The organism is Chryseobacterium sp. 1B4 (assembly GCF_036631475.1).
GTDB lineage: Bacteria > Bacteroidota > Bacteroidia > Flavobacteriales > Weeksellaceae > Chryseobacterium.
This window is the reverse complement of the sequence record NZ_JAPNUF010000006.1, coordinates 230,687-288,357: the sequence shown is the minus strand read 5'-3', so window position 1 is coordinate 288,357 and position 57,671 is coordinate 230,687. Positions and strand designations below refer to the sequence as shown.

General features: G+C 38.7%; 46 protein-coding genes, 4 tRNA genes, 3 rRNA genes and 6 pseudogenes (1 of these 59 cut by a window edge). 40 read left to right on the top strand and 19 right to left on the bottom strand.

What is annotated here, in order from left to right:
- From OWR28_RS07295 to OWR28_RS07280, 4 genes are all read right to left on the bottom strand, one after another.
- Positions 1 to 151, bottom strand: the start of a protein-coding gene (locus tag OWR28_RS07295) for a hypothetical protein (RefSeq protein ID WP_332386071.1). 287 nt of this gene lie to the left of the window's left edge; only the first 151 of its 438 coding nucleotides appear in the window; the start codon lies at positions 149 to 151; its stop codon lies off the left edge, out of view.
- Positions 152 to 906: 755 nt separating this feature from the next.
- The gene (locus tag OWR28_RS07290; RefSeq protein WP_332386070.1) at positions 907 to 1,065 is read right to left on the bottom strand and encodes a hypothetical protein; all 159 of its coding nucleotides are present in this window, start codon (positions 1,063 to 1,065) and stop codon (positions 907 to 909) included.
- Positions 1,052 to 1,639 carry a protein phosphatase 2C domain-containing protein gene (locus OWR28_RS07285; RefSeq protein WP_332386069.1) on the bottom strand — a complete coding sequence of 196 codons (588 nt, stop codon included), beginning with the start codon at positions 1,637 to 1,639 and terminating at the stop codon, positions 1,052 to 1,054. The genes OWR28_RS07290 and OWR28_RS07285 overlap by 14 nt, the downstream gene beginning before the upstream one ends.
- Positions 1,640 to 1,773: 134 nt before the next feature.
- Complete coding sequence (locus tag OWR28_RS07280; protein WP_332386068.1) at positions 1,774 to 2,172, bottom strand: immunity 22 family protein; 399 nt, start codon at positions 2,170 to 2,172, stop codon at positions 1,774 to 1,776.
- A 216-nt stretch (positions 2,173 to 2,388) separates the two neighbouring features.
- On the opposite strand from OWR28_RS07280, the gene OWR28_RS07275 reads away from it, so the two are divergent.
- A complete protein-coding gene (locus tag OWR28_RS07275) occupies positions 2,389 to 3,036 on the top strand; it encodes an MgtC/SapB family protein (protein WP_332386067.1) in 648 nt (215 codons plus the stop codon).
- A gap of 41 nt (positions 3,037 to 3,077) precedes the next feature.
- Here OWR28_RS07275 and OWR28_RS07270 read toward each other — a convergent pair whose 3' ends face one another.
- On the bottom strand, positions 3,078 to 3,563 hold the full coding sequence (locus tag OWR28_RS07270) for a copper resistance protein NlpE (protein WP_332386066.1): 486 nt from the start codon (positions 3,561 to 3,563) through the stop codon (positions 3,078 to 3,080).
- Between the two features lie 346 nt (positions 3,564 to 3,909).
- Between OWR28_RS07270 and OWR28_RS07265 the strand changes: the two genes are divergently transcribed.
- The 5 genes from OWR28_RS07265 to OWR28_RS07245 all read left to right on the top strand — a co-directional run bounded on the left by OWR28_RS07265 (position 3,910) and on the right by OWR28_RS07245 (position 8,184).
- Positions 3,910 to 6,048 carry a S46 family peptidase gene (locus OWR28_RS07265; RefSeq protein ID WP_332386065.1) on the top strand — a complete coding sequence of 713 codons (2,139 nt, stop codon included), beginning with the start codon at positions 3,910 to 3,912 and terminating at the stop codon, positions 6,046 to 6,048.
- Positions 6,049 to 6,116: 68 nt separating this feature from the next.
- Positions 6,117 to 7,115 (top strand): polysaccharide deacetylase family protein, encoded by a 999-nt coding sequence (locus OWR28_RS07260; RefSeq protein WP_332386064.1) that lies wholly within the window; start codon positions 6,117 to 6,119, stop codon positions 7,113 to 7,115.
- Positions 7,112 to 7,372 (top strand): hypothetical protein, encoded by a 261-nt coding sequence (locus OWR28_RS07255; protein ID WP_332386063.1) that lies wholly within the window; start codon positions 7,112 to 7,114, stop codon positions 7,370 to 7,372. The genes OWR28_RS07260 and OWR28_RS07255 overlap by 4 nt, the downstream gene beginning before the upstream one ends.
- Before the next feature lie 237 nt (positions 7,373 to 7,609).
- Positions 7,610 to 7,975 (top strand): hypothetical protein, encoded by a 366-nt coding sequence (locus OWR28_RS07250; protein WP_332386062.1) that lies wholly within the window; start codon positions 7,610 to 7,612, stop codon positions 7,973 to 7,975.
- Positions 7,976 to 8,037: 62 nt separating this feature from the next.
- Positions 8,038 to 8,184 carry a hypothetical protein gene (locus tag OWR28_RS07245; RefSeq protein WP_332386061.1) on the top strand — a complete coding sequence of 49 codons (147 nt, stop codon included), beginning with the start codon at positions 8,038 to 8,040 and terminating at the stop codon, positions 8,182 to 8,184.
- A gap of 76 nt (positions 8,185 to 8,260) precedes the next feature.
- Here OWR28_RS07245 and OWR28_RS07240 read toward each other — a convergent pair.
- A pseudogene (locus tag OWR28_RS07240) lies at positions 8,261 to 11,126 on the bottom strand (M16 family metallopeptidase).
- Between the two features lie 1,313 nt (positions 11,127 to 12,439).
- Between OWR28_RS07240 and OWR28_RS07235 the strand changes: the two are divergent.
- The 5 genes from OWR28_RS07235 (at position 12,440) to rrf (ending at position 17,593) form a co-directional block, all read left to right on the top strand.
- A 16S ribosomal RNA gene (locus OWR28_RS07235) occupies positions 12,440 to 13,956 on the top strand.
- Positions 13,957 to 14,168: 212 nt separating this feature from the next.
- Positions 14,169 to 14,242, top strand: a tRNA-Ile gene (locus OWR28_RS07230).
- A gap of 94 nt (positions 14,243 to 14,336) precedes the next feature.
- Positions 14,337 to 14,410: transfer RNA gene (locus tag OWR28_RS07225), tRNA-Ala, on the top strand.
- A gap of 153 nt (positions 14,411 to 14,563) precedes the next feature.
- Positions 14,564 to 17,316, top strand: a 23S ribosomal RNA gene (locus tag OWR28_RS07220).
- A 169-nt stretch (positions 17,317 to 17,485) separates the two neighbouring features.
- A 5S ribosomal RNA gene (rrf, locus tag OWR28_RS07215) occupies positions 17,486 to 17,593 on the top strand.
- The 16S, 23S and 5S rRNA genes sit together here with 2 tRNA genes alongside, the layout of an rRNA operon.
- Before the next feature lie 1,425 nt (positions 17,594 to 19,018).
- On the opposite strand, the gene OWR28_RS07210 is transcribed toward rrf, so the two are convergent.
- Complete coding sequence (locus OWR28_RS07210) at positions 19,019 to 19,141, bottom strand: hypothetical protein (RefSeq protein ID WP_332386060.1); 123 nt, start codon at positions 19,139 to 19,141, stop codon at positions 19,019 to 19,021.
- 783 nt (positions 19,142 to 19,924) lie between these two features.
- Between OWR28_RS07210 and OWR28_RS07205 the strand changes: the two genes are divergently transcribed.
- From OWR28_RS07205 to OWR28_RS07160, 11 genes and pseudogenes are all read left to right on the top strand, one after another.
- A complete protein-coding gene (locus OWR28_RS07205; RefSeq protein WP_332386059.1) occupies positions 19,925 to 21,244 on the top strand; it encodes a sigma-54-dependent transcriptional regulator in 1,320 nt (439 codons plus the stop codon).
- Between the two features lie 353 nt (positions 21,245 to 21,597).
- Positions 21,598 to 21,675, top strand: a complete 78-nt coding sequence (locus tag OWR28_RS26895; protein WP_077415921.1) for a potassium-transporting ATPase subunit F — start codon at positions 21,598 to 21,600, stop codon at positions 21,673 to 21,675.
- 6 nt (positions 21,676 to 21,681) lie between these two features.
- A complete protein-coding gene (gene kdpA / locus OWR28_RS07200; protein WP_332386058.1) occupies positions 21,682 to 23,376 on the top strand; it encodes a potassium-transporting ATPase subunit KdpA in 1,695 nt (564 codons plus the stop codon).
- A 158-nt stretch (positions 23,377 to 23,534) separates the two neighbouring features.
- Positions 23,535 to 25,574, top strand: a complete 2,040-nt coding sequence (kdpB, locus tag OWR28_RS07195) for a potassium-transporting ATPase subunit KdpB (protein WP_332386057.1) — start codon at positions 23,535 to 23,537, stop codon at positions 25,572 to 25,574.
- A gap of 10 nt (positions 25,575 to 25,584) precedes the next feature.
- Positions 25,585 to 26,142 (top strand): potassium-transporting ATPase subunit KdpC, encoded by a 558-nt coding sequence (gene kdpC, locus OWR28_RS07190; protein ID WP_332386056.1) that lies wholly within the window; start codon positions 25,585 to 25,587, stop codon positions 26,140 to 26,142.
- Between the two features lie 103 nt (positions 26,143 to 26,245).
- The gene (locus OWR28_RS07185) at positions 26,246 to 27,295 is read left to right on the top strand and encodes a porin (RefSeq protein ID WP_494168447.1); all 1,050 of its coding nucleotides are present in this window, start codon (positions 26,246 to 26,248) and stop codon (positions 27,293 to 27,295) included.
- Between the two features lie 127 nt (positions 27,296 to 27,422).
- Positions 27,423 to 28,459: pseudogene (locus tag OWR28_RS07180) on the top strand (sensor protein KdpD).
- 5 nt (positions 28,460 to 28,464) lie between these two features.
- Positions 28,465 to 30,179: pseudogene (locus OWR28_RS07175) on the top strand (ATP-binding protein).
- Positions 30,180 to 30,209: 30 nt separating this feature from the next.
- Entirely contained in the window at positions 30,210 to 30,518 is a 309-nt protein-coding gene (locus OWR28_RS07170; RefSeq protein WP_332386054.1) for a hypothetical protein, read from the top strand.
- Positions 30,518 to 30,667 (top strand): hypothetical protein, encoded by a 150-nt coding sequence (locus OWR28_RS07165; protein WP_332386053.1) that lies wholly within the window; start codon positions 30,518 to 30,520, stop codon positions 30,665 to 30,667. Before OWR28_RS07170 ends, OWR28_RS07165 begins: the two co-directional genes overlap by 1 nt.
- A 20-nt stretch (positions 30,668 to 30,687) precedes the next feature.
- Positions 30,688 to 30,828 carry a type II toxin-antitoxin system RelE/ParE family toxin gene (locus tag OWR28_RS07160; RefSeq protein WP_332386347.1) on the top strand — a complete coding sequence of 47 codons (141 nt, stop codon included), beginning with the start codon at positions 30,688 to 30,690 and terminating at the stop codon, positions 30,826 to 30,828.
- 121 nt (positions 30,829 to 30,949) lie between these two features.
- On the opposite strand, the gene OWR28_RS07155 is transcribed toward OWR28_RS07160, so the two are convergent.
- From OWR28_RS07155 to ligA, 3 genes and pseudogenes are all read right to left on the bottom strand, one after another.
- Entirely contained in the window at positions 30,950 to 31,591 is a 642-nt protein-coding gene (locus tag OWR28_RS07155) for a T9SS type A sorting domain-containing protein (protein WP_494168446.1), read from the bottom strand.
- A 160-nt stretch (positions 31,592 to 31,751) separates the two neighbouring features.
- The gene (locus OWR28_RS07150; protein WP_332386052.1) at positions 31,752 to 33,506 is read right to left on the bottom strand and encodes a hypothetical protein; all 1,755 of its coding nucleotides are present in this window, start codon (positions 33,504 to 33,506) and stop codon (positions 31,752 to 31,754) included.
- Between the two features lie 101 nt (positions 33,507 to 33,607).
- A pseudogene (gene ligA / locus OWR28_RS07145) lies at positions 33,608 to 35,613 on the bottom strand (NAD-dependent DNA ligase LigA).
- 323 nt (positions 35,614 to 35,936) lie between these two features.
- Here ligA and OWR28_RS26890 point away from each other — a divergent pair.
- From OWR28_RS26890 to OWR28_RS07090, 13 genes and pseudogenes are all read left to right on the top strand, one after another.
- Positions 35,937 to 37,832: a TonB-dependent receptor gene (locus OWR28_RS26890; RefSeq protein ID WP_494168441.1), complete on the top strand. Its 1,896-nt coding sequence runs from the start codon at positions 35,937 to 35,939 to the stop codon at positions 37,830 to 37,832.
- Complete coding sequence (locus OWR28_RS26885) at positions 37,822 to 38,862, top strand: hypothetical protein (protein WP_494168440.1); 1,041 nt, start codon at positions 37,822 to 37,824, stop codon at positions 38,860 to 38,862. Before OWR28_RS26890 ends, OWR28_RS26885 begins: the two co-directional genes overlap by 11 nt.
- Positions 38,863 to 38,884: 22 nt before the next feature.
- Positions 38,885 to 39,016 carry a hypothetical protein gene (locus tag OWR28_RS26880; RefSeq protein ID WP_494168439.1) on the top strand — a complete coding sequence of 44 codons (132 nt, stop codon included), beginning with the start codon at positions 38,885 to 38,887 and terminating at the stop codon, positions 39,014 to 39,016.
- A 105-nt stretch (positions 39,017 to 39,121) separates the two neighbouring features.
- Positions 39,122 to 39,463, top strand: a complete 342-nt coding sequence (locus OWR28_RS07135; RefSeq protein WP_332386051.1) for a glycerophosphodiester phosphodiesterase family protein — start codon at positions 39,122 to 39,124, stop codon at positions 39,461 to 39,463.
- Positions 39,379 to 39,867, top strand: a complete 489-nt coding sequence (locus OWR28_RS07130; protein WP_332386345.1) for a glycerophosphodiester phosphodiesterase family protein — start codon at positions 39,379 to 39,381, stop codon at positions 39,865 to 39,867. The genes OWR28_RS07135 and OWR28_RS07130 overlap by 85 nt, the downstream gene beginning before the upstream one ends.
- Before the next feature lie 482 nt (positions 39,868 to 40,349).
- Positions 40,350 to 41,153, top strand: a complete 804-nt coding sequence (locus OWR28_RS07125; protein WP_332386050.1) for a TonB-dependent receptor plug domain-containing protein — start codon at positions 40,350 to 40,352, stop codon at positions 41,151 to 41,153.
- The gene (locus OWR28_RS07120; protein WP_332386344.1) at positions 41,153 to 43,312 is read left to right on the top strand and encodes a TonB-dependent receptor domain-containing protein; all 2,160 of its coding nucleotides are present in this window, start codon (positions 41,153 to 41,155) and stop codon (positions 43,310 to 43,312) included. The genes OWR28_RS07125 and OWR28_RS07120 overlap by 1 nt, the downstream gene beginning before the upstream one ends.
- An 11-nt stretch (positions 43,313 to 43,323) precedes the next feature.
- Positions 43,324 to 43,632: a hypothetical protein gene (locus OWR28_RS07115; protein ID WP_332386049.1), complete on the top strand. Its 309-nt coding sequence runs from the start codon at positions 43,324 to 43,326 to the stop codon at positions 43,630 to 43,632.
- A pseudogene (locus tag OWR28_RS07110) lies at positions 43,566 to 44,770 on the top strand (SusD/RagB family nutrient-binding outer membrane lipoprotein). Before OWR28_RS07115 ends, OWR28_RS07110 begins: the two are co-directional and overlap by 67 nt.
- 66 nt (positions 44,771 to 44,836) lie before the next feature.
- Positions 44,837 to 46,398 (top strand): annotated as a pseudogene (locus OWR28_RS07105) (calcineurin-like phosphoesterase C-terminal domain-containing protein).
- A 350-nt stretch (positions 46,399 to 46,748) separates the two neighbouring features.
- Positions 46,749 to 47,462 (top strand): 3-ketoacyl-ACP reductase, encoded by a 714-nt coding sequence (locus OWR28_RS07100; RefSeq protein ID WP_278352932.1) that lies wholly within the window; start codon positions 46,749 to 46,751, stop codon positions 47,460 to 47,462.
- Between the two features lie 562 nt (positions 47,463 to 48,024).
- Positions 48,025 to 48,852 carry a 50S ribosomal protein L11 methyltransferase gene (gene prmA / locus OWR28_RS07095; RefSeq protein ID WP_332386048.1) on the top strand — a complete coding sequence of 276 codons (828 nt, stop codon included), beginning with the start codon at positions 48,025 to 48,027 and terminating at the stop codon, positions 48,850 to 48,852.
- A gap of 21 nt (positions 48,853 to 48,873) precedes the next feature.
- Positions 48,874 to 49,713 (top strand): SH3 domain-containing protein, encoded by an 840-nt coding sequence (locus OWR28_RS07090; protein ID WP_332386047.1) that lies wholly within the window; start codon positions 48,874 to 48,876, stop codon positions 49,711 to 49,713.
- Positions 49,714 to 50,086: 373 nt separating this feature from the next.
- Here the strand turns inward: OWR28_RS07090 and OWR28_RS07085 are convergent, their stop codons facing one another.
- The 7 genes from OWR28_RS07085 to OWR28_RS07055 form a co-directional block, all read right to left on the bottom strand.
- Entirely contained in the window at positions 50,087 to 50,503 is a 417-nt protein-coding gene (locus tag OWR28_RS07085; RefSeq protein WP_332386046.1) for an EamA family transporter, read from the bottom strand.
- Between the two features lie 118 nt (positions 50,504 to 50,621).
- The gene (locus tag OWR28_RS07080) at positions 50,622 to 51,176 is read right to left on the bottom strand and encodes an isochorismatase family cysteine hydrolase (protein ID WP_332386045.1); all 555 of its coding nucleotides are present in this window, start codon (positions 51,174 to 51,176) and stop codon (positions 50,622 to 50,624) included.
- Positions 51,177 to 51,181: 5 nt separating this feature from the next.
- The gene (locus tag OWR28_RS07075; RefSeq protein WP_332386044.1) at positions 51,182 to 51,595 is read right to left on the bottom strand and encodes an MFS transporter; all 414 of its coding nucleotides are present in this window, start codon (positions 51,593 to 51,595) and stop codon (positions 51,182 to 51,184) included.
- The gene (locus OWR28_RS07070; RefSeq protein WP_332386043.1) at positions 51,592 to 51,765 is read right to left on the bottom strand and encodes a hypothetical protein; all 174 of its coding nucleotides are present in this window, start codon (positions 51,763 to 51,765) and stop codon (positions 51,592 to 51,594) included. The genes OWR28_RS07075 and OWR28_RS07070 overlap by 4 nt, the downstream gene beginning before the upstream one ends.
- Before the next feature lie 31 nt (positions 51,766 to 51,796).
- Positions 51,797 to 52,459: an MFS transporter gene (locus OWR28_RS07065; protein ID WP_332386042.1), complete on the bottom strand. Its 663-nt coding sequence runs from the start codon at positions 52,457 to 52,459 to the stop codon at positions 51,797 to 51,799.
- A 59-nt stretch (positions 52,460 to 52,518) separates the two neighbouring features.
- Entirely contained in the window at positions 52,519 to 53,118 is a 600-nt protein-coding gene (locus OWR28_RS07060; protein WP_332386041.1) for a TetR/AcrR family transcriptional regulator, read from the bottom strand.
- A 98-nt stretch (positions 53,119 to 53,216) separates the two neighbouring features.
- On the bottom strand, positions 53,217 to 54,041 hold the full coding sequence (locus tag OWR28_RS07055) for a 5'-nucleotidase, lipoprotein e(P4) family (protein ID WP_332386040.1): 825 nt from the start codon (positions 54,039 to 54,041) through the stop codon (positions 53,217 to 53,219).
- A 314-nt stretch (positions 54,042 to 54,355) separates the two neighbouring features.
- On the opposite strand from OWR28_RS07055, the gene OWR28_RS07050 reads away from it, so the two are divergent.
- On the top strand, positions 54,356 to 54,829 hold the full coding sequence (locus tag OWR28_RS07050; protein ID WP_332386343.1) for a Crp/Fnr family transcriptional regulator: 474 nt from the start codon (positions 54,356 to 54,358) through the stop codon (positions 54,827 to 54,829).
- Positions 54,830 to 54,884: 55 nt separating this feature from the next.
- Positions 54,885 to 55,574 carry an MBL fold metallo-hydrolase gene (locus OWR28_RS07045; RefSeq protein WP_332386039.1) on the top strand — a complete coding sequence of 230 codons (690 nt, stop codon included), beginning with the start codon at positions 54,885 to 54,887 and terminating at the stop codon, positions 55,572 to 55,574.
- Positions 55,575 to 55,761: 187 nt separating this feature from the next.
- Here OWR28_RS07045 and OWR28_RS07040 read toward each other — a convergent pair.
- Both OWR28_RS07040 and OWR28_RS07035 read right to left on the bottom strand, forming a co-directional pair.
- Positions 55,762 to 55,835 (bottom strand) — tRNA-Arg (locus OWR28_RS07040).
- A gap of 32 nt (positions 55,836 to 55,867) precedes the next feature.
- Positions 55,868 to 55,942 (bottom strand) — tRNA-Pro (locus tag OWR28_RS07035).
- Positions 55,943 to 56,270: 328 nt separating this feature from the next.
- Here OWR28_RS07035 and OWR28_RS07030 point away from each other — a divergent pair.
- The 3 genes from OWR28_RS07030 to OWR28_RS07020 all read left to right on the top strand — a co-directional run bounded on the left by OWR28_RS07030 (position 56,271) and on the right by OWR28_RS07020 (position 57,521).
- The gene (locus OWR28_RS07030) at positions 56,271 to 56,423 is read left to right on the top strand and encodes a hypothetical protein (protein WP_332386038.1); all 153 of its coding nucleotides are present in this window, start codon (positions 56,271 to 56,273) and stop codon (positions 56,421 to 56,423) included.
- 45 nt (positions 56,424 to 56,468) lie between these two features.
- Positions 56,469 to 56,819 (top strand): hypothetical protein, encoded by a 351-nt coding sequence (locus tag OWR28_RS07025; protein ID WP_332386037.1) that lies wholly within the window; start codon positions 56,469 to 56,471, stop codon positions 56,817 to 56,819.
- 273 nt (positions 56,820 to 57,092) lie between these two features.
- Entirely contained in the window at positions 57,093 to 57,521 is a 429-nt protein-coding gene (locus tag OWR28_RS07020; RefSeq protein WP_332386036.1) for a thermonuclease family protein, read from the top strand.
- Positions 57,522 to 57,671 lie beyond the last annotated feature (150 nt).

Below are 57,671 nucleotides of genomic sequence, written 5' to 3'. Positions count from 1 at the left end.
ATAGATTGATATGTAATGCTCCTTTTTCAATACTGATGTCTTCCGGATCATGCATTTTATAACCTGAATCATTGTATTCGGCGGGGAGTACTGTTTCTGAGGTTTTAAATAACCGGTAGGTTTTGTCAGGATTCTTTAAAAGAACAATCATGGTTCTTTGCGCTAAACTATCATCTTTTTTCTGAGAACCAAAGCCTTATCAGGAAGTCCGTCCTGGTTGAGATCGCCCTCGGCTTCGTATTGAATTTCATACTGATTTGAAACAAAATCCCGGATTTGTTTTCCTGCTGCAGATTGCTCCTTCTGAGCTATTGCTGTATCCTTTTTTATTAAGATTGTAGAGCCTTTCGGAGCATCTGTTTTGGTTTTATTACATGAATAAACAGTTAAAGAAGCTAAAAGTAAAATGGAAATATTTTTTTCAATGTTTTTTTAAGATACAAATCTAACTTTTATTTCCTGATAATGGAAAATTATAACACACCAACATGCCAGCACGGTTACAGGAAGAAAGGAAAGTGAAACTGTATATTGAATTTCCGAACTGAAGTCGTAAGTGCTCCAGGAAGATTCCCTGTCTGCAAATAGGGTGTAGTTCCAAAATAGCCAGACAAAGATCAGTAATAAGAACTCAACAGAAGCCTTAAGGAAGATTTTCTTAACAAAGAAAGGCAGAGAAAAGACAATTGATAAGAACCCACCGGTTATAAGGGATACAGACACCGCATCTTCAAAAAATGAACAGTCTGTACAGCCGCTTGAAATACGGTCCGAAAAGGATCCCATCGACCAGTAAAATTGCAAGAATGTAACCACTGAAATCAAAATTGTACTAATGAACCATCTCTTCAGAAAAGAAGAGAACTGCTTAGGTTTAGATTCTTTCATGATGTTCAAATATCCGGATTATTTTATCATTCTTATGATAGCCAGATCGTCTGTAGGTTTTACCCCATACTTATGTTCCAGCTGCTTAAGTTTTTTGTTAAGCATTTCTTCACTATTGCTACCTTGTTTGTCAATCAATACATATTCAGCAAAATTGATGGTTTCATCCGATTCCATTTTTTACTTTTGAAAAGCTCAAAATACCATCGGTTGCAATGGAGATATCATTCAGATGATCAAAAAATAATTTCTGAGACTGAGCGGAATACCAGTCTTCAAAGTCTTCATGAAGATGATAAGCTAAATAATCCGGTTTGTTATCACGGTCAAATTCAGTGATATTTCCATTGATACAAACAACACCATCACCAATCGCCATGATAATTCCTTCATCCTTTGCATGGTCATAAACTAAGATTATAACAGTGGCTAATATCTCTTTTTCGTCCATCATCAGGTAATTTTTAACAAATTTGATTTCGTTGAAAAGACCTTTTATGATTTCCTTAAGCTCCGTTTCTAAACAATGCTTGTTTTCTTTTTCATATAATGCCTTGTAACCGTTTTCAATAATGATTTTACGTAAAATCTTCCTAATAAGTGTTGATGCAAAATGACTGTCCATTGCGGTAGAACATCCGTCCATCACAGCACATACCATTTTATCCGAACCGATTTTTTTGATAAGGAGATCATCTTCACAATGATTAAAATGATAATCTCCTATTTGTAGGGTAGAATATACATTCATCGGACGCTAAAATAGTTTATTTTTTAAGATATAGCTTTATTATCTTTATTCTCATTGATTAAAAAATGGCAACAGATGATCCATATAATAAAATCACTTGTTGCCAGCAATTGCAGAACAGATTGGCTCTGATATTAAATATCGTACTCTATTTCTCCCACATAATGCAGTGAAAAATCATCATTTTCCACAGAAACAGGATTAGGAATCACAAATCGTGTAGCAAAAATAATGGCATTCACGGGAGTATCCAGACTTAGTTCATTCAATTTTCTTTCCAGGATCGGGAGCCACTGGTCAGCATAAGAATATTCTGCAAACTTGTCATAAAGACTCAGGCTTTCATCTTCGAAGCCATATTCTATAAAATCATCATCAAACCATTTGATGTTCTGTGATTCTGCAAACTTGGAAACATACTGATCTTCGGTTTCCTCCTCGATATAATAATTTTCATCTTCTTCCACGAAACTGTAAAAGTCTTCTTCATTTTTAAAATATCCTAACCAGAAGTGTGAAATTTCTTTATCCATAATGTATATAAGTATTATTTTTTGATCTTTTTGAGCAAATTTGCCGTTGGTTATCTTTGTAATTATTTATTTCAGAAATTGGTGCTATTAAGATGTAATATTACAAAAGTTTTTTTGTGAAATATTTTTTTAATGCAGAGAACAAAATCCGAGTGGCAAAAGTAGTTCTTTAATTGTATTTTATTGTAAATTTATTCCTGGTTTAAATTAAAAGCTATGGATTTCCTTCAGGACCATTACATTGTCAAAAATGAATTGCTGCTGATCCTCATTTCTGTTATTCTGGGACTGTTCATTGGTGCTGAACGTGAATACCGGAATAAGTCTGCCGGTCTCAGAACATTTATTCTCGTTTGTTTCGGAGCCTGTCTTTTTACCATTCTTTCTATAAAAATAGGAGTTGAGAACCCCGACCGCCTTGCTGCCAATATCATTACCGGAATCGGATTTCTGGGCGCAGGAGTTATTTTCAAAGGAGATAATAAAATTGAAGGTATTACGACCGCTACAACCATTTGGGCTACAGCTTCTATAGGCATGGCAGTTGGTTCAGGATATGTTTACATTGCCTTGCTGGGAGCCGCTTTGGTACTGATCGTTCTGAGTGCTTTAACCTACCTTCAGAATTTTATTGATGATTATAATAAAGTAAGGGAATACAGAATTGCTGTAACCAGGGCAGAAGATATCAGCTATTGTGAGCATATCTTTAAAGAACATCATGTAAGATATCAGATGATTAAACAACAATATTCACAAGACAATTTTACTGTTACCTGGAGGCTTGTAGGAAAAAACAGCCACCATGAAGAAGTAATACGGAGTCTGATAAATGATCCTAAAATTACTGCTTATCAGTTCTAGATGCTGGAAGAGCAAAAAAATAAAGGCCGGAGCCTTTATTTTTATTTTTTCTTGAATACATAAAGATCCTTGTTCGGACCGTCTATTTCCTTTCCTTCCATATCCAGCTGGATCAGCATATTCTCCCCCACTTTATATTTATAGTTTGCAGATTTCCCTTTTAAAGTGATTATGCTTCCTGTTGCATCCCATGCAAAAGACCCTTTATCCTGGTTCTTTGAATTCCTGTCAAGGTACTCTTCCGTGATGCTGAATGTTTTATCATTGTTCAACGTTAAAGAAGTCTTGATTCCCGGACAGTCAGCACATGGAACAGTAGCTTCATAAGTTCCGGCCCAGTCCAGGGCATTCTCTGAAGTATCTCCGGCAGCAGTAGGAGTTGCTTTTGTGATACTGTCTGTCGCTGTTGGTTGAACTGCCGCAGCAGAATCTGTTGTTGCTGTTGTTTCAGTCGTTTCCTTTTTAGAACATGAAGCAAGGAACAGAGCGGCTGTCATACCCAACATGAGCATTTTGCTTTTCATCATAATAATAGATTTAAGTATGTTTTTAATAGTAAAGTTACTTCCAATAAACAAAAACTGAGCCAGAGGGAGGGTGGGAGTTTAATGTTTAATGTTTAATGTTGCTGGTTGCTGGTTGCTGGTTGTTGATAGTTGATAGTTGATAGTTGATAGTTGATAGTTGCTGGTTGATAGTTGTCAATGTACGGTTCTGGTTTACGGTATAGATCATTAAATGAATTTTCTGTTTTCCCTTCATTAATACCTTTTACTTTTTACATTTTACAAAAACTTACTCTTAACAACTTTTCCATCGGTTTTATAAAGCCTGTTCATATTTTTCTTCGTAAATTGGGGCAAAATTTTGATTATGACAAAAAAGATACTTTTATCTGTATTTCTTTTGCCAGCTGCAATGGCATTTGCACAACAATATGGAGGAATGTGGATTCCTACAGAGCTGAATGAAAAGGAAATGAAGGATTTGGGAATGAAGATTTCTGCAAAAGATATTTTTAACCCTCAGAAACCGAGCATTAAGGATGCAGTAGTGCAGTTTAACGGCGGATGTACTGCGGAAATTATTTCGCCTAAAGGGCTGCTTTTAACCAATCATCATTGCGGTTTCGGCCAGATTCAGGCACATTCTACCGTTCAGAATGATCTTCTTTCAAACGGATTCTGGGCAAAAAATACAGAAGGGGAACTTTCTAATCCCGGACTAAAAGTAGATTTTATTGTAGATATAAAAGAAGTTACGGATCAGATTTTAGAAGGTACGGATCATCTTACAGAACCGGAACTTACTAAAAAGATCAATAATAATATTGAGGTATATAAAAACGCTCAGAAAATCGAATCTTACCAGTCGATCATGGTAAAGCCTATGTATTACGGCAACAAATACTATGCTTATACCATCGAAACTTATAAAGATATCCGGCTTGTAGGAGCTCCGCCTCAAAGTATCGGGAAATTCGGAAGTGATACGGACAACTGGGTTTGGCCAAGACATACCGGAGATTTCTCTATGTTCAGAATCTATGCAGACAAAAACAACAAACCTGCGGAATATTCAAAAGACAACATACCTTATGTACCTAAGCACTACTTACCGGTTTCCATAAAAGATAAAAACGAAAACGATTTTACTTTTGTATTCGGATTTCCGGGAAGAACTACGGAGTACCTTCCTGCCGTTGCTGTAGAGAAGATCATGAAAGATATTGATCCTGCAAAAATTGCCGTACGTGATGTTGCTTTAAAAACATTAGATGAGAAAATGCGCGTTGATAACGAGACACGTATCAAATACGCTTCAAAATATGCTTCAGTGGCCAATTACTGGAAAAAGTGGATTGGTGAAGTAGAAGGATTGAAAAAATCCAATGCTGTAGAAAAGAAAGTAATGTACGAAGGCTCTTTGGTTGCTAAAAATCCTGAGATCAAGAATACTTTGGACCAGCTGAATAAACTCTACAATGATCAGGCTCCTTATGCATTAAACAATGCTTACTACACAGAAGTGACCAGAAATGCTGAGACTTTAAAGCTTGCCGGAGACTATTATGATTTCGTAGCTGCAGTGGAAGCCGGAAGAATGGATGAAAAGGAACTTACAAAATTAAAATCAAAATTAACCTCTTTCTACAAAGACTATAGTGCAGAACTTGATGCTAAAGTAACAGCAAAATTGCTGGCATTATACGTTAATAAAACAGCACCGCAGTTTTTACCGGCAGGATTCAACAAATATAAAGATGAGAACGCCAACATTCCTGTAGTGGAAGATATGTCTAAAAACTCTGTTATCACAGGAAGAACTGCTGTAAACGGAGCAACCTTGACTACAGATATTGATAAAGCGTTTTCCAACCAGGATAAATTGATCAAGACTTTAAAGAAAGATCCGATTTATCAGCTGTATGTTGCCATGAAGGAAACCTATATGAAAACTGCAGACCCTCAATATACTTCAATGCAGGCAAAAATCGATGCCTTACAGAAAAAGTTCATGGCTCAGCAGATGCAGACGGATAAGGACAGAAAGTTCTTCCCGGATGCCAACTCAACGCTTCGTGTGACTTATGGTAAGGTAAAAGGCTCTACGCCAAGAGATGCCGTCTCTTACGGATATCAGACTCACCTGGCAGGAGTAATGGAAAAATATGTTCCGGGAGACTATGAATTTGATGTTCCAAAGAAGCTGATTGATCTTTACAACAAAAAGGACTTCGGAATCTATAAAGATAAAACAGGTGATGTTCCTGTAGGATTCACTGCAACAAACCATACAACCGGAGGAAACTCAGGAAGCCCTGCTTTGGATGCCAACGGAAACCTTGTGGGACTGAATTTCGACAGACAGTGGGAAGGGACTATGAGTGATATCAACTATGATCCGCGTTTCAGCAGAAATATCATGGTAGACACAAAATATATCCTTTTCATCATTGATAAGTTTGCTGACTCAAAGTGGCTTATTGATGAAATGAAAATTATAAAATAATTTAAAAGTTATACCTTTAAGAATCTATTTGAATTGAGTTTTGAATAGATTCTTTTTTATTTTAAATAATGAAAGACAGGATCATCAATGTACTGGCAGCCTTCGGATCTGATCATATCGGGAAATCTTTTCCGCTGGATTACTGTCTGCCTCTTTATCATAGTGTTTCAGACAGAGAACTTACTCATCTAAAGCACGTGATCTGCTATAAGAATACCAGGCAGTTTGAAGAAGATCTGGACTATCTCTCAAAGAATTTTCAGTTTGTAAACTGGCAGGAGTTCAAGGATTTTATGTCAGGAAATTTTAAGCCTGCAAAAAAAATTGCTTTGCTTACTTTTGATGACGGTTTCAGAGAATTTTATGAGGTAGCTGCTCCCGTTTTGGAACGTAAAGGAATTTATGCCTGTAATTTTATCAACCCTGCTTTCATTGATAATAAAGAAATGATGTTCAGGTGTAAGGCAAGCCTGCTTGCAGGTGCTGTTGAAAAAATAAAAACCATAGATCCTGAAATTTATTTTAGTTTATCACTTAAAAATACAGAAAGACACATTTTAAAAAAGAAAATTTTATCGGTTAATTATCAGGAAAAAGATATCCTGGACTGGCTTGCAGAAAAACTTGATGTAGATTTTAAAACTTATTCCAAAGAATATAAGCCTTATTTGAGTACTGAAGAATTAAAGGACCTTACCCGTAAGGGCTTCGGAATCTCATCGCACAGCTGGGACCACCCGAAATACGGAGATTTATCTCTGAAAGAACAGCTGGAAACAACAGATAAAGCTTTTGCTTATGTAAAAGAAAATGGTTTCCTGTATGAAAGTTTTGCGTTCCCGTTTACAGATTTTGAAGTGCGGAAAGATTTTTTTGATGAACTCTATAAAAATGAAGAAATTTACTGCAGCTTCGGATGTGCCGGCATAAAGCTGGACAGTATAAAGAGAAATTTTCAAAGAATTCCAATGGAATTGGGAGAGAGCGGAGCACAGATATTGAAAAAGGAAATTGCTTATTTCAGGCTGAAAAAGCTGGTCAATAAAAATATGATTGTGAGAAAATGATAACACTGAAAACATATAACAGAAAAGAGCTGGAAGATTTTATATCATCCGGAGATTTTCAGCAATATGATTTTCTTCCGGTTACCAGACATCGTGCGCTGTCTCATATTCAGAATCCAAAAGCATCAGCCGAAGACACGCTTCTTATTCTGGCTTTTTATGATGAAAAACTGGTCGGTTATGTAGGATGTTTTCCGGATTATTTTGACATCGACGGAAAAAAATCCGCTATGCCTGGCTCAGTACTTTATATGTAAACCCTGAATACAGAAAGAAAAGACCAGCAAAAGCATTGTTGAAAAAGTTTTTGAAGAATACGAAGGAAGAATTGCCATTACAGAATTTACCAAAGAAGCAGAGGCTCTCTACAATATTATGGGAGTGTTTGAGTATGTCTTTCCTAAAGAAGGAAAACGCTATTATTTCAGAACCGATGCTGCTAAAATGATTCCTGAAAAAAGCCGGGAACTCAATTCCTGAAGCCGCTTTTTCAATTGCTGGATGTTGCAGCCAATGGGCTGATTTCAATAAAAAATCTTCCCGTACAAAAACCGGATTTCAAATATGAAATGCTGGATAAAATCGATCAGGAAAGTGTTGTTTTTATTAATGAATTTCCTAACAAACGGAATGCAGATGAAATCAACACTTTTATAGACAACCCATGGGTGCTGGAAGGGGAAAAAGATGAGAAATACTTTTTTCAAGTTTTGCAGGGACGTTTAAATATTTCTGGATTAAAATTTTTGATTCAAATAGTAAACTTAAATCCTGCTTTTTACTACAGCTTCGCGATGATTATCTTAAAATTCCATATCTGTTTTCAAAAGCTGATTCAGATGAGGTTGCCAGGTTTTTAAATTACTTCATCATTATTTATAAAGTAAGGGGTTTTACTTCTTACCAAACCGGATTGAACAAAGTGATACAAAATTCAAAAGTATTTTCCCATATCTATGAACGTGATTTCAAAAGAGAGTATCTTTTTCATAAAAACCTTTTGGCATTGCTACCCGATCATTTTAATCCAAACTATCAGGATGGCGACGGAGATTGTATGATGACATAAGCAGAATAAATTATCAATTATCATTCATCAATTATAAAAAACAAACGCCTGATAATCTTATCAGGCGTTTGTTTTTTTAATGTCCGAAAATATCCTTCAGGCTTACTTCTTTAAATGTTCCCATTTTATTAACGGCTTCCATATCCAGATTTTCTTTTTTCCGATAATGGCTGTATTGAATTGTATTGGTTTTATTATGGTATTATAAAATTTTTTCAGATCTTCGAACTTCAGGTTTTGGATCTGTTCATAGGTGTTTTTTCTAATGTCGTGGTAGATATTGAGTTTTTTTAGATCTAAAGTGTTAAAAAATATATTTTCGCGGGTTATTCTTGTTGAAGCAATCTGTTTCAGGGCTGTATTCTTTGCATTCTCAAACTGAATAGGCACTTCAGGAAGTTCCGTCATCAGTTCATTCAGGGTGTCCACCGCAATCATCAGCTTGTCTGGCTGGGTCCCGATATAAGTGGTCACATAATCAGGATGGTTGAGCTCAGAATTCGCTGCATAGGAAACATACGCTGAGTAGGCGAGACTTTTACTCTCACGGATCTCCTGGAACACAATCGAAGACAACCCTCTTCCAAAATATTCATTAAATACATTGATCTTTCCAAAATGATTAGGATTCACCTCGTTTCCTTTTCCGATCTTACTCATTTCAATCTGAACCATATCATAATCGATGAAATTGACATTTCCTCCTGTTGCAGGTTCCGGATATTGCTTGGCATCAGGGATCTGAAGACTTTCAGGTTCTATATACCTTCCGATATATTCCTTGAATTTTCCAAAGTCTTTACCATAGAAAAACACCTGATAAGGATATTTGAAAAGCTTTTTCATTCTGTCTGTAAAAACGTCCGCGTTGCTGTTTTCAAGTTCTTCCTTGGAAATAACATCCGTAAAACGTGAATTGCGTCCCAACTTTGTATAATTGTTCAAAGCCGTTATAATACGGTTTTTGTCTTTCTTGATCGCCTGGCGGTTTTCCAGTACTGTTCCTACAAACTGATTATAGATCTCCTGATCAGATTTTACATCATGCATCCAGTGCTGAAGAAGGGCAATCCCTTTTTCTATATTCTCTTCCAGCCCGCTTAAAGATATGGTCAGCTGATCATTTGTTGTTTTAAAATCATTGCCGATTCCTATTTTGAAAAATTCCTTTTTCAGATCTTCCGGCGAAAGCGTATCTGTTCCCAAATACTGAAGCAGTTGAGTTGAAATTCCTAAATCTCTGTCATGATCACTTCCCATAGGAAAAATAAAATGCAACTGGGCAATATCGTTGTACTTGTTCTTTACAAAGCTTAATTTTTTGCCATTCAGCTGATCAGTGATGATTTCCTTCTGATAATCAATAAATTCAGGCTTAATGTCATCAGTTTTATCTGCTAAAATCTCTTTTAAAAATTCAGACTGAACATCACGGTTGATCTTAACAGGAGTGATGCCGGGGTTCTCAACTCTGATCAGTTTGTCGTTTACCCCTTTTTCTTTATTAACAACCACATAGTTTTCCCTGAAAAAATCATTGGCAAAATTTACCACATCTTCCTTGGTGAAAGAGGCGTATTCATCCATTTCATTCAGTTCCTGCTCCCAGGTTCTTCCTTTTATATAAGAATCATAAAGTGTAGTGGCGAGTCCTTCTGCGGTTTCAAGCCCTTTCATTCTCTGAAGTTTGAAATCATTGATGATTGCAGGCAGCATCCAGTCCGGGAAATCTCCTTTCTTGATCAGTTTAATTTCATCAAGTACCATATTCTTTGCCTCCTCCAGAGTTTGTGTTTCCTTAGGAACAGCAACGATGGAAAAGTAGCCGTACTGTCTTAATCCAACAGAAAAGGCTTGTGCCCATAGCATTTTCTGCGTTTGGTTGATATGTAAATCAAGTAATCCGGCTTCCCCTCTGTTGCTGAGGATATTGGCTATAATATCGGCCAGCATAGCTTCTCTGGTTCCATAGCTTTCTGTTCTCCATGCAATCTGAGCCCGTGGAGTAGTAGGGCTTTTTACCGTTCTTGTAACAATTGATGTTATAGGCTGTTCAATAACGGGCGTCTTCTTGGGAAGTTCTTTATAGGGTAAAGTACCGAAATACCGATCAATCAACTGAATCGTTTTTTCAAAATCAAGATCACCGACCAATACCATGGCATAGTTATTAGGAACATAGTATTCATCAAAATACTTGTGAATAGCCTTCATTGAAGGATTTTTCAGGTGCTCCGGTTTTCCAAGGGTGGTTTGCTGTCCGTTAGGATGAGTAGGAAAAAGAGCATCCATCAGCTCATAATTCACAAGTCTCGTATCATTATCCTGCGCTCTGTTGAATTCCTCATATACTGACTCCAGCTCAGTGTGGAAAAGACGAAGTACAATTTCAGAGAACCTTTCCTTTTCTATTTTCAGCCATTTTTCAAGCTCATTATTCGGAATATTGTTTTTGTAAACCGTTTCATCAAACCAGGTATGTGCGTTGGTTCCGCTTGCTCCCAAAGAAGAAATTGCTTTGTCATACTCATTGGCAATGGCGTACTGGCTGGCTTCCTGTGAGATATCATCTATCTTTTTATAGATTTCCTTTTTTTCTCAGGATCCTGTTCTGCTTTATGCTCTTCATATAATGCTGAGATCTGATCAAGAAGTTCCTTTTCTTTTTCCCAATTCTGGGTTCCGATTTTTGAAGTCCCCTTAAACATCATATGCTCCAGATAGTGTGCCAGCCCCGTATTATCAGCAGGATCATTATTACTTCCTGTCCTTACGGGAATGAAGGTCTGTATTCTCGGAGCATCAAAGTTCTGTGCAAGAAAAACCTTTAATCCATTCTTCAAAGTATAGATTCTGACGTTGTTCTCGTCGTTTGTTACTGTAATATATTCGTAATGGTTATTATCTGTATGAACCGTTTCCTTATATTTTCTGTCTGTCATATAAAAACTCATTTCATTCCTTAGAAACCGGAATGCACTGCAAATGTAAGGAATCAAAAAAAATGTCAGTCTCTTTTTATCATTATTACATCTATTCTTATAGTTGAAAACTTGAATCATAAAAAGAAAGCCATTACTAGAAGTAGTTAAGATTTGTGATTGTTTCCTTTATTAAGATATCACTCTCCGACCCTCCAACTCTCCAACTTTTTCAGGAGCTTCATCCTGCTATCCATTTCTACTCCTCGCGCCGGGGCTTCCCGTACTCAAGCCCTCTCGCTCCGGCTTCTGCTGCGGGGTAACCATTGCTATCAGGGCTAGGGAAGGAGTTGTTAATGATGAATGATGAATGATGAATGATGAATGATGAATTTCATGGTAGGAGGATATAGTGGTCCGGGTTATTGTGTTGCGAGCTTCGGGTTAGTGAATCCAAGCCTTTATTTCCATTGTGTCATTCCGTAGGAATCCAAACCTCTTGACCAGAGTAAAGGATGTAAGTTAGCAGGATAATGTCTAAAATCTTTTTTTACAGTTGGTATTATCCGTGTCATGCTACGGACAAGTTTTGTCCGGACTCCTGTGGATTGACAATGCTGTGTTTGATATATAATCTGGTGTATCATCAATTCAATAGGAACCCGGTATAATTCTGAACTTGTCGAAGAAAGCTTGTTTTCTTCTATAGTCTGGTCTCTATTATATAATATATATACTATTTTGATCAAGGGTTAACCCGCCCACCAACTCCCGGACGCTCCCACGCTTCCCACCCAGGACCCCAAACAAATGTTTAAAATTTTTCTACCTGCCTGCCAGCGCTTTAAGCTGAAATATTACGAAACGGTAAAATTTAAGTTAAATAAACTTGTTTTGCGTTGTAAGAAGTTGCTATCTTTGCCCCACTGAAAACGAGAGTAGATCAGTAAGCGCAGAAGAGCCTTTGGATAGGCAGAGACATTATGACTCCGAAAAGAAACAGACGAAAAAAACTTCAAAACTTTTTGTAAAAAGAGTTGCGGGATAAAAAAGAGTTTGTATCTTTGCAGTCCGAATAAATCGGAGCGCAGGAGCAGGGTGATTGAGATGTTGGATAAGGATTAAGGTTACTTAAAAAACTTTAAAATTTTCTTTAAAAACATTTGGTCATTACAAAATAAAGTTTTACTTTTGCACTCGCAAATACGGAGCGACACTGACAGAGAGATTGCTTCGTTATAAAGCGGAAGATATAAAGATCATTGACATACAATATAACAACCAAGTAAGGAAAAACTAAAGCGTTAAAAACTTTGAGTGAGTCGGACAAACATACAATGGAGAGTTTGATCCTGGCTCAGGATGAACGCTAGCGGGAGGCCTAACACATGCAAGCCGAGCGGTAGAGATCTTTCGGGATCTTGAGAGCGGCGTACGGGTGCGGAACACGTGTGCAACCTGCCTTTATCTGGGGGATAGCCTTTCGAAAGGGAGATTAATACCCCATAATATATTGAGTGGCATCACTTAATATTGAAAACTCCGGTGGATAGAGATGGGCACGCGCAAGATTAGATAGTTGGTGAGGTAACGGCTCACCAAGTCTGCGATCTTTAGGGGGCCTGAGAGGGTGATCCCCCACACTGGTACTGAGACACGGACCAGACTCCTACGGGAGGCAGCAGTGAGGAATATTGGACAATGGGTGCAAGCCTGATCCAGCCATCCCGCGTGAAGGACGACGGCCCTATGGGTTGTAAACTTCTTTTGTATAGGGATAAACCTAGATACGTGTATCTAGCTGAAGGTACTATACGAATAAGCACCGGCTAACTCCGTGCCAGCAGCCGCGGTAATACGGAGGGTGCAAGCGTTATCCGGATTTATTGGGTTTAAAGGGTCCGTAGGCGGATTTGTAAGTCAGTGGTGAAATCTCACAGCTTAACTGTGAAACTGCCATTGATACTGCAAGTCTTGAGTGTTGTTGAAGTAGCTGGAATAAGTAGTGTAGCGGTGAAATGCATAGATATTACTTAGAACACCAATTGCGAAGGCAGGTTACTAAGCAACAACTGACGCTGATGGACGAAAGCGTGGGGAGCGAACAGGATTAGATACCCTGGTAGTCCACGCTGTAAACGATGCTAACTCGTTTTTGGGCTTTCGGGTTCAGAGACTAAGCGAAAGTGATAAGTTAGCCACCTGGGGAGTACGAACGCAAGTTTGAAACTCAAAGGAATTGACGGGGGCCCGCACAAGCGGTGGATTATGTGGTTTAATTCGATGATACGCGAGGAACCTTACCAAGGCTTAAATGGGAAATGACAGGCTTAGAAATAGGCTTTTCTTCGGACATTTTTCAAGGTGCTGCATGGTTGTCGTCAGCTCGTGCCGTGAGGTGTTAGGTTAAGTCCTGCAACGAGCGCAACCCCTGTCACTAGTTGCCATCATTAAGTTGGGGACTCTAGTGAGACTGCCTACGCAAGTAGAGAGGAAGGTGGGGATGACGTCAAATCATCACGGCCCTTACGCCTTGGGCCACACACGTAATACAATGGCCGGTACAGAGGGCAGCTACACTGCGAAGTGATGCAAATCTCGAAAGCCGGTCTCAGTTCGGATTGGAGTCTGCAACTCGACTCTATGAAGCTGGAATCGCTAGTAATCGCGCATCAGCCATGGCGCGGTGAATACGTTCCCGGGCCTTGTACACACCGCCCGTCAAGCCATGGAAGTCTGGGGTACCTGAAGTCGGTGACCGTAACAGGAGCTGCCTAGGGTAAAACAGGTAACTAGGGCTAAGTCGTAACAAGGTAGCCGTACCGGAAGGTGCGGCTGGAACATCTCATTTTAGAGCGTCAAAAGACGTTAAACAAAATCAGTATCGTAAGATACAAAGTACTTGCTTCAAAGTAAAGCTTTAGTTTTTTGTTTGGTTGCTATATAACAATACAAAACCCACTAGAAATTAGTACAGGGAAGAGATACAAGAGCCGAGAGCCCAGACCCAAGACGATAGAAAGTCTTGTATCTAGCATCTTGGATCTAAAAGTCTAAAAAGACAGTCTCGTAGCTCAGCTGGTTAGAGCGCTACACTGATAATGTAGAGGTCGGCAGTTCGAGCCTGCCCGAGACTACTAATTAAAAAGACGGGAAGATGAAAGAGTCAGGAGTCAAGACACAATTAAAAAGTCTTGTATCTGGCCTCTGGGGTCTCTTAGTCTACTAGAGGGGGAATTAGCTCAGCTGGCTAGAGCGCCTGCCTTGCACGCAGGAGGTCAAGGGTTCGACTCCCTTATTCTCCACAGTTTTGGAAGTTTGATTTAAAAGTTACGGATGGAGCCAACAACAACATCTGTTGATCAGACTGAAAGAAAGAAATAAAGATCATTGACATTAACGGTAAAGACATCACAAAGAGAAAACCGAGCGCATAAAGCGCTTGAGTAACCAATAGGAAAGAAATCGTTAAGGGCGTATGGCGGATGCCTAGGCTTTCAGAGGCGACGAAGGACGTGGTAAGCTGCGAAAAGCTGCGGGGATTGGCACACACGAATTGATCCGCAGATATCCGAATGGGGCAACCCGGCATATTGAAGATATGTCACCTCGTAAGAGGAGCAAACCCGGAGAACTGAAACATCTAAGTACCCGGAGGAAAAGAAATCGAAGAGATTCCGTAAGTAGTGGCGAGCGAAAGCGGATTAGCCCAAAAGTCTTTATATATTTAGAAGAATGTTCTGGAAAGAACAGCCAAAGACGGTGATAGCCCGGTATTCGAAAGGTATATATTGATGATAAATGAGTAGGGCGGGACACGTGAAATCCTGTCTGAATATGGGGGGACCATCCTCCAAGGCTAAATACTCCTGAAAGACCGATAGTGAACAAGTACTGTGAAGGAAAGGTGAAAAGCACTTCGAATAGAAGGGTGAAATAGAACCTGAAACCGTACGCCTACAAGCGGTCGGAGCAGCATTAAGCTGTGACGGCGTGCCTTTTGCATAATGAGCCTACGAGTTAATTTTACTAGCGAGGTTAAGGTATTAAGTACCGGAGCCGAAGCGAAAGCGAGTCTGAATAGGGCGGTGAGTTAGTAGGATTAGACGCGAAACCTTGTGATCTACCCATGGGCAGGTTGAAGCTCTGGTAACACAGAGTGGAGGACCGAACCGGTTGACGTTGAAAAGTCTTCGGATGACCTGTGGGTAGGGGTGAAAGGCCAATCAAACTGGGAGATAGCTCGTACTCTCCGAAATGCATTTAGGTGCAGCGTCGATGTTAAGTTTATTAGAGGTAGAGCTACTGATTGGATGCGGGGGTTTCACCGCCTACCAATTCCTGACAAACTCCGAATGCTAATAAATGTTCGTCGGCAGTGAGGGCATGGGTGCTAAGGTCCATGTCCGAGAGGGAAAGAACCCAGACCAACAGCTAAGGTCCCCAAATATATGTTAAGTTGAAACAACGCGGTTGGACTGCATTGACAGCTAGGATGTTGGCTTGGAAGCAGCCATTCATTTAAAGAGTGCGTAACAGCTCACTAGTCGAGCGGTCCGGCATGGATAATAATCGGGCATAAACATATTACCGAAGCTATGGATTTATAATTATTATATCTGGTAGGAGAGCATTCTATTTGCGCCGAAGCAGTACTGTGAGGTATTGTGGAGCGGATAGAAAAGAAAATGTAGGCATAAGTAACGATAAAGCAGGCGAGAAACCTGCTCACCGAAAGACCAAGGCTTCCTCAGCCATGCTAATCAGCTGAGGGTTAGTCGGGACCTAACGCGAACCCGAGAGGGGTAGTGGATGGACACAGGGTTAATATTCCCTGACTTGCTCACAATAAAAGGGGACGGTTGGATGTATCTGCTGGAGACTGACGGAATAGTCAAGGCCTAGCCTTCGGGCGAAGCTGCTGTAGAGTAATCTGATCCAAGAAAAGCCGAAGTGAAGCAACCCGTACCAAAACCGACACAGGTGGTCGAGGAGAGAATCCTAAGGTGCTCGAGTGAGTCGTGGCTAAGGAACTAGGCAAAATAGTCTCGTAACTTCGGAAGAAGAGACGCCATCAGCAATGGTGGCCGCAGTGAAGAGGCCCAGGCGACTGTTTATCAAAAACACAGGACTCTGCTAAATCGAAAGATGCTGTATAGGGTCTGACACCTGCCCGGTGCTGGAAGGTTAAGGAAGGTGCTTAGCGTAAGCGAAGGCATTGACTGAAGCCCCAGTAAACGGCGGCCGTAACTATAACGGTCCTAAGGTAGCGAAATTCCTTGTCGGGTAAGTTCCGACCTGCACGAATGGTGTAACGATCTGGGCACTGTCTCAGCCACGAGCTCGGTGAAATTGTAGTATCGGTGAAGATGCCGATTACCCGCAATGGGACGAAAAGACCCTGTGAACCTTTACTATAACTTCGTATTGACTTTGAGTAAGTAATGTGTAGGATAGGTGGGAGGCTTTGAAGCAGGCACGCTAGTGTTTGTGGAGCCGTCGTTGAAATACCACCCTTTACTTACTTGGAGCCTAACTTCCTATGGAAGGACATTGCGTGGTGGGTAGTTTGACTGGGGTGGTCGCCTCCAAAAGAGTAACGGAGGCTTTCAAAGGTACCCTCAGCACGCTTGGTAACCGTGCGTAGAGTGTAATGGCATAAGGGTGCTTGACTGTGAGACCTACAAGTCGATCAGGTGCGAAAGCAGGACATAGTGATCCGGTGGTTCCGTATGGAAGGGCCATCGCTCATAGGATAAAAGGTACTCCGGGGATAACAGGCTAGTCTCCCCCAAGAGCTCACATCGACGGGGAGGTTCGGCACCTCGATGTCGGCTCGTCACATCCTGGGGCTGGAGAAGGTCCCAAGGGTTGGGCTGTTCGCCCATTAAAGTGGCACGCGAGCTGGGTTCAGAACGTCGTGAGACAGTTCGGTCTCTATCTATTGCGGGCGTTAGATGTTTGAGAGGGCTTGATTCTAGTACGAGAGGACCGAATTGAACAAACCTCTGGTGTATCAGTTGTACCGCCAGGTGCACCGCTGAGTAGCTACGTTTGGAAGAGATAAGCACTGAAAGCATATAAGTGCGAAACTCGCCTCAAGATGAGACATCTTTTAAGGGTCGTTGTAGATGACGACGTTGATAGGCTACAGGTGTAAAGACAGTAATGTCATAGCCGAGTAGTACTAATTACCCGTAGATTTATAGTCTATGGTTACTGTATCGAAAATAAAAAGACAAGTTCTTTATGCGCAGAAAAGGTTTTGTCTTTGTGAAAGTTTTTATCGCTTAAAACAGATGTCAGATGTAAGACATCAGATAACAGACCATACAATCTGAAATCTGAGATCTCCCCTCTGATATCTTATATACCTTCTTTAGGGTGGTTTTAGCGGTGGGGCTCACCTGTTCCCATTCCGAACACAGAAGTTAAGCCCACCAGCGCCGATGGTACTGCTAACGCGGGAGAGTAGGCCGCCGCCAGTTTTTATTTTATTTTTAAAAATCCTTTATCATAACGATAAAGGATTTTTTTGCTTTATACCCAAGACAGGCTTAAGCTATGAGTAATGAGTAATCAGTAATAATTGATGAATGATAAACGATACACCAATCACTCATTATTTATCATTCATCATTTATCATTCATCGTTTATTGTTCATCATTCATCGTTTATCCCACGTTGTCACTCCGCAGGAGTCTAAACAATGCATTTACATTTGAAATTATAGTTCATTATAAATCTTAAGCATTCAGAGCCTTTGACCACTCAACTCTGGGACCCTGAAGCTCTGATAACTAAGTCTGGATTCCTGCGGAATGACACAATTGGAACAGGATTAAGACCATTGAGACAGAGGTTATTTATAACTCACGGTGTATAACTCTTTATTACTTCCACCCCAAACCCCAGAAATCCATACCCCGGAACCCGTATCCCGAGTCTTGTAACATCATACATCATTGATCTCTTATCAGTAATGATGTACTGCTGTCACTATTACCGTTTATCATTCCCTCCACGTTGTCACTCCGCAGGAGTCTAAACAAGCCACTTTACATTTGAAATTATAGTTCATTATAAATCTTAAGCATCCAAAGCCTTTGACTGTTCAACTCTGGGACCCTGAAGCTCTGATAGCTAAGTCTGGATTCCTGCGGAATGACACAATTGGAACAGGATTAAGACCATTAAGACAGAAGCATTATAACCCACGGTGTATAACTTTATAATTTATGGTATGGATTAAAACTCAGAAGCACATACCCCGGAACCCGTATCCCGAACCCCGGTTCCCATCATTAATAACTTATCATTCATCGTTTATCATTTACCACTCATCACTTACCCCCTGTCACTCCGCAGGAGTCTAAACAATGCATTTTACATTTGAAATTATAGTTCATTATAAATCTTAAGCATCCAAAGCCTTTATGACCACTCAACTCTGGGATCCTGAAGCTCTGGTTACTAAGCCTGGATTCCTGCGAATGACACAATTGGAACAGGATTAAGACCATTGAGACAGAAGCATTATAACCCACGGTTTACAACTTTATAATTTATGGTATGGATTAAAACTCAGAAGCACGTACATACCACAGAACCCGTATCCCGAGTCTTGTAACATCATTCATCATTGATCTCTTATCAGTAAATGATGTACTGCTGTCACTATTACCGTTTATCATTCCCTTCACGTTGTCACTCCGCAGGAGTCTAAACAATGCATTTTACATTTGAAATTATAGTTCATTATAAATCTTCAACATTCAGAGCCTTTGACCACTCAACTTTAGGATCTTGAAGCTCTGATAACTAAGCCTGGATTCCTGCGGAATGACATAAGTGGAACAGGATTAAGACCATTGAGACAGAAGCATTATAACCCATGTTTTATAACTCTTTATTAGTTCCATCCCAAATCCCAGAAATCCATACCCGGAACCCGTATCCCGAGTCTTGTAACATCATTCATCATTGATCTCTTATCAGTAAATGATGTACTGCTGTCACTATTACCGTTTATCATTCCCTCCACGTTGTCACTCCGCAGGAGTCTAAACAATGCATTTTACATTTGAAATTATAGTTCATTATAAATCTTCAACATCCAAAGCCTTTGACCACTCAACTTTGGGACCTTGAAGCTCTGATAACTAAGTCTGGATTCCTACGGAATGACATAATTGGAACAGGATTAAGGCCATTGAGACAGAAGCATTATAACCCATGGTTTCAACTTTATAATTTATGGTATGGCTTAAAACTCAGAAGCACATACCACAGAACCCGTATCCCGAGTCTTGTAATATCATTCATCATTGATCTCTTATCAGTAATGATGTACTGCTGTCACTATTACCGTTTATCGTTCCCTCCTTTTGTCACTCCGCAGGAGTCTAAACAATGCATTTACATTTGAAATTATAGTTCATTATAAACCTTAAGCATCCAAAAGCTTTATGACCACTCAACTCTGGGACCCTGAAGCTCTGATAACTAAGTCTGGATTCCTGCGGAATGACACAAGTGAACCATGGAACCCGTATCCCGAACCCCGGTTCCCATCATTAATAACTTATCATTCATCATCCATTCATCATCATAGCCCCGATAGCAATGGTTACCCCGCAGCAAGCGCTGAGACCCTCCGGCTTCGCTCAGGGTGGCAGCGCAGGCGCGAGGAGTAGGAATGGATAGCGGGAAAAAGCTCCTAAACTTTAGAAGCTGATCAGCTAACTATTTCCTTGTATAACCCTGTTTTACTCAAATAATTTCAATAAGTTTGTAGTGGTTTTCTAAAATAATTATAATGTCAGGAAACATTCTGATCATCGATGATGAGATCAAACTCCTTAAATTGCTAGGAATGATCCTTTCCCAAGAGAATTTTAATGTAAAAGAAGCTTCTACAGCGCGTTCGGCAATGACGATGCTGGAGCAATATGAATTTGATGTTGTTCTGAGCGATGTGCGCCTGCCTGATGCTTTTGGAGTAGAACTGGTAAAGTCCATTAAAAGTAAATATCCGCAGCTTGAGATTATTTTGATGACGGCATTCGGGAATATTACGGATGCTGTACAAGCCATGAAGAATGGTGCTTATGACTATCTGGTGAAAGGAGATGATAATGAGAAAATAATCCCATTGGTGTATAAAGCTCTTGATAAGGTGAAAGATAACAAATCGAGAGTGGTTCAGCAGACTGCAACGAAAGGATTTGATCAGATTATAGGTAAATCACCACTAATTTTACAGGCTAAAAAGCTGGCAGAAAAGGTAGCTCTGACGGATGCAGCCGTACTTCTTACCGGAGAAACCGGAACAGGAAAGGAAGTCTTTGCGAGTGCCATTCATGAGGGAAGCGACAGGAAGAAGAACAGCTTTGTAGCCATCAATTGCTCTGCATTCAGTAAAGAGATTCTGGAAAGTGAGCTTTTTGGTCATAAGCAAGGCGCTTTTACAGGCGCTATAAAGGATAAAAAGGGATTGATCGAAGAAGCTAATGGTGGCACTTTATTCCTGGATGAAATTGGTGAAATGCCAATAGAACTTCAGGCAAAATTGCTCAGAGTTTTAGAAACCAGGGAATTTATCAAAATGGGAGAAACGAAAGTTTCCAAATCCGACTTTAGGTTAATTGCTGCTACCAACAGAGATCTGGTAGATGAAATACAGCAAGGGAATTTCAGAGAGGATCTTTATTTCAGATTAAATGTCTTTGAGATCACACTTCCGCCATTAAGAGAACGGAAAGAAGATTTAAAAGCACTGGCTAAGAATTTTATTGATCTCTTTTCTCATAAGCTTCATTTATCCTCAATCCAGGTAACTCCGGATTATTATAAAGCACTGGAGAAAAATGAATGGAAGGGAAACATACGTGAATTGAGAAATGCGGTAGAACGTAGTTTGATTTTAATGGATAACAATATCCTGGATGCAGACAGTCTTCCTCATTATTCGGAGAAATTACCTGAAAACGATTCTTTCAGTATCCGGTCACTGGAAAAAATACATATCCAAAAAGTCTTACAGTATACAAAAGGGAATAAAGCGGAAGCAGCCCGGTTACTTGAGATCGGTATTGCTACATTATACCGTAAGCTTGAAGAATACGGATTAAAATAAACCGATTATCATTTTAATAAAGAGCCTATCATTTTGATAGGCTTTTCTGTTTTTATACAGGGAGGTTTTTGAGTTTAATTAATTGTAATTCAATTGTTTAAATGTTTGTTTTTTAAAATGGAATTTCTTTTGGCATATAGTCTCTGAATAAAATATTTAAAAATGACAATTTCAAGAAAAACGTTTAAAAAACGGGAGCATTCGACTTTTAGTCTGCTGATTGTATCGTACGTATTGTTGACCCTTTTAACCCTAATAATTAAGATATGATGCTGATAAGTTTAATTCTGCTTTTTGCAGTGTTGTTTTGGCTTTTATATAAATCAGTTGAATTTTTTGATAGAATATAAATTATGTGGAGTTTATTTTTCCTCTCAATACTTGCCTTTGTGTATATCTGTTATGTTTTAATAAAACCTGAAAAATTTTAATCCATCATGAATACAGAAATATTAGGCATCATAGCAATGTTTGCTATTACTTTAGTTATCGGAATATTTTTAGGGAAATACATAGCTAATGTCTACGGATACAAAAAAACTTTTCTGGATCCGGTTTTTGAGCCCGTTGAAAAGTTAATTTATAAAATTTCAGGGATTAATCCTGCCCGCCAGATGAACTGGAAACAGAATATGTATGCCATGCTGGCGATTAATCTGATCTGGTTTATCATTGGTTTTCTTCTTTTGCTGAATCAGGCGTGGCTTCCTTTAAATCCTGACGGAAACCCGAATATGTCACCTGATCTGGCTTTTAATACGACCATTTCATTCTTGGTTAACTGTAATTTACAGCATTACTCAGGAGAAACAGGGGTAAGTTATCTGAGCCAGCTTTATCTGATGTTTTTACAGTTTGTTACTGCAGCAACGGGAATGGCGGCAATGGCTGTTCTTTTCAAAGCTTTTAAAGAAAAAACAAGTACGGAACTGGGTAACTTCTACGATTTCTTCACAAAATCGATGATCAGAATCCTGGTTCCTATAAGCGTAATTGTCGCTTTAATCCTTTCTATCAACGGAAGTCCGATGACTTTTGAAGGGAAAGATCATATTATAACACTTGAAGGCCAGAAAGCAGACGTTTCCAGAGGTCCAGTATCTGCGTTTGTTGCCATTAAACACCTGGGAACCAATGGAGGTGGATTTTTCGGAGCGAATTCAGCACACCCGCTTGAAAATCCCAATTATATGACCAATATGACAGAAATGGTTACTCAAATGATCATTCCGTTTGCCTTGGTATTTGCACTGGGTTTTTATCTGAATAAAAGAAAGCTTTCATGGGTAATCTTTACGGTAATGACGGTCGGTTTTCTGGCGCTTACCATTCCGAATATTGTGAATGAAACAGGAGGAAATCCTCTGATTACACAAATGGGAGCAGATAACAGGCTGGGAGCTATGGAAGGAAAGGAAGTCCGTTTCGGAAGTGCAGCATCCGGGTACTGGAGTATCGCTACTACTGTAATTTCTACAGGATCTGTGAATGCGATGCATGACAGTACAATGCCTCTTTCGGGGATGAATGAGCTGCTTGCCATGATGATCAACTGTTTTTATGGCGGCTGTGGGGTCGGAATTCTTAACTATTTCATTTTTATCATTCTCGCCGTGTTCATCAGTGGTCTGATGGTGGGAAGAACCCCGGAATTTATGGGTAAAAAGATTGAAGCCAAAGAAATGAAAATTGCAATGATTGTGGCTTTATTTCATCCTTTCTTAATTCTTGCAGGAACAGCTTTAACGGCTTATCTGCCGGAATTCGGAGCAAAAACATTGAATAACCCTGGCTTCCATGGTTTCAGTGAAATGCTGTACGAGTTTACTTCTTCTGCAGCCAATAACGGATCCGGATTTGAAGGGTTGGGAGACAATACCCCTTGGTGGAATATCTCAACGGGAATTGTACTGTTACTCTCAAGATTTATCCCGATTATAGGACCTGTTGCAATCGCAGGATTATTGGCACAGAAGAAATATATCCCGGAAAGTTCAGGAACACTGAAAACAGATACCGCTACTTTCGGATTTATGACCCTGGCGGTGATTTTACTGATTGCAGCACTGTCTTTCTTCCCTGCATTGACATTAGGGCCTATTGCAGAGCAGATTCAGTACTTCTCAAAATAAATGTGAACATTAAAAATTAAAATCAATATTCAACCATTAAGGAAGCTGGTCTGACACTTACTGAAACGTTCACTTACTATTATCCATATCTATCCTTATGATCCGGCAGACCTTGATGGTTACTATTGATTTACAATGATATAAACTCTTTCAAAAAAATGAAAAATCAGTCGCAGACATTATTTCAAAGAGATTTGGTCAACGAAGCGATAAAACAGTCCTTCGTAAAACTGAACCCGAAAATTATGTTTAAAAATCCGGTAATGTTCCTGGTAGAAATCGGAACCGTTGTCATGTTTATCGTAAGCATGTTCAGCCTTACCGGTGATAAAACCCAGGGAAGCTTTTCCTATAACTTTTTAGTATTTATTATTTTATTTTTCACCGTCTTGTTTGCCAACTTTGCAGAAGCTATTGCAGAGGCAAGAGGAAAAGCACAGGCTGATACCCTCAGAAAAACAAGGGAGGAAACTCCGGCCAGAGTAGTCCTTGATAACAAGCCGGGATTCCAGGTAGAAACAAGCCTGAAAATGTCTGCTGAAATGAAATTAGGTGATATTTTCCTTTGTGAAGCCGGAGATCAGATTCCGATGGATGGGGAGATCATTGAAGGTCTGGCAACCATTGATGAGTCTGCCATTACCGGAGAAAGTGCACCTGTGATCCGTGAAGCCGGAGGAGACAAAAGTTCTGTAACCGGAGGTACAAAAGTATTGTCAGACAGAATTAAAGTGAAAGTAACCACAAAACCGGGAGAATCCTTCCTGGATAAAATGATTGCCCTTGTAGAAGGGGCATCAAGACAAAAGACACCAAACGAAATCGCACTAACTATACTTTTAGCGGGATTCACGCTTACATTTATTATTGTTACCCTCACTTTAAAGCCTTTTGCAGACTATGCGCAGACTCCGATTACCATAGCGGCATTTATATCTCTTTTCGTTTGTCTTATTCCGACAACCATCGGGGGACTGCTTTCTGCAATCGGGATTGCGGGGATGGACAGAGCATTGAGAGCGAATGTGATTACCAAAAGCGGTAAAGCAGTAGAAACCGCAGGAGATATTGATGTTCTGCTGCTTGATAAAACCGGAACAATCACCATTGGAAACAGAAAAGCAACCCAGTTTCATCCTGCCAATGGAATTCAGATTGAAGAATTCATTAAAGCTTCCGCATTAAGTTCTGTAGCTGATGAGACACCGGAAGGAAAATCAATCATTGAACTGAGTGCTTTAAAAACCGAAGATTTATTGGTTTCCAATCCTACATATATTGATTTTACTGCGGAAACAAGAACTTCCGGAATTGATTTTGAAGAAACAAGAATCCGTAAAGGAGCTTATGATACGATAAAAAAACTGACTGAAAAAGCCGGCAACATCTTCCCGCAGGAAACCCAGGATGCGGTAACTAAAATTTCTGAAAACGGAGGAACACCTTTAGTTGTTGCCGTTAATGAAAAAGTGTGGGGCGTTATTGAGCTTCAGGATATCATCAAAACCGGAATCCAGGAGCGCTTCCAGAGACTGAGAAAAATGGGTGTAAAAACGGTAATGGTAACCGGAGATAATCCTCTGACCGCAAAATTTATCGCAGAAAAAGCCGGGGTAGATGATTTTATTGCCGAAGCCAAACCTGAAGACAAGATGAATTACATCAAAAAAGAACAGCAGGAAGGTAAGCTCGTAGCGATGATGGGAGACGGAACCAATGACGCTCCGGCATTGGCTCAGGCAGATGTAGGTGTGGCCATGAACAGTGGAACTCAAGCCGCTAAAGAAGCCGGAAACATGGTAGACCTGGATAATGACCCTACAAAACTGATTGAAATTGTGGAAATCGGGAAGCAGCTATTGATGACAAGAGGAACGTTGACAACTTTTAGTATTGCGAATGATGTAGCGAAGTATTTTGCGATTATTCCCGCACTCTTTATCACTTTTATTCCTTCCCTTCAGAAGCTGAATATTATGAACCTTCACAGTCCGGAAACAGCCATATTATCAGCGGTTATTTTCAATGCAGTGATTATTCCGTTCCTGATCCCGCTGGCACTGAAAGGAGTAGCTTATAAGCCGATCGGAGCAAGTGCATTGTTAAGAAGAAACCTTTTGATCTACGGTTTGGGCGGGGTAATTGTTCCATTTATCGGGATCAAAATCATTGATCTGATAATCAGTTTATTCTATTAAAATTTTAAAAATGAAAAATCATATTGTTTCAGCATTCAGATTAACGCTTGTAATGCTGGTGGTGACAGGACTTTATCTGGCTGTAGTATACGGAGGTTCTAAAATACTTCCCAACAAAGGAAACGGAGAAGTTATTTATGACAAAGGGCAGAAGCTTTATGCCAATATCGGACAGGAATTTAAATCTGAGAAATACTTTCATGGCCGTCCTTCTTCCGTTAATTACAATGCAGCAGGAAGCGGTGGAAGCAACAAAGGTCCAAGTAACAAAGAATATCTGGAGATTGTACAGAAAAGGATCGATACTTTGAAAACGGATAATCCTGAAATGGGGAATACAAAAGTCCCTGTAGAGCTTGTTACAGCAAGTGGAAGCGGGCTGGATCCGGATATTTCTGAAGAAGGGGCACTGTATCAGGCCAAAAGAATTGCAAAAGCGAGAAACCTTTCCGAGGAACAGATCAGAAATTTAATTAATACTCAGACGGAAAAGCCGCTGTTGGGCCTTTTCGGACCCTCAAAAGTAAATGTTCTGAAGCTTAATATTGCTTTGGATCAATTAAAATAATAAATTAATAATCAAATAATCATGTCAGGGCTTTAAACCTTGACATGGTTAACATACCTTAATAAAAGTGAAAAAATATTTAGCTATAGGAGCCGTATTGGGAATGTTTTTCTCCAAAGCACAGTCATCAGATTCATTGAAAACAGGAAATAAAGTTACATTTTCCGCGTATGCAGAACTGTTTTATACCTACGATTTTAATGAGCCCGGAAATCATATGCGTCAAAATTTTCTCTACTCATATAACAGACATAATGAAATGAATCTTAACCTGGGATTGGTTAAAGCCAATTACCAGAGTGGGAATATCCGTGCCAATATAGCTTTAATGGCCGGCACGTATGCACAGGATAATATGGCAGCTGAACAAAATGCATTACGGTACGTGAATGAAGCCAATGTAGGAATCAGAATATCAAAAAATAAAAACTTATGGATTGATGCAGGGATTATGCCTTCCCATATCGGCTGGGAAAGTGCTATTGGGAAAGATAATGTCAATCTGACAAGAAGCTTAGCTGCAGAGAACTCTCCGTATTTTGAAACCGGAGCCAAAATTTCCTACACTTCAGATAATGGAAAATGGTTGGTAAGCGGATTGGTATTGAACGGATGGCAGCGTATCGCAAAGGCTGAGGGAAATCAGAGTATTTCTTTTGGTCACCAGGTAACCTATAAACCCAATGATAAAATTACCCTGAACAGCAGTTCGTTTATTGGGAATGATAAAGTAAAAGAGGATAAAAGAATGCGTTATTTCCATGATTTGTATGGAAGTTTCCAGATAACGGATCAGTTTTCTGCGGTATTAGGATTTGATATCGGAGCGGAGCAGAAATCAAAAGGAAGTGAGCAGTACAACATCTGGTACAGCCCGAATGTCCAGATGAAATATCAGTTGGACAGCAAATGGGCCCTGGCAGGAAGACTGGAGTACTACAATGATAAAAACGGAGTGATTATCAGTACTGAAACACCTAACGGATTTCAGACTTTCGGATACTCTCTCAATGTAGACTATGCAATATTCAAAAATGTTGTTTTCCGTACAGAAGCGAGAGGTTTAACTTCAAAAGATGCCATTTTTGCTAAAAATGATGAATTTAGAAAAGGGAATTTCTTTATAACATCAAGTTTAGCGGTCTGGTTTTAATATCGGTTCAGCCACAGAAAATAGTGCTTAAAGTAAAATTAAAAAGAATTAAATCAATGTCATCAGCAAAAGATTTTTAGAACTGATTCAGAAGTCCCGCAAAGGAAAATTCAAAATTTATATCGGGATGAGTGCAGGGGTAGGAAAGAGTTTCCGTATGCTTCAGGAAGCTCATTCCCTTTTGCGAAATGGCATTGATGTAAAGATTGGCTATATCGAAACCCATGGAAGGGAAGAAACTGAAGCTCTGGTGGAAGGTCTTCCGCAAATTGAAAGAAAATCGGTTTTTATAAAGGAAAGAACCTTGAGGAAATGGATCTTCAGGCCATTATCAACGAGCATCCTGAAGTCGTGTTAGTAGACGAGCTGGCCCATACCAACGTAGAAGGTTCCAAAAATAAAAAAAGATGGCAGGATGTATTGGAAATTCTTGATAACGGGATCAATGTCATCAGTGCCATGAATATTCAGCACATCGAAAGCCTGAATGAAGAGGTCAAAAAAATAACTGGAGTAGAAGTGGCAGAGCGGGTTCCGGATAAGATACTGGCACTGGCAGATGAAGTGGTGAATATTGACCTTACGGCTGATGAACTGCTGACCCGCCTGAAAGAAGGAAAAATCTATAAAAAAGAAAAAATTCAGACAGCGCTGAGTAATTTCTTCCAAAGCGGGCATATTCTGCAGCTTCGTGAGTTAGCTTTAAAAGAAGTAGCCACTCACGTAGAAAGAAAAGTGGAGACAGAAATCAAAACCGAGAATTTTAAACCTATAAAATTCCTGGCCTGTATCAGCAGTAATGAAAAAATTGCCAAAACAATCATCCGCAAAACAGCAAGATTAGCCAGTTATTATAACAGTCCGTGGACGGTTTTATATGTTCAGAAGCCCTCAGAAAATCCTGAAAAAATTGCTCTGGATAAGCAGCGGTATTTGATTAATAATTTTAATTTAGCACAGGAATTAGGTGCCAAAGTAGTCCGTATCAAAGAGAGCAGTGTTCATAACGGAATTCTGGAATATGTGATTGCCCATAATATCACAACGGTCTGCATTGGGAAACCTCATGCAAGGTTCTGGCAACGGCTCCTGGGATACAGCTGGATCTATACCCTGATGAACAGGCTGAATGAAAGACAGATAGATATTATTATTTTATCATAAAAATAATGAAACTTAAAACGAAACTTACCTTAGGCGTGGGCCTTTTATTTCTGCTGATCGTTCTGCTTTCAGTGATAGGTTCTGTATATATCAATAAATTAAAATCCGATACTGAAAAGATCCTTACGGCCAATTATAACAGCCTGGAGTTTTCTAAAAATATGTTTCTGGCACTGGATAATATCAGTACAGACAGTACCGTTGCAATAGCAGATTTTCAGAAAAACAATAAACTTCAGGAAAAAAACCTTACAGAATTTGGAGAAAAAGAAGCTACGCAAAACCTGAATCTTCATTTCAACAGTTATCTGAAAGCTCCGGATACCAATAAAGAAAAGCTGATACGAGAAGATCTGGCCAAGATTATGTCTTTGAATATGAAAGGGATAGAACGGAAGAGTGATATTGCGATTATTACTGCAGAAAACGCTACTTTCTGGATCGTAAGTTTAGGAACTGTATGTTTTCTGATTGCTTTTATTCTGCTTTTCAATTTACCACAAACCATCGCAGAGCCTATCAATCAATTGACCTTCAGTATCAAACAGATTGCCGATAAAAACTATAGTGAAAGAGTTCATTTCAAAGGAAGCGAAGAATTCAACAGTCTTGCAGATTCCTTTAACAGCATGGCGGAGAAACTTCAGGAATACGAAAGCAGCACACTTTCCAAACAGCTGATGGATAAAAAACGGATTGAAACCTTGGTTAATAACATGCATGACGCAGTTATTGGTCTGGATGAGAATCATTTTATCTATATGATCAATGATGAAGCTTTGAAAATCACCAATCTTCACAAAGAAGAAATTATCGGAAAAACGGCTCATGAAGTTGCTGTTAATAACGATCTGATGCGTGAACTATTGAAAAATATAGATCATCCGGTAAAAGATCCGATTAAAATTGTCCGTGATAACAAAGAAAATTATTTTGAACAGGACATCATCCCGATCAATATTGTAAAAACTGGTGAAAAAGAAAAAAATATATCGGAAAGGTAATTCTGTTAAGAAATATTACCCCTTTTAAAGAGCTTGATTTTGCCAAAACCAATTTTATAGCAACCATTTCCCATGAACTGAAAACTCCGATTTCAGCTATCAAAATGGGGGTACAGCTTCTTGGAAACCAAAAGTTCGGAGCGCTGAATGAGCAGCAACAGGAACTGCTGAAAAGCATCAATGAAGACGGACAACGCTTACTGGATATCACAGGCGAGCTGCTTAATCTTTCCCAGGTAGAATCCGGAAACATCAGACTGACTGTTGAGAAATGTTCTCCAAAAGAAATCGTACAGGCTGCTGTAAAGAATGTTGAAAAGCTTGCCGAGCAGAAAAACATTTCCATCAGTACAGAATATCTTCTCGAAGACAGCGATGCTGTGACTGCTGATTTTGATAAAACCGTCTGGGTAATGAATAATTTTTTAACCAATGCGGTAAAGCATTCTTTTCAGGATGAAAGTATTAAGATTGTAGTTGAGAAACTGGATTCTTTCATTCAGTTCAGCATCATTGATACCGGAAGCGGGATTGATGAAAAATACCACCGCCAGATCTTTGACCGCTATTTTCAGGTTCCCGGAGAACATCAGAATGGAACTGGCTTAGGCTTGGCAATCTCAAAGAATTTTATTGAGAAACAGCATGGAGAAATAGGAGTGAAGAGCTCTTTGAATAACGGAAGTACATTTTATTTCAGACTGCCGGTTTCATAAGGTTATGTTATATTTGCGATAAAAATAAAAATGAGAAAAACTTTTGGATTCTTATTATTTTCAATGGTACTCAGTATTCAGATCTCTGCTCAGACCTTCACCTTAGAACAGCTTAAAGGTTTCAACCAACTTACCATGGATGAGTTTAAAAAGGAAATGAAGCAGCTGAAATTCAGATTTTATGACAGAACTGAAGGCCTGGGCTTTGTTTTAACAGAATATGATTCCTCGGACTATACCTCGAAAATAGGAAAGTTTGAATATACTGAAGAAAAATCACAAGACAGTATTGAATTTACTTTTAAAGATAAAAAAATTACAACGAGTATCTTAAACTGATGCTGGCAGCCGGATATAAGGAAACAGAAAAAGGAAGGATCATTACCAAAGAACCCTATGTGGATTACCACAGGAATAACGAACATATCAGACTGATCTTGCCAAAGACAGGAGAAAGTTCACCATATACTATTATTGTTTTTAAGTAAATAAGTCTAAAACTTTTAGTATTCAACTCAATAAGCTGATCTTATATAATGTAAGATTACTGGCAGATCACCCTGCCATTGGAAGAAAGACAGATATTGAAAATGTAAGGGTAAAAATAGTAAGAGATTATCTGATATTTTATGAAGTTTCCAGCTTCTGAATTGATTATATTTCAATCTGGGATGGAAGAAGAGAAAATAGGAGTGAATAAATACATTTACTTTGTTGAAATAAAAAAGCTGCGAATAATTTTCGCAGCTTTTTTTATAACATTCGTGAGATTACTCTTTGATAAACTTCTGTACAATTGCTTTATCTTTCATGAAAACTTTAAGAATATAATTTCCTTTTGAAAGTTCAGAAACAGGAATTGAGTTTCCATTTACATTTGTTGAACGGATAATTCTTCCTGCTGCATCATAGATTTCAGCTTTTATAATTTCATTTTTAGATTGAATATGTAAAATATCTCTTACCGGATTCGGGTAAACAGCAATACCCGTATTTTCCTTATTGGCTTCTGCTGTTGCTAATACATTCTGAACGCTTGTTGTATAGGTATTGGTAATAATCGGATGATTGTAATCAAAATAAATTTTCGCAGTATTACTGAAGCTGTCTCCAGGATTTAAGGTAGATTTTGTTTTGATTTTAAACGAAACATAGCCGTCATTATGCGCGTCATCAAAAGGCAGTTGGATGTTTTCAAAGATGAATTCTACCGTATCCGGATTGGTAATTCTTGTTACAAAATTATGGCTTCCGTTTAATGCAACCAGGGAAGAAATATCAAATTTAGTAATGTCAATTTCATCTTTCACCACAATATTCTTTGCGTTTGCTGTTCCTGTATTTTCAAACCTGATCAGATAATGTACATAATCTCCTACCTGGGTTTGGGTAATTGTAGTTCCTTCAGACAGGTTTTATCATTCGGGTCAAAAGAATTGACAACCGTTTGATTTAATGCAAAATTATTGTCAGCAGGTGTTTCATCAGCAGCTCCATTGATTTGTGCGGTATAATGTAAAACATCATTTCCATTAAGTGGTGGAGTTTGTGTTGGTGTATTTAACTTCAGCGTTACGGTAATTTCTTTGGTTTCAAAAGGAGAAGATTCGTGAAACTCCAGTTCAGTGTTCCGGAAGATTGAGAGCTTGGAGATGTCGTTGCAGACTGATAGACCATTCGGGTATGATCAAAATTAAAAGCTATATTTCCGGATTGTGTTCCTGTTCCTTTGTTTTTATAAAAGATTTTATATTGAGTATCAAATCCCGGAACTGCTGCCTGCATAGGAATAATAACAATTTCCAGATCATTATGGGTACCATTTGCTGTTAAACAAAAGTTCTGTGTATAAGGACTTACCTGTGTTGGGAAATTGGTAGTGAATGAAGGTGGCGTAATATTAAAATAAGAAGGATTTTCCAATATAGGAGAGATAGTGTTCGTTCCGTATATCAGAGGGAAAGAATAAGATCCGAACGCATCTGAAATGGCCATGTTTTGCCCTAAAATATTGAATTTTTGAAAAGGTCTTATTATGTCATTAATGTCGCATCCATTTGTGTTCATGTCATATCTTGTTTTACCCTGAAGGATAAAATAAGAGCCTCCTGGTGTGAAAGAACAATAAGAATTTACAACAGCATTGGGCTGATTATAGGATGCTAATTGCGATATTATATAGTTAGTCTCTATAGGGTCAGTGCATACATATTGCAGTTGTGGTGTATTTGAAAAGCCAATGCCAAGATAATTATGCTTTCCGTTTTTAAGATTTAAAGTCTGTAAAGTAAGATTATTATCAAGATCAGCAATATCCAGAATAGTCTGCTTTGATAAATCAATATTCGTAAGCGAATTATTCATTACCTGAATACCTTTTAAGCCTTTTGCCTGATCAAATGCAATATTAGTTATATGATTATTATTGGCATATAAATAACCTAAATTTGGATTATTATTAAGTGTTAATGTAGTAAGCTGATTATTGTAAATATAAAGCATTCCAATCAGAGGGCTTGAGCTAAAGTCCAGACTTGTGATTTGGTTGTCGTTAGCAAGAAACATTACCAATCCGGTATAAGGGGTTACGTCAAAAGTCTGGAAAAGATTGAAGCTTATACTTAAATAGTTTACTAAAGAAGGATTAGGAATCGAAAGACTGCTTAGTTTATTACGAAATAATTCTAGCTTTTTCAAAGCTGTATCTCCGGCAAAATTAATACTTGTTAGAAATTGGTTTTGACTAACATTTACTTCTTCCAGAGCAGGGAGATTACTTAAATTTAAAGAAGTCATCGTTGAATTCTCCAATGATAATTTTGTAAGATTAGGAAGTCCAGAAATATTAAACCCACTAATGTTGGAAACAGAAATTTCTTGTACCGAAGTATTCTGGATATTTATAACGTTTCCCGCGCTGCCAATTTGTGCGGTATTTATAGCATTGCAGTTTTCAATCGTTACGTTACCTACTGTTCCGCCTGAAAAAATTAATTTTTGAAGATGAGTATAATTACTGAAAACCAGATCAGAGGATATATCAGGATTTGTTAGTTTTAGCTCAGTTAAATTTGGAAATTCAGTAAGTACTGATAAACTTGTAATAGCATTTGAAAGATCAGATAGATTTATTTTATAAACCAGCGAAGCTTCCGATAGTTGAATCTGTCCATCATTATTTGTATCCAGAGTAATAACGTTTCCGTTAGAATCCCTTGTTGCTCCGTAAGTAAACAATTTTGTTTTCAGATAGGTGTCGACATTTAACGTCTGAGCCTGAAACTGTGCAAACAGAATCATCAAAATGATTAAATAGATTTTTTTCATGGTTTAGTTTATTCTTTTTTTATTCTTTTTATAGAATTGATTGCAAAAATAAACCATTAAGACAATATCTTAATGGTTTATTTAATATTATTTTGATTTTATTACTGTTTCTCAATCAGATCCAGAAACTGCTGCTCATCCAGAATCGTAATTGTCCCGATATCCTGGGCTTTTTTCAGCTTGCTTCCTGCCTTTTCACCTACCACAAGATAGTTGAGGTTTTTAGAAACGGCAGAAATATTTTTTCCGCCATGCTTTTCTACCATCTCCTCAGCTGCTTCTCTTGTGAATAGAGATAATTTTCCGGTAAAAAGGAACGTTTTTCCTTCCAGAACATTGGATAGAACTTCATTCGTGCTTTCTCCTTTTTCAAGCTGTACACCATAAGATTTTAACCGCTCGATCATCAAAATGTTTTCAGGATTCTGGAAAAAATCAACGATGCTTACTGCAATTTTATTCCCGATATCTTCCACCTGGCAAAGTTCTTCAATGGTAGCGTTCTTTAATTCTTCAATCGTTGGAAAGTTTTTCACCAGTTTTTTGGCAACTGTTTCCCCTACATGCTTAATTCCGATTCCGTACAAAACTTTTTCAAAAGGAACTTCTTTGGATTTTTCAATTCCTGTGATGATGTTCTGGGCAGATTTTTCAGCCATTCTTTCCAACGGAAGAAGCTGTTCTTTCGTTAAAACATAGAAATCTGCAGGATTTTCAATCAGTCTCTCCCTGTACAGCTGTTCAATCGTTTCACTTCCCAGATTGTCAATATTCAATGCTTTTCTGGAAACGTAGTGGATCATTCTTCCTACGACCTGTGGCGGACAGTGAAGCTCGTTCGGACAGAAATGAATCGCCTGATCTTCAATTTTTACCAGCTCGGTACCACATTCAGGACAATGTTTGATATATTCAATTTCTTTGCTTTCTTCCGTTCTTTTATCCGTGTTTACCCCTACAATTTTCAGGATAATTTCACCTCCTTTTTCTACATAAACAAAATCATGTTCATGAAGATCCAGCTTTTTAATGATATCTTCATTATGCAGAGAAGCTCTTTTTACGATCGTTCCGGCCAGTAAAACGGGTTTAAGGTTGGCAACAGGAGTGATAGCACCGGTTCTTCCCACCTGATAAGAGACACTCTGAAGTTCTGTCTCTACTTTTTCTGCTTTAAATTTGTATGCCATTGCCCAACGGGAGATTTCGCTGTATAGCCAAGCTGTCTCTGCTGCTGCAATGAATTCACTTTTAAAACAATTCCATCTATTTCAAAAGGAAGGTTATGGCGTTCCGTATCCCAGAATGTAATAAATTCCTGTACTTCAGCCATCGTTTTACATAATTTGGCCTGCTGAGACGTTTTAAATCCCCAGCCCTGCGCTTTCTGAAGCAGCTCCCAATGGCTTTCAGCAGGAACTTCATCAGAAATAAACTGATACAATACAGAAGAAAGTCCGCGTTTTCTTACCTCAGCGCTGTCCTGCATTTTCAGACTTCCGCTGGCTGTATTTCTTGGATTCATGAAGGGGTCAAGACCTTCTTCCTCACGCAGTTTATTGATTTTATCAAAGTTTTTTCTGGTCAGATAAATTTCGCCACGCATAAAAAACTGAGCAGGGAAATCACCCTTTAAAGTCAAAGGAATATCTGAAATGGTACGTACATTCGGGGTAATTTCATCTCCCTGGAAACCATCACCACGGGTCACAGCCTGTGAAAGTTTACCGTTTTCATAAAGAATAGAAATGGAAGCACCGTCATATTTCAGCTCAGCAACAAATTCTACCGGATCGTCAATCGTTTTGATGATTCTCTTTTCCCAGTCTTCAAGATCGTCAAAATCGTAAGAATTGTCCAGAGAATACATTCTGAATTTATGCTGAATCGTAGGGAAAACCTTGGTAACACCACCACCTACACGTACCGTAGGAGAGTTTTCATCATAAAATTCAGGATATTTGGCTTCCAGATCCTGAAGTTCCTGCAGAAGCATGTCGAACTCAAAATCCGTGATTGTGGGAGTATCCAGTTGGTAGTAGTTTTCATTATGCTGATGAAGCTCTTTGCGGAGCTGTTCTATCTTTTGTTGAATGTTTTCAGACATTGCTTTTCTATCTTTTGAGCAAAAATAACTAAAGTAATCGCATTTAAAAAATAACAGAATAAAATAGTACAGGAAAATTAAAAATGCTTAATATGCTTTAACAGATTGGTTCTCTATAACATAAAACATATGTTTAAACTAATTTAACATAACGTTCTGATTTAATTAAAAAATGTTAAAACTTTCTTAAACACCCCGCTCTTAAAGTCAAAATACCTTTGCACATCTGATTGAAAGAAACCTCAAAATGATCTATCATCGTGAAAATCAAAGAGGTTTCCGGGCTAACATCAAAAAATTAATAATATAGATCTTCGGAAGAAATGAAAAAAGTAAAGATTGTACTGGGATTATTGTTTTTAGGGCTTGGGACAATGGCTTATGCACAGACCACACAAGCTTCTATTGTAGGGAAAGTTACCGGACCGGGAAGTACGGCTCAGGAAAAAGTGAAAGTAACGATCGTGAATGAGTCTACAGGATTCAGAACGGAAACGGAAACCAACTCAAAAGGGGAGTATATTTTTAAGGAAATTCCTTTGGGAGGGCCTTACACCGTCATTGTAAATGATGATAAAAAAGAAGGGTACAATGTGAACTTCGGTGATCAGGTGACAGTCAATATGGATCTTGGCAATGAGAAGCATATTGAAGAAGTAAAGATCACCGGAAACCTTAAAAACAAGATCGGAAACCTGGGAGCAGCTACCGCAATTTCTGCCAAGAACATCAGTATGCTTCCTGTAAACGGACGAAACTTTACCAACCTTACGGAACTGTCACCTTTAAGTGGAAAAGGAGGAAACCTTTCCGGGCAGCTTGGATCTTCCACCAACTTTACCATAGACGGGATGACTGCAAAAAATCCAACCTCTGCAGGATCTACTACCAGCCGAAGCGGTGCACCGTTTTCAATCTCTATTGAAGCAGTACGTGAATTCAAAATCACCACCAACCAATATGATGTTACATTGGGAAGAAGCGGAGGAGGAACGGTAAGTGCCGTTACCAAATCGGGAACCAATACGTTTTCAGGAAGTGCCTGGGAATATTTAAGAACCAACTGGCTTTCCAGCCCGTATGACATCAGGGGGAACAAAAGAGATAATGATTTCTCTACTTCCCAGTTCGGGTTTTCATTAGGAGGTCCGATCATTAAAAATAAGTTGCATTTCTTTGTAGCATGGGATCATCAGTTGGATTCAAGACCTTTGATAATTGCTGATATCAAGTCTCCGGATGACGAGAAAAGATTCAATACAACAACACAGACACTTAACCAGTTTCTGGATATTGCAAGGGCAAAATACGGGGTAGGAAACAGTCCGCAGTTCGGAAGCTTTGATAAAGTGAGAAACTCTGATGCCGGATTTTTACGTTTAGACTGGCAGATCAATGAAAAACATTTATTAACGCTTAGAAATAACTTCACCTACGATCTTAATAAAAACGGATTGGGGGATAACACCAATATCAACTTCTTTGAATCTTACGGAAATGACAAAAACCTTGATAACAGCTTATTGTTAACATTAAGATCAAACCTTCAGCCTAATCTGACCAATGAATTGAAGGCTCAGTATCTTTATACTTTCCAGGACAGCTATCAGAACAATCAATTAGGAAAACCGGTTCCGAGAGCAATTGTTGAAGGTGTATCTTCCAGTGTGGGGTCTACGAATATCCAGATCGGGGGACATCGTTTTGCTCAGGAAAGCTTCAGAAATAATGTATTCCAGATTGTAGATAACTTATATTACAATACAGATAAGGTAAAATATACGTTTGGGGCTGACCTTATGTATACAACGGCAAAATCAGTATACGGAAGTGAGGTGAACGGAAGATTCCATTTCCAGGGGATGAGTAATTTTGACACCATGACGCCTTACAGATTCTACAGAGAAGTTCCTTTGGTGGCTGATCCGTCTGTAAGATCAAACATATGGAACATCGGTCTATATGGACAATTCCAGACGAAAATTGCAAAAGGTCTTGATTTAATGGCCGGTTTAAGATTAGATTACGGCGGTTATCCGAAAGCAAAATTCAACCAGAAACTGTTTGATGAAATGGGAATCAGAACCGATAATCAGATCAAATCATTTGTCATCCAGCCAAGATTTCAGTTTGACTGGAACATCAATGAGGAAAATAAAGACTTCCTGAAGTTCGGTGCCGGAATTTTCTTCCGATATCAACAACTATATGATTATTAACAACCTTGTATTTGATGGGAAACACTTGGCTACAGTGGATGTAACAGGTAAAGATGTTCCGTTCCCGGATTTCAACAGTTACAGGAACGATTATAATTCTGTGCCTTCACTTTCCCAGTATCAGATTCCAACCATCAACTATACCGGTAAGGATGCAAAAATCCCGATTGTTTATAAAGCAAATATTTCATATACCCATTTCTTCAATGAAAGATTCAGAGCGGGAATTGCAGGATACATGGCTCTGGGTAGAAATAATTATTTTTATTACGACAGAAACATGGTGGCCAATCCTTTCTTTACCCTGGCTAATGAAGACGGAAGAGGAGTATTTATCCCTACAGGAGCTATTACCAATAATGCCAATAATAGTGTAAGTTTTGACTGGAAACAGGGAAGAATCAATAAGAATTTCGGAAGAGTACTGGAATTGGTGAGTGATGGTAAAGTAAATCAGTTCTCATTCGTAATCGATACAAGTTACCGTTACTGGAAAGACGGAGAAATCACAGCAAGTTACACATGGTCTGATATTAAAGACAATACTTCTTACAACGGAAACGTAGCCAACTCAGCGACATTGTCTACCATGATCCAGAGTGATCCGAGAGATCTCAGAATGACCTATTCAGACAACCAGTTCAGAAACAAAGTAGTGATCTACGGTAACTCTCCAACCATTGCAGGATTTACATTAGGGATCAGGTATTCGGGAATCGGAGGGACGCGTTTCTCAGCAACCACAGGAGGAAATATCAACGGAGACTTCGTAGATTCAAATGACCTTGCTTTTATCTTCCCTAATCTTACCAAAGCCATTCTGGATGATCCGCAGGTAGGGCAGGCCCTGAAAGATTATATCAATGAATATAACGGAAGAATCGCAGAGCGTAACGGAGGTAAAAACGGATTCTACGGAGTTTGGGACGTACGTGTTGCCAAGAAAATTAAATTCGATAAAGTCGGAGCTTTTGAACTTTCTGTAGATATCTTCAACGTAGCCAACCTTCTTAACAAAGAATGGGGGTAAACAAATCATACTCAAATACTTCTTGTATAAAGTAACCAAGTTCAATAAAGATACCATGCAGTACGAATACACCAAAAATGTAAGCGGAGGTGGTTTGGTTCCTTTGACAGGAAATCCTTATCAGATCCAGATCGGTGCAAAATATACTTTCTAACTTCTTTGAGCCACGGAAGACATAAAGGTTTCCGTGGTTCAATTTTTAATAACTACCTTTATCAGAAAGTTTCAGGACTTTGTTTTTAATAATCTAAATTATATTATGAAAAATTTTATCTTAGGGTTAGCAGTTTTAAGTACAGTTATGATGAAAGCACAAACCCAGATCATCGCCCACAGAGGATATTTCCAGGCTCAGCCTCCTACCACGGAAAATTCACTTCAATCGTTGGAAAATGCCCAGAAATTAAAAGTATATGGGTCTGAATTTGATGTAAGAATGACAAAAGACGGTGTATTGGTGATCAATCATGATGAGCACCATGGTAAAATGGAAATTTCAGAAACCACTTTCAAAGAATTGGAAGCATTGAAATTATCCAACGGAGAAAATTTTCCTACTTTAAAAGATTACCTGAAGCAGGGGAAAAAGATAAATCTCTGAAATTAATTGTTGAAATTAAACCTGCCAAAACTCCGGAAATAGAAAATGAAATCACGGAGAAAACAATTAAAATGATCAGGGATATGAAGTTGGAATCTCAGAGTGAGTTTATTTCTTTCAGCCTGAATATCTGTAAGGAAATCAAAAAACTGGCTCCATCCTTTAAAGTTCAGTACCTGAACGGCGAGCTGTCTCCTGAGCAGATTAAAAAAGAAGGATTGGACGGAATGGATTACCACTACAGTGTTTTCCAGAAGAACCCGACATGGATTGCTGAAGCAAAAGCTTTAGGATTAATTACCAATGCCTGGACTGTGAATGATGTTGCCGTATATGATGAGCTGAAGAAACAGGGAATAGGGTTTGTAACAACCAATATTCCTGATCAGTTAAAGAATAAATAAACAGATTTAAAATCTTCAGAATATAACAACTGAAGGACAAAGTATTCCCCTCCGGAGGAGGGGTGTCAAAATTCGAAGAATTTTTGACGGGGTGGTTTAATTATACCCCCAGTTAAATCAATTACAATCATAATTTACACAGTCTGACTCTTAAAAAAGGGGTCAGACTGTTCGTTTTTGGAACTTACCCCTTATTTTTTTGTAGGAGAAAATTTGCTATTTAATGTATGTTATAATATTGTAAATCAATCATTTGTGTGTTTTGTATGGTATTATCTCAATGCAAGACAATAAAGATACATAAATACAGTCTGGAAACCGTATTAAAAATACTTAATTGATTAATTGCCTGTTAATAAGTTATTTATCTAATGTTATTAAGACTGGCTTAATAAATGGTTTAATAAATTTTTAAGAAACGTTAAAAGTGTGTTAAGACGTTCCTTGTAATGTCGTTCTAATTTTGCGCAAACAAAAAGGAAATGCGTAAAGAGACACAAAAACTGTTGGTTTTGTCGCTGTTAGGATTCGTCAGCGTCAATCTGGCAGCACAGCAGAAAGCTAAAAAAGACACGGTTAAAGGACTTGACGAAGTAGTGGTTACTGCTTTGGGCATCAAAAGACACGACAGGGCTTTAGGTTATGTTGCCGAGAAAGTAGAAGCCAAAACTTTTGAAGAAACCCAGAATAACAACTGGGCACAATCAATGGAAGGGAAAGTGGCAGGTCTTAAAATCCAGACCGCCGGAGCAGGGCCGCTTGGAACTTCCAGAATTACCTTGAGAGGGGAAAAATCCATTATGATGGATCACAACTATGCTCTGATCGTAGTGGATGGGGTTCCATTGGGAAATTCTACCACAGGTTCCGGTACGGCAGCCTATGGAGCAGGTTCGGGAGGTGATGTTCCCATTGATCTTGGAAATGGTTTAAACAGCATCAATCCGGACGATATTGAATCTGTAACCGTATTAAAAGGAGCTTCTGCAGCGGCATTATACGGATCCCGTGCCGCCAATGGAGCCTTGATGATTACCACAAAATCCGGAAAAACAAAAAACGGAAAACTGAGAGTAACTTTTAATTCTTCTTCAAGCTTTGATACAGTATTGAAGTGGCCGGACTGGCAGTACGAATACGGACAGGAACACTGGCAACCAATACAGCAGGAAATTTTTACTATTCTTATGGCCTTTCTCCGGATGGACCAAGTACAGGAGGAACCAGTAGTGCTTTCGGGCCTAAATTCGCCGGACAATATTATTTCCAGTATGACCCTGAGGTGATGGGACAGAGTAAGGAAAGGCAATTGTGGAGACCTTATGAAAATAATATCAAAGGTTTCTGGAGAGCAGGTTCTAACTATTCAAACAGTATTTCTGTTGAAAGCTCCAATGAGAAAACCAGCTTCAGAACTTCACTGACGTATCTTAATAACGAGTGGATGATGCCGAATACAGGCTTCGACAGATTCAATTTTGCCTTATCTTTTGCCCATCAGCTTACCCAAAAATTAAAAATATCAACAAAATTTGCTTATAACACTACTACCAGTGATAACCTTCCTGCGACGGGATATAACAACCAGTCGATCTCCTATTTCATGATCTTCCAGAATCCCAATGTGGATCTTGAATGGTACAGACCGATATGGAAGCCGGGTCAGGAACAGGTTGATCAGATCCATCCGTTCAGCTCCTATATAGACAACCCTTATATGATTGCTTACGAAATGCTGAATGGAGTCAGAAAGAAGACTATTACAGGAAATATTACGGCAGATTATCAGTTTAATAAGAATTTTAGCCTGATGCTGAGGTCAGGAATTGAAATTCTGAATGAAAAAAGAACGACCAAAAGACCATGGAGTTCTGCCAATTACCAGAAAGGGTTCTACAGAGAACAGTTTATTAAAAATCAGGAATACAACAATGACCTCTTATTCTCTTACAAAGCAGATTGGAATAAGCTCAGTATTTCCGCCTCTGCCGGAGGGAGTATCCGTTATAATGAATACCTGTTGAATGATTATCAGGCTATCGGATTGAAAACAGCAGGAGAATACAGCCTTACCAATGCACTTAATATTCCGGTTAAATATCCCGCACCAAGGGATAAGCATGTAGACAGTGTATACGGGTTACTTACCCTGGGTTATGATAATAAAGTATTTGTGGACATTACAGGAAGAAATGACTGGAGTTCTACGCTTCCGAAGCAAAACAGGTCTTTCTTTTATCCTTCAGTGAGTACCAGTTTCATTTTATCAGATATTTTTAATCTGAAAAGCAATAACCTGAACTTGTGGAAACTGAGAGCTTCATGGGCAAAAGTAGGGATAGACAGTGATCCTTATCTTTTGGATAATTATTATACAGCCAGCAACATTACAGGAAGTGTGGTAGCGCCTACAACTTTTAATAATCCTTCCCTTAAGCCTGAAAAAAATACCAATATTGAAGCCGGTATGGATTTCAGCCTTTTCAAAAACAGATTGAACCTTAATCTTACCGCTTACCAGAATGTCAGTGAAAATCAGATTATCCCTGTATCATTGCCCACCGAAGCAGGATATTCTAAAAGGATCATCAATGCCGGAAAAATCCGAAACAGAGGTTTGGAACTTTCAGCAGATATTTTAGCCATAAAAGGTAAAGACTTCTCATGGAAGGTTGGTGGAAACTGGTCTACCAATGAAAACAGAGTGATGACGCTGCCTGAAGGTTTTGACGGAATTGTTTCTAACGTAGGAGATGTGGTTTTCTATAAAATGGAAGTAGGAGGTTCACTGGGAGATATGTATGGATTTAAATTATTAAGAACTCCGGACGGAAAAGTAATTTACGGGGATAACGGACTTCCGGCAAGACCTGCAGATATTGAAAAAGTAGGAAATGCATTCCCGAAATGGAGAGCAGGTCTTCAGAATGATTTCCGGATTAAAAATTTCACGATAAGCTTCTCATTTGACGGTCAGTATGGGGGTATTGCTTATTCTCAGTCGCATCATAAAATGTCTGAGCAGGGGAAGCTGAAATCTACCCTTCCGGGAAGAGATAACCCTGGCGGAATGATTGTAGGAGACGGGGTTGTTCAGAACCCTGACGGAACCTTCAGTACGAATACAAAAGGAGTACTGGTATCTTCTTACTACGGAGATTACTACAGAAGAGCCAATGTGGAAACCAACAGTTTCAGCACAGATTTTATTAAACTGAGAGACGCAAGGATTGCTTATTCATTCCCTAAAGAAACCATAAAATCTATAGGTCTGGATGACCTTACGATTGCCATTTTCGGAAAGAACTTATGGATGTGGACCAAGTTTCCAATGTTTGATCCTGAAGTAGCTACACTGGATAATGCAACCATCACTCCGGGAGTTGAGATGGGTCAGCTTCCAACAGCAAGAACAGTCGGTTTTCAGTTAAATCTTAAATTCTAAAATCTTTAAAAATGAAAAAAATAATCATACATCTTACATTGGCAGTTTCTGTTTTCATGTTTCAATCCTGTGACAGAACTTTCGAGGAGTTCAATACAGATACCAGCAGGATTAAAGACCCATCCGTAGGAAGCCTTCTTGCTCCTATCCAGTATGAAATGGGAAGTTATGGCTATAACAGGGCAGATGATTTCACTTTTGACATTATGCAGATTGCTTTGGATTTTCCGAATGAAGGAAATACCTACAGCAGATATTATATGGACGAAAAAGTGGCAACGGCTACTGGAATACTTCTTACAGATGGCTTAAGCAGGTAAATGATCTCAGAAAATATGCAGACAAAGAACAGAATAATAATTATCTGGCTATTTCAATGGTCCTGAATGCATGGATTGCCTCCAACCTTACTGATGCTTTCGGTGATATACCTTTATCCGAAGCAGTAAGAGTTGAAGAAAATATTTTAAAACCGAAATATGATAAGCAGAAAGATGTTTACATCCAGCTGTTAAATGACCTGAGAACGGCCAATTCATTATTCAATACCAATCAGGCGTTAACGGAAACAGATCTGTTTTATAATGCCAATACCAACAGCCAGGCCGGTATTTTAGGATGGAAAAAGTTCTGTAACTCCCTTTCATTAAGGTTACTGACCAGAATTTTAAGCCGAAACGGAGAAGTAAATGTTTATGAAAGAATTCAGGAAATTGTTAATAATCCTGCTCAATATCCTATTTTTCAGAATAATACAGACAGCGCGGTACTTCCGCTTTCCGGAATATCTCCTACCTGCCGCCAATAGCCCGTCCACAGGATTTTACAGCTTACAGGGCAGCAGGTGAATTCTTTGTGAATGCCATGAAAGATAATAATGATCCAAGACTGAGTATGTTTTTTACAAAAGCGAAAGCAACATCAGGAGAAGATCTTGGCTATAAAGGAGCTCCTTCTGGATACGCTTTGGGAACAGCTTTCAACTATCAGCCTTCCAACCTGAACCAAAATCTGGCGAAAGCACCTTTAAAGATTTTAATCATGACTTATTCTGAAGTGCAGTTTATCCTTGCAGAATTAGTCAATAAAGGAATCATCGCAGGAAACCAGCAGACCTACTATGAAACCGGAGTGAAATCAATTATTGAACAATGGGGTGCAACAGTTCCGGCCAATTACTTCAGCAATCCTAAAGTAGCCTATGACGGTTCTCTGGAAAAAATTATGCTTCAGAAATATATTTCGCTGTTTTTTGTTGATCACCAGCAATGGTATGAATACAGACGTACAAAACTTCCGGTGCTCCCTAATAACGGTGGTCTTCAGAACGGCGGGCAAATGCCCGTGAGATTCATGTATCCTACCGCTACAAAAGTGATGAATACAGAGAATTATAACGCAGCCGTACAATCAATGGGAGGAGACAATATTAACGTGAAAATGTGGTGGAATAAATAACAAATTGAATTTAAAATTGAAAATAATTTAAAGATTAAAAAAATGAGTATCAATATAAAACTTTTAATGCCTTGTATGCTGGTTTCTGCAATGGCATTCTCACAAGCTTCTGTTTCAGGATATGTATTCGAAGACAGTAACAAAAATCAAAAGAAAGAAAACCGAGAAAAAGGAATTGAAGGGGTAGCCGTTTCTAATGGTGTTCAGGTAGTTCTTACGGATAAAAACGGCAGATACAGTCTTCCGGTTCAGGAGGATCAGACTGTTTTTGTGATCAAGCCATCAGGATATCAAACCGCTTTAAACGCAAACAATCTCCCGCAGTTCTATTACCATCATAAACCCAAAGGTTCTCCTGCAGATTTTAAATACAAGGGAGTAGCCCCTACAGGAGATCTTCCAAAAGAGCTGAACTTCCCGCTTTATCAGCAAAAAGAAGACAAAAACTTTGATATACTTGTTTTCGGTGATCCGCAGCCTTACACAGAAAAAGAACTGGATTACTTCAAAAGAGGAATCGTAAACGAAGTAAAGAATACGAAGAAAAATGCAGTATTGGGAATAAGTCTGGGAGATTTGGTAGGCGACAACCTAAGCCTCCAGAAACCTTACGCAGATGTGATGAAAGAAGTCGGACTGCCTTGGTATAACGTGATGGGAAATCATGATATGAACTACGATGCAAAAGAAGATAAGCTTTCGGATGAAACATTTGAATCTAATTTTGGCCCTGCCAACTACTCCTTCAACTACGGTAATGTACACTTCATCATTTTAGATGATATTCTTTATCCGGATCCGAGAGACGGCAAAGGATATTGGGGCGGATTCCGTGATGACCAGCTTCAGTTTATTGAAAACGACCTGAAACTGGTTGATAAAAATAAACTGATCGTCATCTCTTTCCATATTCCGCTGGAGCATAACAATGAAGATAACTTCAGAAATGCGGACCGTCAGAAATTATTTGATTTCTTAAATCCTTTCCGGAATGTTTTGCTTCTGTCAGCACATACCCACATACAACAGCAGATTTTCTATGGTAAAAAAGCAGGCTGGAACGGTATCAGGGAATTGCATGAATATAACGTAGGAACTACTTGCGGAGACTGGTATTCCGGAACACCGGATGATGCAGGACTTCCTACTTCTACCATGAGAGACGGAACTGCAAAAGGATATTCTTTTATCAGCTTTACAGACAATCAGTATAAAGTGAAATACAAAACAGCCGGAAAACCGGATGATTATCAGATTAAATTATATGTTCCGAAAGTGATTCCTTCCTCAAGAACTTCTGCAAAAGTATTGGCCAATTTCTTTATGGGAAGCAAAAAAGACAAAGTGGAATACAGAATAGATGGCGGAAAATGGGAAGAAATGGAGTATGATGAAACGATCGATCCTAATTTTGCCCTTTCCGTTTTCAAATGGGATTCCACAGATAAAATTTTTCCGGGAGAAGACCTTCCAATCCCGAAATGTCAAAGCACATCTGGGAAGCTGATTTTCCGAAAAAATTACCATTGGGAAAACATAAAGTTGAGGTGAAGGCTGTTGATATGTACGGAAATGAATTCTCTGCTTCAGAAGAGTTTGAAGTACAGAATCCAATCCAGATTCCTTAAGCTTTTTATTTTTTTACTATACCTTTTTTAGATTTTGAAACCGGTTCTCATGAGCCGGCTTTCATTTTTAATGAGGCATAGATAAACCACAGAAGTCACAAAGGTTTTTAAAAACTCAATTTTTTTAAGCTATAATTTTAAGTTTAATGAAGGACACTTAGATTTTATATAAAAATATATGTTTTCATTTTATGTGAGCTTTTATGAAGAGTGATTACAACTTTAAATTTCTCAATGTTAATCATCTTTTGTAACTTTTGTGGTTAAATAAAATATAAGTTAAATCTATGTTTTCAATGCTTCGTAAAAATGTTCTTTTGTAACTTTGCAGTAAGAAAAGTATCATTACTATGAATATAAACGGAAAAAATGCCATCGTAACAGGTGGTGGAAGAGGACTGGGAAAAGCTGTAGCATTAGCTTTAGCCAATGAAGGAGTAAACGTTGCCATTACAGGAAGAAACGAAGAAAATCTTAAAATGACGGTTGAAGAAATCAAAAGACTGGGGGTAAACTCAGCATACGCCGTTTTTTCTGTGGACAATGAAATTCAGGTAAAAGCTGGAATTGAATCTTTAGCAGAACAGTTGGGAGGAATTGATATTCTGATCAACAACGCAGGAATCGGAGACTTTGGATCGATTGAAGAAATGCCTTCTGAAACATGGGAGCAGGTTATCAAGACCAACCTGTTCGGAGTATATTACGCGGCCAAAGCAGCTTATCCATTTATGAAATCTAAAGGAGAAGGAGATATCGTTAACGTAGCTTCTACAGCAGGCCTGAAAGGAGGTCCGAATATGTCTGCATACGCCGCTTCAAAAGCAGCTGTTGTATCTCTGTCGCAATCCATGATGGCAGAATGGAGAAAACAGAATATCCGTGTTATCACCTTGACTCCAAGTACAATTGCTTCGGATATGAGCATCCAGGGTGGTCTTACAGACGGAAATCCTGACAAAGTATTGCAGCCGGAAGATTTCGCAGAATGGGTAAGAGATATCCTGAAAATGAACAGAAGAGCACTGATCGCAAACGGATCTATATTCTCTACGAATCCATAAAAATTTAAATTTAAAGTTCAGGGTTTAAGGTTTAAAGTTGTCAGAAATACTTTTCCTTTATCTTGAGTACAAATTCAATAAGAGCGGGCTTTAGCCCGCTTTTTTAACAGTGTATTGTATGGCTTTAGCCAAAACTTGTAATCTTTCACTTTTCAAAAATCTACATAACCTTTCAAAAAAGAACTTTGAATTATAAAAATCAATAGGAGCGGGCTTTAGCCCGCTCCTATTTTACCTTCTGTTTAGGCTTTAGCCAAAACTTAGAATTTTTAACATTTTACAAAAAACAACCCAATAATTTATTTCCAAGTGTTTATAATAAGTTTGGGCTAAAGCCAATGGAATTTTTCATGATTTTTAAGACGGGCTAAAGCCCGCCTCTTGAATATACTATGCGCAATCATCGTGTTATTCGTGTAATCTGTGGGAAAAATGATAACTTTTGAGATTACATTTAAAAAATCTGTGTAATAAAAAATAAAAATCCCCTGTTTCAGCCAAAAATGACCCCATCATTTTTTTAACCGTAATAACATTAGTATTTTTGCAGCAAATTATTCACATGCAAAATTATTTAGAATTCAATTTCAAAATTTCTCCATTACAACCCTGGAATGAGATATTAATGGCAGAGCTTATAGAAATAGGTTTTGACAGCTTTACAGAAGAAATTGACGGAATTTTAGGATATATCCAGACAGACTTGTTTAATGAAGATCAGTTGAAAGCCCTTCCGATCTTTGAAAATGAAAACGTAAAAATCAGATATTCCTTCGAGGAAATGCCGAATATCAACTGGAATGAAGAATGGGAAAAGAATTTCTCTCCCATCAATATCGATGATAAAGTATTGATCAGAGCAGAGTTTCACGAATCTGTACCGGGAATGCATGAAATTATTATCCAGCCTAAAATGTCTTTCGGAACAGGGCATCACCCTACCACCCATCTGATGATCCAGCAGATGATGGATATTGATTTCAATGGTAAGAAAGTATTGGATATGGGATGCGGAACTTCCGTATTGGCCATTTATGCAAAACAGCAGGGAGCAGGAGATACAAAAGCCATTGATATTGACGAATGGTCAGTAGAAAACTCCAAAGAAAATGCGGTAAGAAACAATGTAGAACTGGATATTGAACAAGGAACTGCTGAAAACTTAGGGAAAGAGAATTATGATATCATCCTGGCCAATATCAACAGAAATATCCTTATTTCAGATATCCCGGCTTATGTTTCAGTATTGAATGACGGTGGGAAATTATTGCTTTCAGGACTGTGTTTCTTTGATGTAGATGATATTCTGGAAGTATGCAGGGAAAGCGGCCTTGAGCTGAAAAAACAGTTGCAGCGTGAAGAATGGGTAAGCCTTCTGCTTGAAAAATAACACACAAAACAAAATACGAATATGAAAACTTTATGGACAGCTTTATTCTTACTGATGCTGCAGTTTTTTGCCGCTCAGGAAAATGAAGCATATGCAGATGGTATCTTTGGTTTCGAAGAAAATAAAGCACAGAAGATCTTTACAGATTGGACCCGTGTAAGACTGAATCCGGGAGTGAATAGCCAGATTGTAGATTCACTTCAGACCAATCAGCAGGTAATGATTCTTAAAAAAGAAGAAGGTGTTCTGAAATTGGGAGAAAGAGCCGCGAACTGGTATAAAATATCTTACCAGAAAGGTGGAAATACCTTGGAAGGATATATCTGGGGCGGTAACCTTTGTGTAGGGTACCGTAACAAAAACGGATATGATTTCCTTTTCGGACTTTCCAAAACAATTGACAGGATGAATAAAGAATTGAATGAGATCGAAAAACAGAACATTGCCGGAATAAAAGCTATGGAAGGAAATACACTCATTGATGAGGTGTATTTTGATACCGGAAAAAGAGAAGAGCTTAGCTCCGGATCTTTCAATATAGAAAGCAGCCACAAACTGCAGAATGTTGAATTCACCCTTAAAGCAGGAGTTTCTGGTGAAGCCTGTGGAATAGCCGGCTATGATCAGTATGTTCTTTTTAAAGATAAAAAACTGATTGCTCTTCCACAATTGATGAATGTGGGTGATGTCGGTGCTTTTTATCATAGTGAAGAATTTGTTTTCCCGAATGATAAAGGAGGAATGCCCAATGCATTTATCCTGAAAGTAGAAGATATGGAGATAGATGAGAAAGACAGGGAAAAGAAAAAGCAATCTTCCAAAACCTATCTGTGGAATGGAAATTCTTATAAACTTAAATAATAGTATTTATTCTTAATACATGAAAACCGTTGTCCTTACAACGGTTTTCTTCTTTAATGAAATTCATGTCCTGAAATAGATTTAGTACAAAAAAATAGGACCGGAACAAGCCAATCCTACCCAAACATGATTAAGTGTATAGTTGAGCCATTAAAGGCTGCAAGGAATTAAAGTGCACAAAAAGATTTTTATTGACCCTTAACAAATGTTTTACCTACTAATTAAGCTGATTCAATGACCTTTCGGTTATGTTTATAATGTAAAAGTAGTATGTACTGTTCTCTCAATGTGCAAAATTTCTGCTGATTCAGCGAAATAAGCCATTGAAACGGTATTTTAAACCAATGAAACGGATAAGATAATCTGTGTGCTTTTATTCAAAAATTAAAAGTATGGTACCTGCGATGATCAATAGCGCTCCTATAGCTGTCTTCAACGTGAGGGACTCTCCGAGAAATACAACAGAAAGGACAATAGTCAGTGCCACGCTTAATTTATCTACCGGGGCAACCTGGGTCACCTTTCCGATTTGCAGGGCTTTAAAATAAAATATCCATGAAAGTCCTGTTGCCACTCCGGAAACGGCAATGTAGATAAGATTATGTCTGGAAAGTGCAGGGATTCCCTTGTATTCACTTCGTGCGAAGACAATTCCCCAGGCTACCAGTAGAATAATAACACTTCTTATGGCTGTTGCCAGGTTTGAGTTAACTCCTGTGATTCCAATTTTGGCAAAAATTGCAGTCAAGGAAGCAAAAAAAGCTGAAAGAATTGCATATACCCACCACATATTTTAATGTTTTAAAAATTATTAATCAGTATTAAGTCTCTCCATTTTTTAATGATCGTCCTCGTATTCTTTACTTAAAGATAGCCAAAATAAGCAAAAGAAGATTGCATTTTCTTACTTACTGTATCCAGTCACTTGCCGCTGTAATATCAGCCTGTCTCGGGAATACTTTATTCATCAGTACGCGGTGTACCTCTTCGTCACCATCTTTACAGCAATCTTCAATCACGGTAAGCTGATAATCTTTATCTGCAGCTTCTCTTAGGGTAGATAAAATAACGCCGCTGGTCGATACCCCTGTCAGCACCAGATGCTGAATATCCAGTCCACGAAGGACAACTTCAAGATCACTTCCTGTAAAAGCGCTGAATCTCCGTTTGGTAATAACAATATCATCTTCTTCAGGAATGAGCTCCGGATGAATTGCTGCCCATTCTTTCATGTCAATACCTGCCATGCGGGGTTTTATGGCCGAAAAGGCTTTATTATTGGCACTGATCTCCGGCATTCCCTGTCTGAAGCTTACAGTAATATAAATGACAGGAATATCACGGTTTCTTGCGGTCCGGATAACCTCTTTGGTATTAGAGATCAATGCTGTTGTATCAGCTAATGTGTTGACGATAGCCGACTGCATGTCCATTACCAGTAATGCTGTGTTTGCTTTTTCCATTGTTATTATATTTTATTGATAAATTGTTCCTCGGATTCTTCCAGTAATTCTTCATTGACAGCTTTTGTCTTATTCTTCTTAAATAATAAGTTCCTGAAAACAACAGCAATTACAATTCCTGCAATGCCTTCCAGCAATAAGGTTCTTGGAGCACCTATTTTCTCAGAAACAAACCCGATCAGTACACTTCCCAAAGGAAGCATTCCGAATATAGCAGTCAGCAGTATGCTTATTGCCCGGGAACGCATTTCCGGGATGACTTCAGATTGCACAATAATATTACAGGTGGTAAACTGTGCAACACCTCCCAATCCCGTCAGTGCAGCAAAGAACATAGACCAGTAGAAATGGGTGGCATATGAAAAAAGAATCAGCCCGATACTCAGGATAATTGTACTCAGGATAAGAATATTCCTCATGGATGCTCCTTTTTTAACGAAGCCAGAAATACAGTGCCCAGAACAGCCCCGATTCCGATAAAACTTGATATATAGCCGAATGTCTTGGCGTCTCCTTTGAAAATTTCTTTAGCATAAACCGGAATTAAGGTGTCATAAGGTAAGATCAGTAAACCTGTAATGCTCAGCATAATGATCACAAGACTGATAGAAGGCTCTTTTTCAGATATCTGAAACCTTCGGCCAGTTCCGTGAAAGTTCCTTTTTTGTTGGCTTTTTAGAAACAATCTTTATTTTCATCAAAGAAATGGAAACCATTACTGCTGCAAAACTGGCTGCATTGATCAGAAAACAGGTCCCTGCCCCGAATTTTTGCAGAATGATCCCGGATAGGGCAGGGCCTGCTAATTTTGCAATACTTGCCATCGCCGCACTCAGTGAAAGGGCACTCGGAAGATCTTCATCATCCGTTACCACCTCGTTGATCATCGCCTGACGTGCCGGAATATCATACGCATTAATGATCCCCAGAAAAACACTTAATATAATAAAACTCCAGATATTCTGGTGTCCTGTCATGACCAGGAAAGCCAGCAAAGAAGCCTGGATTAATGATAAAATCTGGGTGATCTGTATGATTTTATACCGGTTATACCGGTCGGCTGCTACCCCTCCGAATGCTGAGAATAAGAAAGACGGAAACTGTTCGGCAAAAATGGTCAGCCCCAGCATAAATGCAGATTGCGTCATGCTGTATACAACCCATACTACGGCTGTACGCTGCATCCATGTTCCAAATTGAGATACAGAACGCCCAAAAAAGTACAACGTATAATTCGTGCTTCTGAACGCCCGGAATGTGCTGATATTACTTAATTTGTTCATATTTTAAAATAAACTTTTTGACAAATAATGTAAAAATGTCAAAATCTGGATAAAAAATTTTAACTGATATGTTTAATAACCATAGAGGTCAGAGTAGTGACTGTATTATTCAGGTTTTCAAAATCATTTTTTAAACCCATCTCACGCCTGATTCCCCTGATGCTGCTCAGCAGGATAAAAATAATCGTTTCCTGTTCCTCAATACGGACTGTTGGGATTTCGTTACTCTTAATACCGGCTGAAAATAAATTGAGCAGAAGATTTCTCTCTGCTTCCATCATCTGGTTATGGGCTCCGATAATATGCTTTGATCTTTCTTCATTGTCCATTCCTGCTTCTATTGCTCTGAAAAATGAAGACCTTTCTTCCGAAGTCTTTACTTTAGAAAGACAAAACTCTTTGATTTTTTCTTCGAAAGTATTTCTTTTCTTCATATTGGCATCAATCTCAGCAATAACTTCTTTGATAAGATTGTCCAGAACAGCCTGGAAAACCTCCTCACGGTTTTTATAGTAATAATAAATAGACGTTCGGCTTTTACCAACAGCTTTGGAAATATCATCCATGGTCACTTTCTTCAGGCCATACTTCAGATACAGCCCTGAAGCGGTTTCCAGGATTTGCTGTGAAAGTTGGTCTTGTTCGGTTTGAGATGACATTTTTTTTAATATGGATACAAAAATACAACATTTTGACAAAAAAACAAATTTTGTCAAAATGTTGTATTGCTATAAGAATTAACCTGTATGTCTGATTTCTAAGGAGTAGCCTTTACCGCATTATACATCATAGAATCTTTCTGCTGATTGGTATAATCGTATTTGTAATGATAGAATGAAGACTCCCAGTCGCCATATCCTACATTTGGAATAATAATGAATTTTTTACCAAAATCATCCGCGGAACTCTTCACTGCTGCAGAACGTTCAGCTTCTGATTTATTATCAAACAGGCTGGAGAAATCTGCAAGATTGTCACCTAACAGTAAAACAATGTTATAATTTTTAGCAATGTCCTGTCTTCGGTTCTCTTTGCTGCTTTCTTTCGTACGAAGAATAAGATGGGAGTCATTTTGAAGAGGAAAATTGTATTTTTTAAGATTCTTTAATGTACCTGCACGTTCCTGCTCCTTACGGTTGGTCACATAAAAAACCTGAATACCTTTGCTTGCTGCATATTGATAAAATTCCTGAGATCCGGTAAGAGGAGGTGCAATGCCCTTCGCTGTCCATTCTTCCCATGTTGCCTGATCATAGCCTTTGCCTGTTTTTGAACGCTCAACTGCGTAATACGAATTGTCCAGGAAAGTTTCATCAATATCTGAAACAATAGCAAGCGGTTTTTCTGATTGCTGTGCCAGGGCCTCGTCTAAACGGAGTTTTGCAATATTGTAAGCCTGAAGGCATAAAGCTTCATATTCGGCCGCCCGCTGCTGATAAAATGCACCATATATTTTCCCGTGAAGTCCAAGATTCTGGTAAGGTGTATCTTGAATGGCAGCCTTTGAAACCGGAGCCGGAGTTTTGCACGATGTAGTCAGAACCAAAAGACTGCTTGCGATAATGAAGGTGAGATTTTTCATTGGATTAGAATAGAGTCAGACAAATTTATGACAATTTGATAGATTGACGAAATAGAAAGAAAGTCACGGTCAGCAATCGGGGAGTTTATATCTGGTAATGTGTACGGATAAAGTAACTAAAAAAGGATGTGGATGAGTGTATAATAATTATTAGATTTGAATATTGAATTTGAAAAAAATAAAAAGACGAAAAATTTTGAAATGACTAACCTATTTGAAAATTACCTATACTCTACAGGAGAGCTGTCAGCAGATGAAATCAACTTTTCTTCGCAGTTTTTCAAACCGGTCAGCTTGAAAAAGGTGATTTTTTTATTCGTGAGGACGAAGTCTGCCGTTATATTGGGTTTATCGTTAGTGGTGCTGTAAAAGCATATGGTGTTGATAAAGAAGGAAAGGAAAATATTACCTGTTTCAAATTTGAAAATGAATTTGCCACCTCGTTTCCGGAGTTTGTGGCACAGGAAAAATCCAGAAGGAGTATCAGGACTATAGAAGATAGTGTCATCTATAGAATCAGCTATCCGGACTATCAATATCTGATTGAGCAGGTTACCTCATGGAACGGAGTCATCAGATCCGTGATGGAGCAGGAGTATAATCAAAAAGAAAGTTATCTGCTGAATTACAATAATAAGTCGGCTCTGGATAAATACCATCATGTCCTGTTTAATGAACCCATGCTTGTACGGCGCGTAGCCACGCAGGATCTGGCATCGTATCTGGGCATCACACAACGATCGCTTACACGGGCGAAGGGACAGATCCATAAGCCTGACGCATTATAGGACAAATGTCCTTATGCAGTCCTGATCATCACTGTAGATTTGCACAAAAAAATCTATGCTACGTAAAATTGCTCCCGAAGTGTTCCATATTCCGCTGATGCCGCGAAACAGTATCAACAGCTATATTATCGAAGGTGTATTGGTAGACTCAGGAATACGGAGCTCATATGCCACTGTAAAAAAAGCTATCGGGAAAATCCCCGTTTATCAACATATACTGACGCATGCGCATGCAGACCACCAGGGTTGCAGTGATCAGATATGTGCTGAATTCGGGATCCCTTTACTATGCCATCCCAACGAAGTTTTCAGAACAGAAACAGGTATGGTAACAACTGACTACCCAACGCCGCAACATTGGATAGCAAAGCTTCAGCAAAAATATTGGGCAGGTCAGGGACATAAAGTTGAAAAGACAGTTGTTGAAAATGATACTATAGGAAACTTCCGGGTAATAGAGACGCCCGGACACTCGGCCGGCCATATTTCTTTATTCCGTGAGCGGGATGGTGTACTGATTATCGGTGATGCTTCAACAAATATGAACCTGCTTACTACAGCTGCCGGTTTGCACCTTCCACCAAATATGTTCACCTCGGACCAGCAGCGAAATATCAAATCACTCCAAAAGTTAGCAGAACTGAGCCCTTCCATTATCTGCTTTGGCCACGGACCGGTTTTGCGCAATACAGACCGGAAGTTTGAGCGGTTTGTGGCTAAATGCAGCACGGCTATTGAAAGATAGTTTGTGCTGTAATCTCAGATAAAAAATATGAATATCCAGGCCGCTTTATCTGCGGCTTTATCTTTTTTCAGATTAATCAGAGCATTCCTTTGACTTGTCCGATTAAAATCGGGATGCTCTAATTTTCGCTGTAAATAATTTTGAGTGATAAATAAAAAAGACTCACTGTTTCCAGTAAGTCTTTAAGTGAGCGCGAAAGGATTCGAACCTTTGACCGTCTGCTTAGAAGGCAGATGCTCTATCCAGCTGAGCTACGCACCCGTTAAATAATTTTGAAAAAACTATTAAAACAGTCGGGGCGGCAGGATTCGAACCTGCGACCTCCTGGTCCCAAACCAGGCGCGATGACCGGACTACGCTACGCCCCGAGGGTGTCATCAGTAACGAGTTTTACTTCGTTTTTGCGGTTGCAAAGGTACAATACTTTTTGAAATAAAAAAATAAAATTGAGAATAATTTTTAATTAATTTTTCATGAAGACTTTTTTCTTACCTTTACCGGGTTAATAACCATTGACTTAACTTATTTTTAAAATGATGAAAAAATTTTCGTTTTTTTTACTCCTCTTTTCATTTTTACAAATTTAAACGGTTTATTCATGGTGGTTTGCTCTGAATTATAAAAAATGGAAAAGAAGATTTCTATACAATTTATATTCCTGCGCTGGAAAAAGCGTTTCAAAATGATTCCGTCAATTTGGGTTTTTACGTTAGATCTCCCGAAGACTATCTTGATGATGAAGCAGTAAGACAAGTTGATCAATATCTGAAAGAACACGAAGATCAGTTTCTGGAAAAACAGCCTGTTATTTTGATGCCAAATCTTATGGCTGGCTTATTGAAAACTTAATATTTCAGAAAGCTTTACTGCTAAAGAAAACACACAGTAATTTTTATGACGTACGAAAGAAATAGGAATTTAATAATCATGTTGATTATAATTGCCGGCATATTTGTATACAAAATTATATTTTCATCAAAAAACAAAGACCGTTTTTTAGATGAAATTAGAGATAAGGATATAAAATCAATGGTTAGCAAAAAGTATATTAATTATGATAATCACAATATATCATTCTTGGTGTATGGCAATAAAGATAGTATAGTGTTGTATAAAGATTGGTGGGATAAGGTTTCTGTTGGAGACTCAATAATAAAACCAAAAGGCACTTTAGAGATAGTTATTACAAATTCTGATAAAATTGAAAAATTTAATTACGAAGATAAATTTGGTTTAGGCAATTAACAGCTTTAGCATTCCACTGCCCCGCAAAGTCTCCCGACTTTGAAGCAAAAAAATCAAATAATTTAATTCAATATAATGAAATCTCGCAAACCGCGAGATTTTTTCATTTGTAATAAGGACTAATCCCTATATTTGCCCCATGAAACGATTAATGCTGCTGTACCTGCTTTTCCCTGTATTCCTATTCTCACAGACAACCGGAAAAGTGATCAAAATTTCAGACGGAGATACCATTACTTTACTGTTAAAAGGCAATCAGCAAAAAAGCTGAGGTTGGCTGAAGTCGATTGTCCGGAAAATGGGCAGGCGTTTGGTAAAAATGCCAGGCAGTTTACTTCTGCTCAGGTATTTGGGAAAACAGTAAGCTTTGTTGAAACCACTACAGACCGTTATGGAAGATCCATTGCAAAAGTGTACTATGATGACGGAAAATACCTTTCCAAAGAGCTTATCAAAGCTGGAATGGGATGGTGGTATTTTTCCTATTCCAAAGATGCTTCTTTGGGGAAACTTCAGGAAACTGCACAGCAGAAAAAAATAGGTCTATGGCAGGATAGTAATGCCATTGCTCCCTGGGACTACCGTAAAATGAAACGGGAACTTAGAAATACCAAGAAATCGAAGCTGCTAAGAACGCAACAAAAACAAAAGAAGCAGCGTGAATCTTGGACAAAGAAGCTTAAAAATAGAAATAGGTATTGATTAATAACTCTTTATTGGTAGGGGCAATCGTAACTTCCGTTCTCACGCTTCCATCTTCGATCCTTTTAGAAAAACAATCTGCAACATTCTTCTCACAAATTATAACAGAAACTTTGTGTGATAACCCTGAATGACACCCTAAAAATGAGT

Coding starts and splice junctions, on each gene's coding strand:
- OWR28_RS07290 (WP_332386070.1), bottom strand. CDS start 1,065: ATGGAATCGGATGAAACCATCAATTTTGCTGAATATGTATTGATTGAC.
- OWR28_RS07285 (WP_332386069.1), bottom strand. CDS start 1,639: ATGAATGTATATTCTACCCTACAAATAGGAGATTATCATTTTAATCAT.
- OWR28_RS07280 (WP_332386068.1), bottom strand. CDS start 2,172: ATGGATAAAGAAATTTCACACTTCTGGTTAGGATATTTTAAAAATGAA.
- OWR28_RS07275 (WP_332386067.1), top strand. CDS start 2,389: ATGGATTTCCTTCAGGACCATTACATTGTCAAAAATGAATTGCTGCTG.
- OWR28_RS07270 (WP_332386066.1), bottom strand. CDS start 3,563: ATGATGAAAAGCAAAATGCTCATGTTGGGTATGACAGCCGCTCTGTTC.
- OWR28_RS07265 (WP_332386065.1), top strand. CDS start 3,910: ATGACAAAAAAGATACTTTTATCTGTATTTCTTTTGCCAGCTGCAATG.
- OWR28_RS07260 (WP_332386064.1), top strand. CDS start 6,117: ATGAAAGACAGGATCATCAATGTACTGGCAGCCTTCGGATCTGATCAT.
- OWR28_RS07255 (WP_332386063.1), top strand. CDS start 7,112: ATGATAACACTGAAAACATATAACAGAAAAGAGCTGGAAGATTTTATA.
- OWR28_RS07210 (WP_332386060.1), bottom strand. CDS start 19,141: ATGATAAACGGTAATAGTGACAGCAGTACATCATTTACTGATAAGAGA.
- OWR28_RS07205 (WP_332386059.1), top strand. CDS start 19,925: ATGTCAGGAAACATTCTGATCATCGATGATGAGATCAAACTCCTTAAA.
- OWR28_RS26895 (WP_077415921.1), top strand. CDS start 21,598: ATGTGGAGTTTATTTTTCCTCTCAATACTTGCCTTTGTGTATATCTGT.
- kdpA (WP_332386058.1), top strand. CDS start 21,682: ATGAATACAGAAATATTAGGCATCATAGCAATGTTTGCTATTACTTTA.
- kdpB (WP_332386057.1), top strand. CDS start 23,535: ATGAAAAATCAGTCGCAGACATTATTTCAAAGAGATTTGGTCAACGAA.
- kdpC (WP_332386056.1), top strand. CDS start 25,585: ATGAAAAATCATATTGTTTCAGCATTCAGATTAACGCTTGTAATGCTG.
- OWR28_RS07185 (WP_494168447.1), top strand. CDS start 26,246: ATGTTTTTCTCCAAAGCACAGTCATCAGATTCATTGAAAACAGGAAAT.
- OWR28_RS07170 (WP_332386054.1), top strand. CDS start 30,210: ATGAGAAAAACTTTTGGATTCTTATTATTTTCAATGGTACTCAGTATT.
- OWR28_RS07165 (WP_332386053.1), top strand. CDS start 30,518: ATGCTGGCAGCCGGATATAAGGAAACAGAAAAAGGAAGGATCATTACC.
- OWR28_RS07150 (WP_332386052.1), bottom strand. CDS start 33,506: ATGAAAAAAATCTATTTAATCATTTTGATGATTCTGTTTGCACAGTTT.
- OWR28_RS26890 (WP_494168441.1), top strand. CDS start 35,937: ATGAAAAAAGTAAAGATTGTACTGGGATTATTGTTTTTAGGGCTTGGG.
- OWR28_RS26885 (WP_494168440.1), top strand. CDS start 37,822: ATGATTATTAACAACCTTGTATTTGATGGGAAACACTTGGCTACAGTG.
- OWR28_RS07135 (WP_332386051.1), top strand. CDS start 39,122: ATGAAAAATTTTATCTTAGGGTTAGCAGTTTTAAGTACAGTTATGATG.
- OWR28_RS07125 (WP_332386050.1), top strand. CDS start 40,350: ATGCGTAAAGAGACACAAAAACTGTTGGTTTTGTCGCTGTTAGGATTC.
- OWR28_RS07120 (WP_332386344.1), top strand. CDS start 41,153: ATGGGACAGAGTAAGGAAAGGCAATTGTGGAGACCTTATGAAAATAAT.
- OWR28_RS07115 (WP_332386049.1), top strand. CDS start 43,324: ATGAAAAAAATAATCATACATCTTACATTGGCAGTTTCTGTTTTCATG.
- OWR28_RS07100 (WP_278352932.1), top strand. CDS start 46,749: ATGAATATAAACGGAAAAAATGCCATCGTAACAGGTGGTGGAAGAGGA.
- prmA (WP_332386048.1), top strand. CDS start 48,025: ATGCAAAATTATTTAGAATTCAATTTCAAAATTTCTCCATTACAACCC.
- OWR28_RS07090 (WP_332386047.1), top strand. CDS start 48,874: ATGAAAACTTTATGGACAGCTTTATTCTTACTGATGCTGCAGTTTTTT.
- OWR28_RS07085 (WP_332386046.1), bottom strand. CDS start 50,503: ATGTGGTGGGTATATGCAATTCTTTCAGCTTTTTTTGCTTCCTTGACT.
- OWR28_RS07080 (WP_332386045.1), bottom strand. CDS start 51,176: ATGGAAAAAGCAAACACAGCATTACTGGTAATGGACATGCAGTCGGCT.
- OWR28_RS07075 (WP_332386044.1), bottom strand. CDS start 51,595: ATGAGGAATATTCTTATCCTGAGTACAATTATCCTGAGTATCGGGCTG.
- OWR28_RS07070 (WP_332386043.1), bottom strand. CDS start 51,765: ATGCTGAGCATTACAGGTTTACTGATCTTACCTTATGACACCTTAATT.
- OWR28_RS07065 (WP_332386042.1), bottom strand. CDS start 52,459: ATGAACAAATTAAGTAATATCAGCACATTCCGGGCGTTCAGAAGCACG.
- OWR28_RS07060 (WP_332386041.1), bottom strand. CDS start 53,118: ATGTCATCTCAAACCGAACAAGACCAACTTTCACAGCAAATCCTGGAA.
- OWR28_RS07055 (WP_332386040.1), bottom strand. CDS start 54,041: ATGAAAAATCTCACCTTCATTATCGCAAGCAGTCTTTTGGTTCTGACT.
- OWR28_RS07045 (WP_332386039.1), top strand. CDS start 54,885: ATGCTACGTAAAATTGCTCCCGAAGTGTTCCATATTCCGCTGATGCCG.
- OWR28_RS07025 (WP_332386037.1), top strand. CDS start 56,469: ATGACGTACGAAAGAAATAGGAATTTAATAATCATGTTGATTATAATT.